This is a genomic window from Bacteroides sp., from assembly GCA_036351255.1.
Lineage (GTDB): Bacteria > Bacteroidota > Bacteroidia > Bacteroidales > UBA7960 > UBA7960.
The window spans coordinates 1-40,401 of the sequence record JAZBOS010000059.1 but is presented as its reverse complement, the minus strand read 5'-3'; the positions used below and the strand labels follow the sequence as shown (position 1 = coordinate 40,401).

Annotated in this window: 31 protein-coding genes; 16 read left to right on the top strand and 15 right to left on the bottom strand. The window is 48.0% G+C overall.

What is annotated here, in order from left to right; all coding sequences use genetic code 11:
* The 4 genes from rimO to rpmG form a co-directional block, all read right to left on the bottom strand.
* Positions 1 to 960, bottom strand: a 960-nt coding sequence (gene rimO, locus V2I46_05875) for a 30S ribosomal protein S12 methylthiotransferase RimO (GenBank protein MEE4177021.1), incomplete at its 3' end; no start/stop codon positions are given.
* 12 nt (positions 961 to 972) lie between these two features.
* A complete protein-coding gene (gene ftsY / locus V2I46_05870) occupies positions 973 to 1,923 on the bottom strand; it encodes a signal recognition particle-docking protein FtsY (GenBank protein ID MEE4177020.1) in 951 nt (316 codons plus the stop codon).
* A 198-nt stretch (positions 1,924 to 2,121) separates the two neighbouring features.
* Entirely contained in the window at positions 2,122 to 2,277 is a 156-nt protein-coding gene (locus V2I46_05865; protein MEE4177019.1) for a DUF4295 domain-containing protein, read from the bottom strand.
* A 10-nt stretch (positions 2,278 to 2,287) separates the two neighbouring features.
* Entirely contained in the window at positions 2,288 to 2,476 is a 189-nt protein-coding gene (gene rpmG, locus V2I46_05860; protein MEE4177018.1) for a 50S ribosomal protein L33, read from the bottom strand.
* Between the two features lie 268 nt (positions 2,477 to 2,744).
* Here rpmG and V2I46_05855 point away from each other — a divergent pair, with 268 nt between their 5' ends.
* Positions 2,745 to 3,242 (top strand): FKBP-type peptidyl-prolyl cis-trans isomerase, encoded by a 498-nt coding sequence (locus tag V2I46_05855; GenBank protein ID MEE4177017.1) that lies wholly within the window; start codon positions 2,745 to 2,747, stop codon positions 3,240 to 3,242.
* Positions 3,243 to 3,696: 454 nt separating this feature from the next.
* Here the strand turns inward: V2I46_05855 and V2I46_05850 are convergent, their stop codons facing one another.
* Complete coding sequence (locus V2I46_05850; GenBank protein MEE4177016.1) at positions 3,697 to 4,059, bottom strand: YbaN family protein; 363 nt, start codon at positions 4,057 to 4,059, stop codon at positions 3,697 to 3,699.
* Between the two features lie 276 nt (positions 4,060 to 4,335).
* On the opposite strand from V2I46_05850, the gene V2I46_05845 reads away from it, so the two are divergent.
* The gene (locus tag V2I46_05845; GenBank protein ID MEE4177015.1) at positions 4,336 to 5,283 is read left to right on the top strand and encodes an alpha/beta fold hydrolase; all 948 of its coding nucleotides are present in this window, start codon (positions 4,336 to 4,338) and stop codon (positions 5,281 to 5,283) included.
* 77 nt (positions 5,284 to 5,360) lie between these two features.
* Here the strand turns inward: V2I46_05845 and purL are convergent, their stop codons facing one another.
* Positions 5,361 to 7,598, bottom strand: a complete 2,238-nt coding sequence (purL, locus tag V2I46_05840; protein MEE4177014.1) for a phosphoribosylformylglycinamidine synthase subunit PurL — start codon at positions 7,596 to 7,598, stop codon at positions 5,361 to 5,363.
* 92 nt (positions 7,599 to 7,690) lie between these two features.
* Here purL and V2I46_05835 point away from each other — a divergent pair, with 92 nt between their 5' ends.
* From V2I46_05835 to V2I46_05820, 4 genes are all read left to right on the top strand, one after another.
* Positions 7,691 to 9,019 carry a hypothetical protein gene (locus tag V2I46_05835; protein ID MEE4177013.1) on the top strand — a complete coding sequence of 443 codons (1,329 nt, stop codon included), beginning with the start codon at positions 7,691 to 7,693 and terminating at the stop codon, positions 9,017 to 9,019.
* Between the two features lie 23 nt (positions 9,020 to 9,042).
* The gene (locus V2I46_05830) at positions 9,043 to 9,801 is read left to right on the top strand and encodes an SDR family oxidoreductase (protein MEE4177012.1); all 759 of its coding nucleotides are present in this window, start codon (positions 9,043 to 9,045) and stop codon (positions 9,799 to 9,801) included.
* Positions 9,802 to 9,942: 141 nt separating this feature from the next.
* Positions 9,943 to 10,590, top strand: coding sequence for a response regulator transcription factor (locus V2I46_05825; protein MEE4177011.1), 648 nt, complete (start codon positions 9,943 to 9,945; stop codon positions 10,588 to 10,590).
* Positions 10,591 to 10,732: 142 nt separating this feature from the next.
* On the top strand, positions 10,733 to 11,041 hold the full coding sequence (locus V2I46_05820) for a hypothetical protein (GenBank protein MEE4177010.1): 309 nt from the start codon (positions 10,733 to 10,735) through the stop codon (positions 11,039 to 11,041).
* A gap of 27 nt (positions 11,042 to 11,068) precedes the next feature.
* On the opposite strand, the gene V2I46_05815 is transcribed toward V2I46_05820, so the two are convergent.
* Positions 11,069 to 12,157: an alpha/beta hydrolase gene (locus V2I46_05815; protein MEE4177009.1), complete on the bottom strand. Its 1,089-nt coding sequence runs from the start codon at positions 12,155 to 12,157 to the stop codon at positions 11,069 to 11,071.
* A gap of 191 nt (positions 12,158 to 12,348) precedes the next feature.
* Between V2I46_05815 and V2I46_05810 the strand changes: the two genes are divergently transcribed.
* The 4 genes from V2I46_05810 (at position 12,349) to V2I46_05795 (ending at position 17,487) form a co-directional block, all read left to right on the top strand.
* Positions 12,349 to 13,791 carry an LptF/LptG family permease gene (locus V2I46_05810; GenBank protein MEE4177008.1) on the top strand — a complete coding sequence of 481 codons (1,443 nt, stop codon included), beginning with the start codon at positions 12,349 to 12,351 and terminating at the stop codon, positions 13,789 to 13,791.
* A 16-nt stretch (positions 13,792 to 13,807) separates the two neighbouring features.
* Positions 13,808 to 15,019 (top strand): glycosyltransferase, encoded by a 1,212-nt coding sequence (locus V2I46_05805; protein ID MEE4177007.1) that lies wholly within the window; start codon positions 13,808 to 13,810, stop codon positions 15,017 to 15,019.
* A 74-nt stretch (positions 15,020 to 15,093) separates the two neighbouring features.
* Positions 15,094 to 16,278, top strand: coding sequence for a glycosyltransferase (locus V2I46_05800; GenBank protein MEE4177006.1), 1,185 nt, complete (start codon positions 15,094 to 15,096; stop codon positions 16,276 to 16,278).
* A gap of 6 nt (positions 16,279 to 16,284) precedes the next feature.
* The gene (locus tag V2I46_05795) at positions 16,285 to 17,487 is read left to right on the top strand and encodes a bifunctional 3,4-dihydroxy-2-butanone-4-phosphate synthase/GTP cyclohydrolase II (GenBank protein MEE4177005.1); all 1,203 of its coding nucleotides are present in this window, start codon (positions 16,285 to 16,287) and stop codon (positions 17,485 to 17,487) included.
* On the opposite strand, the gene V2I46_05790 is transcribed toward V2I46_05795, so the two are convergent.
* Positions 17,482 to 21,939, bottom strand: coding sequence for a translocation/assembly module TamB domain-containing protein (locus V2I46_05790; protein ID MEE4177004.1), 4,458 nt, complete (start codon positions 21,937 to 21,939; stop codon positions 17,482 to 17,484). The two genes, V2I46_05795 and V2I46_05790, sit on opposite strands and share 6 nt — an antisense overlap.
* 85 nt (positions 21,940 to 22,024) lie before the next feature.
* Between V2I46_05790 and tsaD the strand changes: the two genes are divergently transcribed.
* A complete protein-coding gene (tsaD, locus tag V2I46_05785; protein ID MEE4177003.1) occupies positions 22,025 to 23,050 on the top strand; it encodes a tRNA (adenosine(37)-N6)-threonylcarbamoyltransferase complex transferase subunit TsaD in 1,026 nt (341 codons plus the stop codon).
* Here tsaD and V2I46_05780 read toward each other — a convergent pair.
* The 4 genes from V2I46_05780 to hydF form a co-directional block, all read right to left on the bottom strand.
* Complete coding sequence (locus V2I46_05780; GenBank protein MEE4177002.1) at positions 23,047 to 23,877, bottom strand: hypothetical protein; 831 nt, start codon at positions 23,875 to 23,877, stop codon at positions 23,047 to 23,049. The genes tsaD and V2I46_05780 overlap by 4 nt on opposite strands.
* The gene (locus tag V2I46_05775) at positions 23,874 to 25,097 is read right to left on the bottom strand and encodes an FprA family A-type flavoprotein (protein MEE4177001.1); all 1,224 of its coding nucleotides are present in this window, start codon (positions 25,095 to 25,097) and stop codon (positions 23,874 to 23,876) included. Before V2I46_05775 ends, V2I46_05780 begins: the two co-directional genes overlap by 4 nt.
* A 127-nt stretch (positions 25,098 to 25,224) precedes the next feature.
* A complete protein-coding gene (gene hydE / locus V2I46_05770) occupies positions 25,225 to 26,310 on the bottom strand; it encodes a [FeFe] hydrogenase H-cluster radical SAM maturase HydE (GenBank protein ID MEE4177000.1) in 1,086 nt (361 codons plus the stop codon).
* Positions 26,311 to 26,594: 284 nt separating this feature from the next.
* Positions 26,595 to 27,800, bottom strand: coding sequence for a [FeFe] hydrogenase H-cluster maturation GTPase HydF (gene hydF, locus V2I46_05765; GenBank protein ID MEE4176999.1), 1,206 nt, complete (start codon positions 27,798 to 27,800; stop codon positions 26,595 to 26,597).
* 532 nt (positions 27,801 to 28,332) lie between these two features.
* Between hydF and V2I46_05760 the strand changes: the two genes are divergently transcribed.
* Positions 28,333 to 29,571 carry a T9SS type A sorting domain-containing protein gene (locus V2I46_05760; GenBank protein MEE4176998.1) on the top strand — a complete coding sequence of 413 codons (1,239 nt, stop codon included), beginning with the start codon at positions 28,333 to 28,335 and terminating at the stop codon, positions 29,569 to 29,571.
* Between the two features lie 290 nt (positions 29,572 to 29,861).
* Here V2I46_05760 and V2I46_05755 read toward each other — a convergent pair whose 3' ends face one another.
* The gene (locus tag V2I46_05755; GenBank protein ID MEE4176997.1) at positions 29,862 to 30,536 is read right to left on the bottom strand and encodes a DNA alkylation repair protein; all 675 of its coding nucleotides are present in this window, start codon (positions 30,534 to 30,536) and stop codon (positions 29,862 to 29,864) included.
* A 771-nt stretch (positions 30,537 to 31,307) separates the two neighbouring features.
* Here V2I46_05755 and V2I46_05750 point away from each other — a divergent pair.
* Both V2I46_05750 and V2I46_05745 read left to right on the top strand, forming a co-directional pair.
* Entirely contained in the window at positions 31,308 to 32,369 is a 1,062-nt protein-coding gene (locus V2I46_05750) for a fasciclin domain-containing protein (GenBank protein MEE4176996.1), read from the top strand.
* 168 nt (positions 32,370 to 32,537) lie between these two features.
* Entirely contained in the window at positions 32,538 to 33,422 is an 885-nt protein-coding gene (locus tag V2I46_05745; protein ID MEE4176995.1) for an AraC family transcriptional regulator, read from the top strand.
* A 35-nt stretch (positions 33,423 to 33,457) separates the two neighbouring features.
* Here the strand turns inward: V2I46_05745 and V2I46_05740 are convergent, their stop codons facing one another.
* Positions 33,458 to 35,740, bottom strand: coding sequence for a DPP IV N-terminal domain-containing protein (locus V2I46_05740; protein ID MEE4176994.1), 2,283 nt, complete (start codon positions 35,738 to 35,740; stop codon positions 33,458 to 33,460).
* Between the two features lie 183 nt (positions 35,741 to 35,923).
* Here V2I46_05740 and V2I46_05735 point away from each other — a divergent pair, with 183 nt between their 5' ends.
* Positions 35,924 to 36,721, top strand: coding sequence for a glycyl-radical enzyme activating protein (locus tag V2I46_05735; GenBank protein MEE4176993.1), 798 nt, complete (start codon positions 35,924 to 35,926; stop codon positions 36,719 to 36,721).
* Between the two features lie 255 nt (positions 36,722 to 36,976).
* A complete protein-coding gene (hypD, locus tag V2I46_05730; GenBank protein ID MEE4176992.1) occupies positions 36,977 to 39,340 on the top strand; it encodes a trans-4-hydroxy-L-proline dehydratase in 2,364 nt (787 codons plus the stop codon).
* 14 nt (positions 39,341 to 39,354) lie between these two features.
* Here hypD and V2I46_05725 read toward each other — a convergent pair.
* A partial coding sequence (locus V2I46_05725) for a DUF885 family protein (GenBank protein MEE4176991.1) occupies positions 39,355 to 40,401 on the bottom strand: 1,047 nt, incomplete at its 5' end.

Sequence of the window (40,401 nt, the reverse complement as noted above, 5' to 3'; positions counted from 1 at the left end):
GCCAAGGCGTTCAAAGCGTGCCAGCTTGACGAAATCGAGCAACTCCTGGAATTCCCTGCGCGTTTCTCCGGGAAATCCTACCAATAAGGTGGTTCTTAGCGCCACTCCCGGGATTTGCTTGCGAAACTTCTCGAGCAGTTGCAGGGTTCCCTGCCTGTCGTGACCCCGGCGCATGGCCTTCAGGATGTCGTCATTGATGTGCTGTAAAGGAATGTCCAGGTATCGGCAAACCTTGGGGTCATTAGCGATGATGGGAATCACCTCTTCGGGGAATTTCTGGGGATAGGCATAATGCAGCCTGATCCATTCGATGCCTTCCACTTTGGAGAGTTCTCTGAGCAAGGGCGCCAGCAAGGGTTTGCGATCCAGGTCATAGCCATAATAGCTCAGATCCTGGGCCACCAGCAGCAGTTCCTTCACCCCTTTTTGGGCAAGAGTCCGGGCTTCTTCCACCAGGCTTTCAATGGTGCGCGAGCGGAAGGCCCCACGGATCATCGGGATGGCACAGAAAGAGCAGGTGCGGTCGCAGCCTTCTGCAATCTTCAGATAGGCAAAATGGGATGGTGTGGTCAGATAACGCTTCCCGCTATGGGTAGCATAAGGATAGGCAAGGTATTCAAACAAGTCATCGGGCTCGCGGGCACCAAACCAGGCATCCACCTCGGGGACCTCTTTCTCCAAAGCTTCCTTGTAACGCTGCGAAAGACAGCCTGTTACCAAGACTTTTTCCACCAGTCCCTGTTTCTTGGCTTCCACATATTCGAGGATGGTGTCGATGCTTTCTTCCTTGGCGTCCTTGATAAAGCCGCAGGTGTTGATAATTACAATATCGGCAGGTCCTGAAGCATCGTGCGAAAGCTTATATTTCCCTGCGGGCAGCTGTCCGAGGATTCGTTCAGAATCCACCAGGTTTTTAGAACAACCCAGGGTGATGACGTTCAATGATTTCTTTCTAGACAAAGGGTTCAGTTTTTACTGAAAGATGGACTCAACAAAAGCCTTGCGGTCGAAGAGCTGAAGGTCTTCCACCGTTTCGCCTACCCCGATATACTTCACGGGCACCTGGAACTGGTCGCTGACCCCAATGACCACGCCTCCCTTGGCAGTGCCATCGAGCTTGGTAATGGCCAGGGCGTTGACTTCGGTGGCAGCCGTAAACTGCTTAGCTTGTTCGAAGGCATTCTGACCTGTGGAACCATCGAGAATGAGCAGGATCTCGTGGGGTGCATCAGGAATCACCTTTTGCATCACCCGCTTTATCTTGGAGAGTTCGTTCATCAGGTTCACCTTGTTGTGCAGGCGGCCAGCGGTATCAATGATCACAACGTCCATCTGGTTCTTCACGGCATATTGCAGGGTTTCGAAGGCCACGCTTGCGGGGTCTGCCCCCATTCCCTGGCTGACGATGGGCACATCCACACGTTTTGACCATATGGTTAGCTGATCAACTGCAGCGGCCCTGAAGGTATCGCTGGCGCCCAACACAACCTTATGGCCGGCGCCCTTGAATTTGTGAGCAAGTTTACCGATGGTCGTGGTTTTCCCTACGCCGTTCACACCTACGACCATAATGACATAGGGCCTTTGCTGCTTGTCGTCCAAAAGGTTCTCGAAATCGGTGGCGTGGTTTTCGGCCAGCAGTCCCACCACTTCCTCCTTGAGGATAAGGTTGAGTTCGTCGGTGCCCAGGAATTTATCGCGTGCCACCCGTTCTTCAATGCGCTCGATGATACGAATGGTGGTAGACACCCCCACATCGGAACTGATCAGGATTTCTTCCAGTTCGTCAAGTACTTCGGCATCGACCTTCGATTTGCCGGCCACGGCCTTCGAAAGCTTGCCAAAGAAGCTCTCACGGGTCTTACTTAAGCCCTTCTCGAGTGTTTCTTGTTTATTCCGTGAAAAGATATCAAACAGCCCCATGGTCTTTCGTAATTAATCCACGCAAAGTTAATGAATTTAACAGAAGGCTAAGGCCTCTTTTGTTTAAGGGTCAGAAGGGAAATAAAGGCATTGGGAAACTCAGAACAGTCCTCAGATGGGAAAATTCTGAAAACAAAATCAGACCTGCCCTTTCAGAATAGGACAGGTCTGATCCATAATATTTTCAGGGAAAGATGATTATTTCTTGCTGAAAAAATCTTTCACCTTATCAGAAGCAATAATATCTTCGCTGAAGGTATAGGCACCTGTTTTATCGGATTTGTTCATCCTGATAACTTTGGCGAAACCTTTACCAGTATCGGTCTTAAGTGTTGCAACAACTTTCTTTGCCATAATTCAAAGATTATTTAATTTCTCTGTGAACGGTCATTTTCCGTAAAATGGGGTTATATTTTTTGAGCTCAAGGCGCTCGGGGGTGTTCTTCTTGTTCTTGGTGGTAATATACCTGGAAGTACCCGGCAAGCCGCTGTCTTTGTGCTCAGTGCATTCCATGATAACCTGCACCCGCGCTTCTTTCGATTTCTTTGCCATGATGATAAATTCCTTTTTTAAATTTTCAGGAGCGCAAAATTACAAAATATTCCCAAACATTCCCAAAGAAAAAACAAATAAAAATTCAGGATTATTTCCCGGCATCAGCCAGTTTTAAGGTTTTGAGCGTTTAAGAATTCAAAATTAGGCATTTTCATTCATTTATTTTGTAACATTTTGATTATCTTCGCAGAACATTTACAGGAAGGGATGGCCTGCCCGGAAGGGCTGTCATCCCATTGATTTTTTAACAGAAACAAAAAATTTTATGGCTCAAGCAAAAGTTATTTCATTGACCTACGAATTACGCTCTGGCAACGCCCAGGGAGAAATCATTGAAACTGCGGAAAAGGCAAGTCCTGCTCAGTTTTTATTTGGCACGGGCAACCTGATCCCTGAATTTGAAAACCAGGTAGCACATCTTGGCCAGGGTGACCCCTTTGAATTCACCATTCCCTCGGACAATGCCTATGGCCCGAAAAGCCAGGAAGCCGTAGTAGATCTTCCCAAAAGTGTATTTGTTATTGACGGTGAACTGGCCACCGATATGCTTGAAATAGGCAATATGGTGCCCATGCGCGACCAGGAAGGAAATCCGCTGAACGGAAAAGTTGTTGAAGTAGGAGAAGAAACTGTTAAGATGGATTTCAACCACCCTCTTGCAGGCATAGACCTTCATTTTAAGGGCGAGGTGCTGGAATCGCGTGATGCCACTCCGGAAGAAATATCCCACGGGCATGTGCATACCGGCCATGAAGGCCATTAAGCACAAACGCCTAAAATAATAATCAAGAGGCCGTTTCAAAACTCGAGACGGTCTCTTTTTTTACTGGAAGGCCAAAACAATCGGCTTTCCCGCCACCCTTCAAGCCTTCAAGTTAGAAATTCAAACATTCCATGCCTGGAAATGGGCTTCCTTTGAATTGTTTCAGATTCATAGATAAAACGTACATCACACGTATCTTAGACGTAGTTTAGACGTGTAAAAACGGTTAAACTACGTCTGAACTACGTGTTAACTACGTGTTAACTACGTCTGAACTATGGTTCTGAGCTTACCCTGAAGGGGGGCAGGATGGCTTTCAGGCTTATGCAGGATTCAAGGAAAGGGGGAGAATTTGCCCAGTCATAAGGCCAGGTATGGCTTTCACAAAAAATGAAATTTAATATCTTAAAAGGAAAAGGAAATAAATATTGGCGGGGAGCACAGGATTTAGCCCTCAATCTTCATGCTGGCCTGACCGTATAGTTTTAAGCAACCCAATATGGATGGTAACCCCGATGGCGATAACCAACAGGATGCCCCTCACCCACCACTGGCTGACCACACAGATGACTGAAAACAGGATTGTTGTCCACAAAAGGGCAATAGCCCAGATCTTCACACCCAGGCTAACCCCTCCTTTATTCCGGTAGTTCCGGATGTTTTTGCCGAAGTAACGATGATTGAGGAGCCATTGATAGAAACGTTCTGAACTGCGGGCAAAGAACCAGGCGGACAAAAGCAGAAAGGGCGTTGTGGGCAGCAAAGGCAGGGGGATGCCCAATAAGCCCAGTGCCAGCGAGACAATCCCACCGGCAATGAGTAAACGCCTTTGCCAGGGTGAAAGTGGCTTTCCAAAATGTGGTTTTTCCCGTTTATTCAATCCAGTCAAAGGTTAAATGCATCCTAAAAGGTTTGCATCCTTAATTAACTAATTTCAATATTTCTCCACTTCGTCAAAACCAAACCATAAGTTTGATAATTTTGGGGAATCCAATCCGGTCTTCAGCCTTTTAAAGGATGGGATAACGGATGGCAAAAATACAATATTTCCCAGATAAAGGTGTTCAGCCGGGATTTCAATAAAACGTACCGAATGGAAGCACAAATCATTAAGGAACAGTCTGTTTTTCTTACCAGCACTTCTCAGGAAAGATTCTTTGTCAAGAGCTACCTGCCTTCAACAGGAAAGCCTAAAGGCATTTTACAGATCATGCATGGCATGGCTGAACACCACGGGCGGTATCACGAACTGGGTATGTTCCTGGCGGAAAACGGATACGGCGTTTTCATCAATGACCACCCAGGGCATGGCCAGACAGCGGGAAGCCTTGACCGCCTGGGTTATATCCCGAAAAGCCGCGGCTGGGAGATCATGCTTGAGAACACCAGAACCCTGTATACCCATATCAAGAAAAACCAGCCCGAGGTTCCGGTATTCCTTTTGGGGCACAGCATGGGTTCAATCCTTGCCCGCCATTTCATTGCCGTTTACCCGGTGTACATCCAGGGGCTGATTCTTTCTGGCACTTTTGAAATGCCTAATGGTAAGCTCAAAGCACTTGGTCTATTTGTCAAAATACAGGGGCTCATCTATGGTCCCACCAAAGTGAGCAAATGGTTCAATAAGTTCTTTTTCAACACCTTCAATCGTCATTTCAAGCCTCAGCTAACACCCTTTGAGTGGATATCCTCCAGCCGCGAAGAAGTGGATGAATATGTCAGGGACCCCTATTGCGGCTTTGACTGTTCAGTAGCCTTCTTCGATAACCTGGCCAAGGGAATTGCTGAGATGAAAAAGGCCCATCATAACCTGAAATATCGCAAGACCCTGCCCCTGCTAATTATGGGCGGGCAGGATGATCCCGTTGGGAATTTTGGCAAGGATGCCATGAAAATTCACCGTGAATTTTACCTGCAACGTTTTCAAAACCTGAAGGTCAAGGTCTTTCACGGGAGGCATGAAATGTTCCACGAAACGGAAAAAGAAAAGGTCTTCCTTTATCTGCTCGATTGGCTGAATGAGCATTTACACACGAGGTAGGTAAAAAAGGGATAGGAATCCGCTTTCATGAAAAGTGAAATAACGAAAAACCAGGAAGAAGCACCAACTTACTGTCTTTAAGACATCATAGCGGGAATCACACTTTCAAAAAGCTTATCAAGCTCTTCGATCGTGCCATAGGATTCGCCGTCGACGACTGCCTGATTTCCGGTCACTTCGCCCAAAAGAGAAAACTCTACCCCTTTTTGAGCAAGCAGAGCCGCAAACTCTCCTTCATTTTCAGGCTGAATGGAAACCACAACCCTGCTTTGGCTCTCCCCAAAAAGAAAGGCATCTTTCCTGAAGGCAGGATCTGTTTCAATTGAAAAACCCAGCTTGTTGACCTTTGACGATTCAAAAAGCGTCACAAACAATCCGCCATCCGCCACATCATGGGCAGATTCAATAAGGCCCTCACGAATGAGCGCTTTCAGCCCTTGCTGGAGGTTGTATTCTTCATCCAGGTCAAAATAGGGTGCGGGGGAAAGCTTTACTTTATGATATCCGTAGAGGTATTCAGAACAATTAATGTCGTTGCGCGGCTCACCAAGCAAATAAACCAGGTCACCCTCCTGCTTAAAGCCCAGACCAGTCACGTGCTGTTTGTCTTCCACCACGCCCATCATTCCAATGGTTGGCGTCGGAAAAACGGGGTCAGTTTTGCCATCAATGGTAACCTGGTTATAGAAACTCACGTTTCCCCCTGTTACCGGGGTTTCAAATTTAGTGCAGGACTTACTCATCCCTTTAATGGCCCCCACAAACTGCCAATAGACTTCGGGGTTATAAGGATTTCCAAAGTTCAGGCAGTTGGTAATGGCAGAGGGAATTCCCCCGCTGCATACAATGTTGCGGGCCGCTTCAGCCACAGCTATGGAGCAACCTTTTTCAGGGTCGGCTTGCACATAGCGGGCATTGCAGTCAACGGTCAATGCCAGCGCCTTGTCGGTACCCTTCAGGTTTACTATCCCTGCATCAGCCGGAAGGTTGGTACTCATATTCTTGGTGCCTACCATGGTATCGTATTGATCGATAATCCATTTTTTGGAGGCAATGTTGTGTGACCCCAACAGGAAATGGGCGACTTGCTTCAGGTTTTTGGGTTGCTTTATCTGATCAATGTTAAATTTATCCTTTTCCTTAAACCAGGCTGGTTCTTTATATTCACGATCATAGACGGGAGCCCCTCCCCCCAATACCAGGGAGTCGGCCGGCACTTCAGCGACCAGTTCGCCGTCCATATAATATTTCAGAATATCCCCTTCTATCACCTCACCGATCTGGACACAGTTAAGATCCCATTTTTCAAAAACAGCCTTAACTTCTTCTTCGCGTCCCTTATGAACCACCAAAAGCATCCTTTCCTGTGATTCGCTCAGCAGGATTTCAAAGGGATGCATGTTTTTTTGCCGCATCGGGACCTTGTCGAGGTGTATGATCATCCCGTGCTTGCCCTTGGCCGACATTTCGCTGGTGGAACAGGTAATTCCGGCTGCGCCCATATCTTGCATGCCCACCACAGCGCCCGTCTTGATCACCTCCAGGGAAGCTTCAAGCAATAATTTTTCCTGGAAAGGGTCGCCTACCTGCACGGCAGGGATCTTGTCGGCAGAGGCTTCGGTGATGTCCTCTGAGGCAAAGGTAGCACCGTGAATGCCGTCCTTACCGGTGGATGAGCCCACAATAAATACCGGGTTGCCTGCACCATAGGAAATAGCAGAAATGGTATTTCCTGTTTTTACAATCCCCACCGACATTGCATTGACCAGGGGATTGGTATTATAGCAATCGTCGAAGGCTACCTCGCCCCCAACCACTGGAACCCCAAAGGCATTGCCGTAATCGCCAATGCCCTTCACCACGCCCTTGAGCAGCCATTTGGTCCGCTCGAGTTTTGGATTGCCAAAGCGCAGTGAATTTAACTGGGCAATAGGGCGGGCGCCCATGGTAAAGATATCACGGTTAATACCTCCCACACCTGTTGCTGCCCCCTGATAAGGTTCGAGTGCCGAAGGATGGTTGTGCGATTCGATCTTAAAGGCACAGGCCATACCGGAACCAAGATCAACAAGACCTGCATTTTCATCCCCTGCCTCGACCAGCAAGTGAGGCCCCTTGCGGGGTAAAGTCTTTAGCCATTTTATAGAGTTTTTGTAGGAACAATGTTCCGACCACATAACAGAATAAACACTCAATTCGGTGAAATTCGGCTCACGGCCTAAAAATTCGCAGACCTTATCATACTCCTCAGGCAAAAGTCCCAGTTGTTTTGCTGTATCTAGTCCGGCGGGGAAATCGTGGGTGGTTGACTCCATAGAAAACGGGGATTTATTTTTTGGCAAAATTAAACAACAAAGCCATGCGGTGGAAACATTTCTTTCCCAATTAACAATTATCTTTGAGCACTATGATAGAAGCCCTGTACGCCATCCTGTGGATTTATTTTATGGTGCTTGCAATAAAACACCTGCCTTTCTTTAGGGAAATTCCAGGGCTTCCCACCAAAACCCTGATCGCCATTTTCCTGATCAAAGTAGCGGCGGGCACGGTTTTCATTTTTATATATACGCATTATTACGAGCCCAGGACGGCTGATGTCTATCGTTATTTCAATGAGGGGAGGGTACTCTCAGGGGCATTACTCAAAAATCCCATTGATTATTTGCGGATGCTGACCGGGATAGGCGCCGATGCTCCCCATCTCCAGGGATATTATGATAAAATGCCATACTGGTGGGACCCTGAACTCTATCCCGTCTATAACGACAACCGCCTGATGATTCGATACAATGCCCTGCTTAACCTGTTGTCTTTCGGGAAAATCCATGTGAACTCCGTGATTGCCAACTTTGTTTCCCTGGCGGGACTGGTAGCCATATATAAATTTACCCTTAGGCACCTGGCAGAGAATAAAGTTAAGTTGTTAAAATATGGGGTGTTTCTTTTTCCCTCTATGATCTTTTGGGGTTCGGGGCTGATCAAAGAAATCCTGTTGATCCCGGTCATGGGCTTTTTTATTTATTTTTCCGACCGGATCTTTTCTAAGGAACGACTGAAAAGCTATCATTATCTGGTTTATGCCGCTTTGGTATTCCTGTTTCTTTTACTCAAGGTCTATGTGCTTTTGCTCCTGATCCCCTGCCTTGCTGCCTTCTATCTGGCAGGTAAAGTAAAACGGCCCTCCGTTGGGAGTATTTTCCCTATGGTCATCCTCAGTGCTGCAATCGTGGTTTTAATGTTGGGATGGTTATTCCCCCAGTTTGATCCCTTTACAATCCTGGCCAAACGGCAGAATTTCTTTATGCGTTTTTCTGTTTACGTAAAGGCTGGCAGCTTGATAGAGGAAGTTTACCTTGACCCCAATCTGACCAGCATTATTTCTTATATCCCCAGGGCCCTGTTTAATGTTCTGTTCCGGCCTCATTTGCTCGACAGCGCCAACCCCATCATCCTGTCAGCAGCGGTTGAAAATCTGGGCATCCTGGCCATTCTGGGGCTGACAGGATTCTATGGATTTCGGAAAAAAAGACTTGATCGCTTGGAATGGTTTGGGATTTGGTTCACCCTTTTGCTGTTTATATTCATTGGAATTACTACGCAGGTATATGGCACCCTGGTCAGGTTTAAGATCCCGGCCCTCCCCTTTTTGTGGGTGGCCTTTATCAGCCTTCTTCCCCGGGAGAAAACGAATTCGAGATTCTTTACCTCAAAAAGAAAAATCTTTCAAAAAAAATAATTCATCGATAATACCAGAAAACCATGACAAAAACTACCATGATTACCGGTGCAACCAGTGGCATTGGAAAAGCTTGTGCAATGCGTTTTGCCGCCATGGGAAACAAGCTGATCATTACCGGACGTCGGGTTAACCGTTTGGAAAATCTGAAAAGTGAAATTGAGGATACCTGGCATGTTCCCGTCCTTCTCCTTAACTTTGATGTGCGTGACAATAAAGCAGTAAGAGCAGCCATTGATGGCCTTCCTGACGATTGGAAAGAAATTGATATCCTGGTTAATAATGCGGGGCTGGCCCTTGGATTTGATCCCATTGAGGAAGGAAGTCTGGAAGATTGGGAACAAATGATCGATACCAACATTAAAGGTCTGTTATTTGTCACGCGTGCAGTTTCTCCGGGCATGAAAATGCGCAAAAAGGGTCACATCATAAACATTGGATCGATTGCCGGCCGCGAGGTTTACCCAAAAGGCAATGTTTATTGCTCGACCAAACACGCCGTGGATGCCCTGAGCCAGGGAATGCGCATTGATTTGGTCAGCCATGGCATCAAAGTCACCCAGATCAGCCCCGGCGCCGTGGAGACTGAGTTCTCAAAAGTCAGATTTCACGGGGATGATGAACGCGCAAAGAATGTTTATAAAGGGTTCAAACCGCTGAGCGGTGAAGATGTGGCAGAAGTGGTTGCTTATGTCACCACCCTGCCCGGGCATGTCAACATCAATGATCTTTTGATCATGCCAGCGGCGCAGGCCTCCGCGGCCATTATCCACAAGGAATAATACCAATAAACGATTGTATCACTTGTTTAACCGTATTTTTAATATTTTTTTGCAAATTTCGCAAACTTGTTGTTATTTTGTGTTGGCAAGAAATCGGGTCATCATGGGCCCGAAAATCCTGCCATAACCAAGGGGAATAATATGGGAAAAATCAAAGTTGCCTTAGTCGACGATCATAAACTGGTAACTGATTGTATTGGCCTTTTTCTTGAAAGTGCTGAAAACCTTTCGGTAACGGGTGTCGGGCATAGTGGTAAAGAAGCCATTGCACTGCTTGAAAAAGAAGTGCCGGACGTAATCCTGCTTGACATCAGCATGCCGGAAATGTCAGGTATTGAAACCACTGAAATTATCAAGAAAAAATATCCCAACATCAAAGTTCTCATCCTGTCCATGCATGCCGATTACGATAACATCTCCGATGCAATTGATGCCGGAGCTGATGGGTATGTGCCTAAGGATGTGGCATCAGAAGAACTTGTGGAAGCCATCACGGCATTGAACGCCGGTAAAAATTATTTCCACACCAAAATCTCGGATGAGATTGTCAGGAATTATTCCAATAAGAAGAAAAAAACCAGCAGCCCCTTCCCCGAGCTTACCCGCCGTGAACTGGAGGTCCTTCAACTTTTTGCTGAAGGGTACAACAACAGCGAAATTGCTGATAAACTTTTCCTGAGTGTGCGTACCATTGAATCGCACAAGAACCATATTCTTCAAAAAACCAACATGAAGAACTCGGTTGAACTAATCAAGTTTGCTATTAAGAATAAGATCATTGAGATCTGATCTTAGCTTTTTTATTTTTTATTGTTTTGCGCCCGAAACAAATGATTTTGTTTCGGGCGTTTTATTCCGAAAAATTGCGTAAAAATACGGTTATACGCTGCCTTCCTTTGATGTAATTTAGCACCACTAACGTTATGGATCAATGAAGGAGATCAGTATCATTATTGCAGAAAGCAGCGACATAATGCTCAACGGCATTTCAGCAATGCTGAACGGCCGGCCCGAAATCGCCGTATCAGGAAAAGCCAATGGCTTTAATGCATTATACCAGCTCTTGGAAACCAAGACAACGGAGATCGTTCTGCTGGGACCCATTTTCAGCCAGAAATACCCCGCGGAACTAAAAGAGGAAATGAAAAAAACATTTCCTGACATTAAGTTGGTTGAAATGGACTTGAAAGATGAACAAGACTCCGTCATCGAGAAAATTAAAAAGGTGGCAACCATTTGAAAAAGCCGGGCCAATAGCCCGGTTTTTTTATTCCGGGATACCGGCCTGATCCCCAAAAACGTCCGTTAATATCTTCCCTTTCAGAACTTCCAAAAAGATTTCCCTTTCTTCATCAAAGGGCCTGTGGGCCGAGTGTTCAAAAAGAATCAAATGCTTTCCTTGCGGGGCCTCCAGCATTTCAAAATACTCCCGTGCCAATTGAGCAGAAACAATTCTATCATATTTCCCCACCAGAAAAAATACCGGCACATCAATACGAGGAGCAGCCTCACGCAAATCAAACGCCTTCAGGTCTTCCCACAATTCCTCAGCTGAAAAATAAGGAAACCGGATTAGGTTAATACGGTCTGTGATGCTGTATTCAGGTGCACTCAGAATCTGCCCGATCTCATTGATATCAACATAGGGGCGATCGCTTCCCTTCTTTACAATACCACCGTATTTGAAAACCCATCTTCTAACCGTCAGGGCATGCTTCAGCGAATAATTTGCCTCCAGGGTATCAATCCTGGCCAATTGCCTTAAAGCTCGTTGGTTGCCTTCCTCCCTGGCTTTTTCCAAAACAAACTCATAGGCCAGTTGTTCGTTCTCAAAGGGGCTGACACTCTGTCCTGTAGAAATATATGCATGTAAAAGTTCGGGGTACCGGGAGGCAAACAGGGCCCCTACATTGCTTCCCCAGGAATGTCCCCAGAGTAAAACTTTCTCTGCTCCGGTCACTTTTCTGGCATATTCCACTACCTCCCGGGTATCATCAACAAACTGTTCAATGTTCATGGACTTGCGAGGAATGTGCTGGCTGAAAGATTTTCCTGTTCCTCGCTGCTCCCAATAAACCAAAGTGAAATGACCTTCCAGCCTTAACATCGATTCCTGCTGGGGTTCAAATGGGAATAAAGGATAACCTGGCCCCCCGTGCAGGTAAACAAGTACCGGATTCTGGCGGTTATCTCCCCGGATGCTAATGGCCTGTTTCACCCCTCCTATTCTGACCATCTCAAATTGCTGAATCTCCTTATTCGGCAACCTCCGGTATCGATAGGTCGTGCAGGCAGTAACCTGCAATAAGATCAGGAGAAAAAACAAAAACCTGGTAAGGTTTTTGATATAGATCATCTTACAATATCTTCTCTGAAAATCTTTTTCCACTGTGAAAACAAAATTACATAAGTTTGATTTTTCGTTCAAGTTTGATCAAATTTTGTTTCCCAGACCCAATGGTTATCATGAACGCCAAAGACGGTATTTTGTATATTTGCAGAAATTCCCCACCTTTGAGGGCCCTATCGTTATTGTAAAGAACATCCATGAAGAAACTGCATAAGCTGGTATTAACCTCCTACCTGGGGCCTTTTATTGTGACATTCTTCATTGCCCTGTTTATCATCCTGATGCAGTTTGTCTGGAAATACATTGATGACTTGGTTGGGAAGGGGCTTGAATGGTATGTAATTGCTGAATTGCTCTTTTATGCCTCGGCGACTTTTGTTCCCATGGCCCTTCCCCTTGCCGTTCTGCTTTCTTCCATCATGACCATGGGGAGTATGGGTGAACACTACGAACTGGTGGGGTTTAAATCAGCGGGTATTTCCCTTCGTAAAATCCTGTGGCCCATGGTGGTCATCTCAATGGTCCTGGTTGCTGTTGCTTTTTACTTTTCCAACAATGTGTTGCCCGTTGCCAATTTGAAAATGTATTCGCTCCTTTATGATGTCAGGCAGCAAAGACCTGCCTTTAACATCATCGAAGGAGTTTATTATAAGGGCATTGAGAATTATGTAATTAAAGTAGAGGATAAGGAGTCGGATGGGACTACCCTGCGCGATATAAAAATATATGATCATACAGACAAAAGGGGGAATGTAAACCTGACGGTTGCCGATTGGGGCACCATGTTATTAACACCTGACAAACGTACCCTGGTTTTCACCCTTTTCAATGGAACAAATTACCAGGATATCAGGCAACAAAATCCGCGCGATCCCTCCAAGCCTTTTCAAAGAACCCATTTCAGCGAACAGGTCATGCGTTTTGACTTAAGTGCTTTTGACCTCAACCGAACCGATGAGGAACTATTCAAAAGTAACTTCCAAATGCTGACACTCGACCAGTTGGTCTTTTTCGAGGATTCCCTCTCAAGGGAACTTAATGCGCGAAAAGAAAGCTATATCAATGACTATTACAAGCGCCTGGCCTATTTCTCACTTGCGGATCCCGAAAAGATGCAAAACATGCCGATAGAACAGATCGTGCCCATTGATATCATGAAATCGGGTTCACCCAGTTCCGTCCAACTGGTCATTGACCGTGCTTTATCCCTTGTAAGAAGTAACAAAGACCATGCCTTTTTCTCACACGATGAATTCCGGCAGCGTGGAAGAACGCTTGCGCGTTATCAGATTGAATTCCATCGAAAATTTACTTTATCCTTCGCCTGTGTTGTGCTCTTTCTGATTGGGGCCCCTTTGGGTGCTATAATCCGGAAGGGTGGATTCGGGCTTCCGGTAGTGATATCGGTTTTGTTTTTCGTTGTCTTTCACGTCCTTTCCATTACCGGTGAGAAATTTGCACGCGAAGGGGTTCTGGCTGCACACCAGGGCATGTGGATTGCCCCACTGGTCCTTCTACCGGTTGGAATCATCCTTACAGTCAAGGCTTCAACAGACTCCTCATTATTCGATGTCGATAGTTATTTGAAGCGATTTGAGAAATTTTTCGGTGTTTTTCGAAAAACAGAAGCGCCTTCATAAAAATCCCAAGGAATTTATGCGTGTATTACAACTCTGCCATAAGGTCCCATTCCCTCCTGCCGACGGAGGTTCTATTGCTATGCACCAGATTACCAAAGGTTTGTGGAAGGCAGGTTTTCAAGTCAAGGTGATTGCTTTAAACCTGAAAGGATGCCAGGTTTGCCCCGAAAACATTCCCCATGACTACCGTGAAAAGACGGAATTTGAGGCCCAAACCATTGATACGCGTATAAAACCAATTCAGGCTTTCCTGAACCTTTTTACAAGGGAATCATACAACGTGGCCCGCTTTTACAGCAAAGCCATGGAGCGAAGGCTTGAAAAAACCCTGCAAAACGAAACCTTTGATATTATCCAGCTGGAAGGTTTGTACCTTACCCCATACATCCCTGTAATAAGGAAATACTCCGGTGCAAAACTGGTTTACCGTTCTCATAATATCGAACATTTTATCTGGGAGCGTATGGCCAAAGTTGCCCGCAATCCATTAAAAAAATGGTATCTCAAACTGCTTGCTTCTCGTTTGAAGCGTTATGAAATGCAGGCTATTCGCCAGGTGGATGCCCTCGTTGCCATTTCTCCGGTTGACCTTTCCTTTTTTCAAAATAATGGATTTAGTAAACCTGCCCTGGTGGTTCCCGTCACCATGCCGAGGCTTCTCTTTCAAGATGAAAAACCAGAAATAAAAACCGGAACAGTATTTCACCTCGGATCCATGGATTGGAGGCCCAACCAGGAGGGGATCGAATGGTTTCTCGAAGAAGTGTGGCCGCTGGTGATTAAAGAAGTCCCCGGGATGAAATTTTTCCTTGCAGGAAAAAGACTTCCTCCCCGTTACTTCAGGTATGCCTCAAACAATGTTGTGGTAGCAGGTGAAGTACCATCTGCCGTTGAATTCATGTCCGATAAGCAAATCATGGTTGTGCCCTTGCTCTCCGGAGGCGGAATGCGGGTAAAGATCATTGAGGGAATGGCTGCTGGCAAGACCATTATTTCCACCCGCATCGGTGCAGAAGGCATTGGGTGCGAAGACAGAAAACACATATTATTGGCCGATGAACCCAGGGAAATGGCCAGGCTCATTATTCAGTGCCAGCAAGAACCTGAGTTTGCTAACCAACTTGGGGAGGCAGCAATGCTTTTTGTAGAGAAAAACTTCAGCGCAGATTCGGTAATGCCTGGTCTCATTAAGTTTTACGAGGAGTTAGTTGAAAATAAAGGGTATTAATAAATACATTTGTCTTGGGTCTCAGAATATGAGTTTTACAGGCAAAGAGTCAATGAATCGTTAAAAATCCAGGTTTGAGGAAGCGGATCTTTATTTTATTATCCAGGGTGCCCTACCCCCTTGAGAAGGGCGACAAACTTCGCGCCTATTACCAGATTCGTGAACTGGCCAAGTATCACGACCTTTTTCTTTGTGCTCTCAGCGATCAGCCAATACACCCTCAGGCTGAGCAAAAACTGCTTCCCTTTGTCAAGGAATTACGCGTTTTTCGTTTTGGAAAAATGGCTGTTGCCGCCCGCCTTGCCGCTAATTTTTTCAGCAGGAGGCCTTTCCAGGTTGCTTACTTTTACAGTAAAAAAATCCAAAAGCAAATAAATCAATATATTGAAAAAACACAGCCAGATTTTATTTATTGTCAATTGATCCGGACGGCTGAATATTTAAAAGACCAGGCCATTGACAAAACTATTGATTACCAGGATGTCTTTTCTAAAGGCCTCGATCGCAGACTTCAATTTGCTCCCTGGTACATGAAAATCATTCTAAAGTCAGAATTCTCAAGGGTGAAAAATTACGAGCGTGAGGTATATGATGTCTTTGACAATAAGACCATCATTTCCTATCCCGACCGCGATCTGATTCCCCATCCTGAGCGGGATAAAATCCATGTCATTCCCAATGGGGTGGATACTGATTTTTTTCATCCGGTTGAAGCTGTGAAAGACCACGACGTGATCTTTAGCGGTAACATGGGCTACCCGCCCAATATCAACGGTGCGGAATATCTGGTCCATGAGATCATGCCCCTTGTTTGGGCAGAGAAACCCGATGCAAAAGTTATTATTGCGGGGGCAAACCCCAGCACTAAGGTTAGAGCCTTAGCCTCAAACAAAGTTTTGGTGACAGGTTGGGTAGATGACATCAGGCTTTGGTATGCACGGGCAAAAGTTTTTGTTGCTCCAATGCAGATCGGTACCGGATTACAAAACAAAGTACTGGAAGCCATGGCCATGAAATTGCCTGTGGTTACTTCCCCTTTGGCAAATCAGGCCCTGTGGGCAAAACCAGGAATAGAACTCCTAATCGGAAATAATCCTTCGCATTATGCCCAACAAATACTATCTTTGCTAAACGATTCTAATTTTTCTAACAAACTGTCATCCAACGGATTAAAATTCATTATTGAGCAATTCCAGTGGAGTATTATTTGCCAACGGCTTGAAAAAATCATAACAACACCGGGCGCATCCGGAAACTAATCGCAAATGCAAAAGAAACTAAACACGATAGAAGAAGCCATTGAAGATATCAGGGCTGGTAAAGTGGTCATTGTGGTAGACGATGAAAGCCGCGAAAATGAGGGTGATTTCATTGCAGCAGCCGAAACCATTACCCCTGAGATCATTAACTTTATGGCCACTCATGGCCGCGGACTAATTTGTGCCCCAATTACCCGGCAGCGTTGTGAACAATTGAATCTCGAACTGATGGTACCCCGAAATACCTCTGTGCACGAAACCCCTTTTACCATTTCTGTAGATTTGATAGGCCAGGGGTGTTCCACCGGGATATCAGCTCAAGATCGTGCCAAAACGGTAAAAGCGCTTGCCGACCCCAATACTCACCCGGAAGAATTAGCCCGGCCCGGACATATTTTTCCGCTCAGGGCCAGGGAAGGAGGCGTACTTCAACGTGCTGGCCATACCGAAGCCTCCATCGACCTTGCAAGGCTGGCAGGCTTGCATCCCGCCGGGGTGCTGGTGGAAATCATGAACGAAGACGGCAGTATGGCCCGCCTCCCACAGTTGCTTAAGATTGCAGAACGCTTCCAGCTGAAAATCATTTCCATCGAGGACCTTATCGCCTATCGAATTAAGAACGAAAGCCTTATCGCCAGGGAAATCTCCGTTGACTTGCCTACCGAGTGGGGCCACTTTAAACTTACCGCATACCGGCAAACCACTAACAACAAAATGCACCTTGCCCTTACAAAAGGGAACTGGGGACCTGGTGAAGAAATTATGGTCAGGGTCCATTCATCCTGCGTTACCGGGGACATTTTTGGTTCTTGCAAATGCGATTGCGGGGGACAGCTCCACAAGGCTATGCAGATGGTTGAAAAGGAAGGGAAAGGGATTGTGCTTTATATGAACCAGGAAGGTCGAGGTATTGGCCTGCTCAACAAACTTAAAGCCTATCACCTGCAGGAACTTGGCCGCGATACTGTGGAAGCAAACATAGAACTTGGATTTAAAGCGGATGAACGGGATTATGGAATCGGGGCCCAGATTCTACGCGACCTCAATGCTCGCCGGATTAAACTGATAACCAATAACCCCAGCAAAAAAACAGGTCTAACAGGATACGGCATTGAAATTACCCAAACCATTCCCCTGATCATCCCTGTTACCCCATACCGTAAGTTTTATATGGATACCAAGAAAACAAAAATGGGACACATTCTATAATTCCTCCTGGGGGCCCTCCTCCACGTATCCTGTTTCAGCACCAGTTCGCCTGCTTCTTCGCCAAAGTTCACTCAGATTATCAAACTCTTTGCGGTAAAAAATACCAATCCCTTGTGTATAAGGTGAGTTGGTATTAAGAATATCAAACGTATTTGATCGGTTAAAGGCTTTAATCCGAAACTTACCCTCTGGAGTGATCTTCACTTCAACATTCACATCCCCAATAATGCTACTGGTACGCTGACTGCCGGCAGCAGGGTTCTGTCCGGCAACCCCTACGTTCCCATCAATAATCACCCGGTCGTTGAACAGTTGTGTCGAAAGCGCCACCTCCAGTTCCTGGCTGCTGATCTCATCCCCAGGACGATAGTTAATTCCAATATCAAAATCACTGCTGATCTGAGAAAGCCAGTTACTCAGCTGATTCGAAAGCAATTCTGAAGAAGTGCTTCCAACACCATAACCAAGGGCAGTGTTATACTGATCTACCGTCGTTGGCATGAATCGATTCAGCACCAGTAATGAAAACACCTGCCGGTTCATCTCCTGCTCCGTGGTAATCAGCCTTTCAAGCAAATCCCGAGTCCCCTCATCCCCACTAGGAATGCCGATATCAAACGATATGGTAGGATTCACCAGCTTTTCTTTCAGGATCAAATAGGTTTCAACCGGCACCCGGCGCCGGTATACATCAGAAGTGTCCATTTCCAAAACAAGGTCGTACAGCGTGGTCCTCAACCGGTAAATGGCCCTCAGGTCAATGTCGGCATCCAATGGGTCACCCGTCCAGCGAATGGTGCCTCCCTGCTCAATGCGGAAGCGCTTGTTAATGATATTTTGAAGGGTAAAGAGATAATCTCCTTCCTCAATGGTGTAATCACCATACATGAAAAAGTCACCCGTAGGCGGGATCTCCATTTTCAGGTTCCCAGAGCCCCTTCCCCGGATTATGTCACCCATCTGGGAATCGAAAATCAATTGGATCTCTGCATCAGGCGTTACCTCCAGGTCAAAATTCAGGGTCAAGTTCCCCTGCTCTGCCGCCTGAACCGGATTACCATTCTGCGCAGAGTCCTTCGAGACAAATGTGATGAAACTACTTTCTGCCATACGACCGGCATAACCCAATGGCAAAAAAATATGGGTACCCCTGTTGGTGCGGCCGGTAATGTCCATAACAACATTCTTGGCTGGGCCATAAATTCTGGCTTGCCCGCTGCCAAAAGCCTTGCCATAAAACATCACGTCATTTTGTCCGCTGGTGGTATTCAACAAGGCCATCTGGTCCGTCTTGAGCAAAATATCCAAATCCCATGTTTTAAAATTCTGGTGATACAAATGCCCGCTGGCTAGCCCTGTATTTCCAAGGGTATCGTTCAATACCACATCCTCAAAAGAAAACTGGTTTTTGTTAATAAGCAATTCATCGGAGAAAGTATAGGAGGTGTTTAGGAAATTAATCCGCATGCCTGCACGAGCCATCCTTACCCTACCAGATAATTCAGGTTTCTTCAGGGGACCCTCAAGCCGTAATCGCCCCGATGCCAGCCCCCTGAAATTGCTTGCAAATTGCTCAAGATATCGCCCCCAAATCGACATCTTCAGGTTCTCAGCGATAATATCAAGGTCAAAGTTCTCCTCTTTACGATCCGGGAAGAAATAGCCCTGGGCTGCCAGCGGAATATTGGTGCCCACATTCCCATAATAAACCACCTGGAGGTTGATGGCAAACCCTTTTTTCTGATTATCCCAATGACTGATCACATGCAGGTCGCCCAGATGATCGAAGTTAAAAGCAAAATCTTTTACATACAGATCCGCTTCAATCTGGGGCGATCGTCCCAGAGAACCCAGATCCAGCCTTCCACTGACGTTCCCGTCAAAGTTCATCTTCCTGACCCTGATCAAATGCGAAACATGAGAAATATCAAACTCATGAAATTCGATGTTTAACTTATCCCTTGGGATAGCACTCAAAACCCCATCAGCCTTAATATATTCCTGATTTTTGGAAACCAGCAGATTCTTCACCTCCACCCTTGCAGAATCTATCAGTATTTCGTTGCCTGGATTCAGCCGCCAAAGGGAATCATTTATCATCGCATGGGAAGGAAGAAAATGGATTTTTGTTTGCTGACGGTCAATAAACTGGGCGAGCCCTTCAATGTGTGCAAAATTCTGCCTGAGGGTATCCAGATTTTCCCACTCCAGCAGATAGTAAAGGCTGTCATTGCGCAATTCAGCATTCAGATTGACCTGGTCAATGAAAATACTGTCAGAAATTAGCACCTGCTGACTTTCCATATCCAGACGATAACCACCTCCTTCTGGTTGCCCCTGAAGTCTCCAGTCAACCAGGCGGTTCCCTGCAAGTTCAATCTCTTGCGACCAGCCATCCAAATCCAGCATTCCGTATTCCTCGCCAAAGCTTCCTTTCAGGGTTGTGCCGGGAGACAATCGGAAATTTGGGAAGAACAACTCAGAAAGAATACTTGTGTCCTTTATACGTAATTCGAAGAACGTATTGCGGAAGTCGTTTTCCTCAAACCCATTGGGCGCTAAGTGCTTGAAAAAAGATGGGATATAAACCTCAACCATGCTGCGGACCGAATGTCCCAAGCGCTCGAACCGAAACCAGCCAGTCAGGTCAGCATCTGCAAAATCCGACTGAAGCCTTAAAATCTTGCTGCCGTCTCCTTCCAGGGTGTTCACCAACAGAATTTGTTCAGAAATATAATGGGTGGCAGGACCACCATCAAGGGGCCACTCCTCATAATGCAAATTATCAATGGCAATTCTACCAACAAGGTCATCCAGATCAGAAGCCCGGGCATTTATACTTAACAACCCGGAAACCACGGAAGCCGAAAGAGTATCGCGCTGGTAAACATTCAGCGCAGTCAGGTTGGCTTGTTCTATGCGTGCATTGAAATCAAATACTGGAATATCTTCCTCAAAGTCAATGACCCCCTGGAAGTCTAGGAAAAGATTATTATCGTCCACCAGCAGGGATCCATTGAACCGCTTATTACTCACATTCCCGGCAATATCCAGGTTTTCGTAGTTGTATCCCAGCAGGTCCATTTGCTCAATCTGACCTGTGATAGCCAGATCCATCGTCTCCAAGGTAATGCCCTGCCCTTCAACTTCCGCACTCAAGCTTACCATTCCCAACCGTTCTTCATCATCAAAGAAAATGCCAAGGTCAAATTCTTCAGTGGTCAATTGACCCTTATAATATGGGAAGCCGGTTTTTTCATGACGTCGAACCAAAATGTCAGATGAAATACTGCCAATGTCAGTGACAAGTTTGCCATAAGCTACCATATCGTTAACAAAGCCTGTCACCTCTCCCTGGAAGGATATCCTGCCCAGGTTTGCAAGATTTTCTGGAAGCTGAAGAAAGGTTTGACTGCTGCTAACCGGCAACTTAAATCCTGCAAGATCAGAGGCAGAAGTACGCATCTCCTCCAGGGAGCCATGGATAAAAGTCTCATCAAGATCCGGCAATCCCATCAGGTGAAAATTCCCTTGCAGAATCGTGTTGAAACCATAATAGACATAAAGATCGCTCCCCCGGATATTGGATACTGGTCCAGTGAAATGCCCTCCCAGCCTGACCGGCCCACGTATACCATATGCTGAGGGGATGAAATACCCTGCATCTTCCAGGTTCAGACTAGACTCTTCCAGGGTAATATCCAGGTTCACTGCATTAAAAAAGTCTTTAAATGCATTATATCCTTCATAGTCAAAGTCGGCCTGAAGCTGAAGATCGCTTCCGGGAGTCCTGACAATTAAATTTTTTAACTTAGCCTCCAGCGGGTTGATCAAAAAGCTACCCGAAAGATACTGCAGTTCAAACCCCTTGGCCTCTTTCAATGACAAACGATCTAGTTCAAAGCTCAGGGTGTCCTTTTGCAAAAGAATTTCATCCATAGCAAGGGCAAAGTCACCAATGGCAAAATGGCCCGGGTCAAAACCAAAATCCTGGGGTGCTTTGTTCTGATCACGGAAACTAAAGGCCGATTTACTGAATTCCAGCGATTTGCAAACTACATTCCAACGGTTGGACGAAGGCGTGGGTTCTTCATCCACGAAATAATCTACCAGGAACTGAAAGTTAAATGCTTCTTGCCCAGGGTATCGCGACAAGCCAAGAAAGGTTTGATCAAATTGGATTCTGTTGATGGTTATAAAGCGCCTTTTAAGGGAGAATCTCCCCACATCTGCCAGCATCCGCTTCGAAAAGATCATTTGCTGCCCGTGCTGATCTTCCACCAATACATCTTCAAGCACAAAATTCAGAAAAAAGGTGACATCTACCTTGCTGACACTGACCTTGGTTTCCAGTTGTCGCGAAAGGTAAGCTGCAAACCGCTGCCCCAAATAGGTCTGTACCCTTGTACTGCGTAAAATGCCGTAGCTCAGCAGGGGCAGTAAAACAATCACTGCCAGTATTATCAGCCCTATCTTTCTCCTTTTTTTGATACCTTTGTAACCCTTTAAATTATGCCAAAATTTCGTAACCCAATCTATGAGCATTTATATACTCGGAATAGAATCTTCGTGCGACGACACCTCCGCTGCCGTAATCAAAGATCGCAAAATTCTTGCCAATTTCATTGCAAATCAAAATGTTCATAAAGATTTCGGGGGAGTGGTTCCTGAACTTGCCTCCAGGGCCCATCAGCAGAATATCATTCCGGTGATTGATAAGGCCTTGCGAACTGCAAATATAAGTAAAAATCAACTCCATGCAGTGGCATTTACAAATGGCCCCGGATTGCTTGGATCACTTCTTGTGGGTGCCAGTTTTGCCAAAGCCTTTTCCCTTGCGCTGGGCATCCCGCTCATCGAAGTGAACCATATGCACGCTCACATTCTAGCGCTCTTTATTGAGGACGAACACCACCAAAAACATCCCACGTTTCCTTTCCTTTGCCTTACCGTTTCCGGCGGGCATACCCAGATCATGCTGGTACGTGACTATTTCGACATGGAGGTGATTGGGCAGACCATAGACGATGCCGCTGGTGAAGCCTTTGACAAGGCCGCCAAGATCATGGGCCTCCCCTATCCAGGCGGGCCGCTGATCGACAAGTTTGCAAAGGAAGGAAACCCCAATGCATTCTCATTTCCCCATCCCAACATCCCCGACCTCGATTTCAGCTTCAGCGGATTAAAAACCTCCATCCTCTACTTTCTTCGCGACGAGTTGGAGAAGGACCCTGGCTTTATTGAAAAGCACAAAGCCGACCTCTGTGCTTCCATTCAATATACCATTGTCGAAATTTTGTTACGAAAAGTGAAGACAGCCGTCACCGAAACCGGCATTAAACAAGTTGCCATTGCAGGAGGGGTTTCCGCCAACTCCGGCTTGCGCAATGCCTTGCTTAGCCAGGAAGAAAAGGCCGGATGGCAGGTTTACATCCCAAAATTCGAGTACTGCACCGACAATGCCGCCATGATTGCCATCACCGGTTACTTCAAATACCTGCAGGAACAGTTTGCGGGGCAGGAAATCACCCCTTTTACCAGGTTCAAGTCCGCAAAAAGTTAATCTTCCAGGGGAAGATTGATCCGTATAAAACGGTCGTCATAAGCCCGTCTTATAATATGCTGATCGCGATCGTACTGCAGATAATCTACCATCCTGCGTGACTTCTTTGTATGGTCATCCACATATTTGTTCAGCAGGAAATCAAAGATGAACTGGGCGTTCTTACTCCCTGCAAAATCACTGAGCTGGTAAAGATCAGCAAAGCGAACCCGGTAAGGCTGAAATTCATAATTCATCTCACCGGTTAGGATGTTATGCCTGAACTTGCCATCAAAAATATCCCCGGTATATTGCGCACTGTATAACACCTGCATGGGTTGCTCAGGATGATTCAGCTCAGTAAACTCAAACCACTGGCTATGAACTAGGTTCACCTTTTCGAATCCTACCTCATAAACGGTGGTGTCAAGCACGGCATATTGAACCTCCTCGTTCAGATATTCCATGATCTCAATTTGAGCTACCGAAAAAACATAGGCCAAACTGTCAAGGTTGAGAAAAGGCTCCATATCGCCAGGCCCGTAAACTTTTACATCAAAAGCTTCCAGGTTTTTCCGAAGCGATGACATAAACAGGCCAAGAAGCACTGAATCCTTTGCATCCTTGATAAACTGACTCGCCTCCAGGTTCAGGGGATCATATTCCCGGGCAGCCAGACTATCGGGGTGCACCGGGTAATACTTCTTCAGGATAACCTGGGGCGGAAGTAAAAGCACGTGAATGTCCGTCTGCTCGGTAATGAAGGCAGTAGCCAGCTTTCTCTGGCTAGTGCATGAAGCCAGCAAAACAGTCAAAATCATCAGTGCTATGACGTTGAACGATCTCAAATGTTCTTTTCCAGGATTTTCTCCCCGATCAGTTTGCCATAGTCGAAGCAAAGCTGATATTCGTTTTCGTGGGGCGTAAATTTTACAAATATCCCTTCGCCCTGCACATCAAGTTTCAGGTTCGAAAGGTTACCGTTAATAAGCTTGCCGGCCTCACCACTCCAGCCATAGGAGCCAAAGGATCCTGCGATCTTGCCTTTATCCCGGATGGGGCTGATCACTGCAAACAACTTGTAAATGGGCAACAGGATGTTCTGGTTGATGGTTGGGCAACCCACCACGATGCCACTGCTGCGCGCAACGCGCTCATCGACATCACCCAGGGGCATGGTCTCAATGTCGGCCACTTCCACCTCGAAATCGCCAACGCTCTGGATACCCTCTGCAATGGCTTCCCCAAGCTTGCCGGTATTGTGGTAAGCCGAAACATAAGGAATAAAAACGTAATTCTTCTGTGGCGTCTGCAGGGCTTCCCGGGCATACTGCTCCGACAGGTCCACCCATGTCTTCCAGTCCTTCATCAGCAAGGGACCGTGGCCGGTAAGTACCGCTTTGATTTCAAGGGGCCGGATCTTCTCAATGGCTTTCAGCATAAACTTGCTGAACGGTTTCAGAATCACATCAAAGTAATATTTGAAGGCATCTGAAAAGTCACCCACCTGGTCGTCATACATCTTATGATGTGCATAGTGGCAGCCGAACGAATCGCAGGTAAACAGCAACTTATCTTCCTCGAGGTATGTATACATGCTGTCGGGCCAATGCAGGTTAGGGGCCGAAATAAAGCGCAGGGTCATATTGCCCAAGTCAAGGGTATTCCCGTCCTTGGCAATGATATGTTTAAATTCCTTCCCCATAAAATCCTGCAGGTAGCTGATGGCCAGCCTGCTGCCCACTACGGTGGCATTGGGGGCCAGGGCCAGGAGATTAGCCAGGTTCCCGCTATGGTCGGGCTCGGTATGATTCAGGATAATGTATTCTATCTCAGCCGGGTTGGTCAACTTTTTGATCTTTTCCAGGTAAACATCCCAGAACTTCTCCTTGGAAGTCTCAATGATGGCTTTCTTTTCGGCATTGATAAAATAAGAGTTGTAGGTGGTCCCGTATTCTGTTTCCATCACCACATCAAACGTAACAATATCATAATCAAGAATACCGATCCACTTCACGTCGCCGGTAATGTCCAGCACTTCAACATCAGGTCTTTTAGCGTCTTTCATAACTAGGTATATGGTTCAAGGTTTAAGGTTTAAGGTTCAAAGTTCAAGGTTTAAGGTGTCAGTTGTCTTATAAGTGTTGCTTAATATCTCTTAAGTCTCTCATCTTTCATCTCTCTCTTCTCACCTCTTACTTTTTTCTCTTCATAAAGTGCTTCGAGTCGCCCCATTCGCCAAAACCCACTTCGCCACCAGCCATATGGATGCGGGCCTCCAGGCAGCGGCGGCATTCGTCAGCATCCTCATCCAGGCAAGGCTTGTCTTCATACAACAAATAATCTTCCCGGTACTGGGTCGGCGTCAGGTTGGGCATGATAATGTTGGCCCCCACCTTAACGGCCTTTTCACGCCCCAGCGGGTCCAAGGTCTGCATTGCCGTGGTAGCTGCAATGTTAATGTCTTTCATCATGATTCGAAGGACGGCCACCATTTTCAGCGCCAGGTCAAAGCGTTTCTCCTTGGGGAGTAACTGATCCCTGTATTGATACAGGGGCGTATCTTCGTGTTCAATGTAAGGTCCCATCCCCACCATATCGATGTCGTGTTCCCTGAGGAACATCAGGTCATCGGCCAGGTCTTCCACCTTCTGAAAGGGCAGCCCGATCATCACGCCCGAACCCACCTGGTAACCGACTTTGCGCAGCAGGTGCAGGCAGTTCAAACGTGCCTGGTAATCGTGTTTCTTGTTGTGCGGGTGGTATTTCGGATACAGCTCAGGGTTCGATACCTCAATGCGGAGGAGGTAACGGTGTGCACCGGCCTCAAACCAGCGCCGGTAGGTCTCCTCGCTCTGCTCTCCCAGCGAGAGGGTGATACCCAATTCGCCATTGCTCAGGGCCTTGATCTCCCGCAAAAGATGTTCAATGCGGTCCACAAAAGCCTTATCCGAACGCTCGCCCGACTGCAGCACCAGGCTGCCAAACTTGTTTTCCCAGGCATAGCGTGCTGCCTCCAGCACTTCCTGCTCTTCCACCTCATAGCGGTGGGTGTTTTGATTTCCTGCCCGTATACCGCAATACAGGCAGTTCTTCCCGCAAATATTCGAAAACTCGATCAGCCCCCGGTAGTATACCTTATTGCCCACATACTTATCCTTCACCGATGCAGCCTTCTCAAATACCAGCCGACGCTCCTCCCCCTCCGCCGACAACATAGCCACCAGGTCAGCCTTTTCGAGAAATTCCTTTTGCAATATTTCTTTTACCGGTCCAGGCATATATTAAGTCTTCAAATTACAATACAAAAAAATCAAAAATCGCTGAGATTATTCAAAAATCGTTAATCCAGGTTCTGAGATCAAACAACCTCCTCATAACTTCAAACCTTAATTCAACTGCAAAGAGTATAACCTCTTAAACCTCAAACTCCAAATTCAGGACCCCAAACCTCCCTGATCTCAGATTAAGGATTAACAGTTTTTGATTTATGATGTTACCCTAAAACCTTAAACCTAAAACCTTAAACCTTGAACCTTGAACCTTAAACTCCAAACCCCAACCCTCAAGCCTTCACAAACGGCTCCACCGCCCGCTCAAAGATCCCGTGCATCCAGGCAATGGCCATGCCATAGTTGGTAACGGGCACCCCTGCATCCACTGCGGCCTTCAGGCGCCCTATGATCTGCCTGCGGGTGATCACACATCCCCCGCACTGCACCACCAGCGCATAATCAGTGATGGGTCTTGGGGTATCGCCAAGCCCGGCCACCACATCGAAACTCAGATCTTTGCCAGTGAACTTCTTCATCCAGGCAGGGATCTTGTAACGCCCGATGTCATCGCACGAGACATGGTGGGTGCACGACTCCAGGATCAGCACCCGGTCGCCGTCTTTCAGCGACCCGATCTTTGGTGTGCCCTCAATATAATGTTCAAAATCGCCTTTATGGCGGGCCAGCATAATGCTGAAACTGGTCAGAAGGATATCCTTTGGAACGGCTGCATTGGCCTTCTCGAACACCTGGCTGTCGGTCACTGCCAGTTTCGGCCTGGGCTTCAGCTCCCGGATCAGTTCATCCAGACCGTTCTCTTTGACCAGGATCACAGGACAATCGTTGTCAAGCACATCACGGACGGCTTGCATCTGGGGCAGGATCATTCGCCCCTCGGGCGCTTCGGTGTCAATAGGCGTGATGAGCAACACCAGGTCGCCGGGTTTGAGGACGTCACCCAACAGGCTGCGCGAAGTATAGGCCGTCTCGGGCATCACCTTTCGCAGGGTGTCGATCACCTCTTCCACATTCGATGGATGAAGGGCACAAAACTCCAGGGGCACCAAGCCAAAATCCCTTTTTAGCCGCTCCTTTAGCTCCGGAGCAAGGGGATAAAGGTCCGACTTGTTGTGGATCACCATAAATGGCACATCCTGCGCCTGGAAGGAACGGACCAGGTTCTCCTCAAACTCCCCGAAAATGTTTTCGGTGATCAGCAAAATGGCCATGTCCACGGTGCGCAGGGCGGCCAGCGAACGGTTCACCCGCTTCGTACCAAGGTCACCGCTGTCGTCAATGCCAGCGGTGTCTACAAGGATGGCCGGGCCAATGCCCGGCAGTTCCATCGACTTGCGCACCGGGTCTGCCGTCGTGCCCGGCACATCCGAAACAATGGCAATATCCTGCCCTGCAAGCGCATTGATGAACGAGCTCTTCCCGTTGTTGCGCCGGCCAAAGATTCCAATATGGGGTTTATTTTCTCTGCCTTTTGACATAGGTAGCAAAATTTTAGATGCAAAGATACCGAAAAAAATGAGTTGAAGTTAGGGGTTTGGAGTTCCATGTTAGGGATTAGTGGTTAGGGGTTAAGGTTTCAAGCCTGCCTGCCGCAGGAAGGGTTTAAGGTTTAAGGTTCCTTCTGAATTCCCTGTTCATTATCCTTTGTTCTGAGATCAAAAAGCCTTGAATTATTTTTTCCTTTGGATTAGGAATATTGAATTTCGATTTTTGATGTAAATCCTTTAAGCCACTTCATATATCTTCATTCCTTGTTCACTGCCTGCAGACAAAACCGGCTTTAAATTTTTTCAGGTTTATCCCGTTTCCAAAACTTCCTGGTCATTATTCTCAGCCCGAAAAGGCCAATTGGATAATGGAAATTTCTTTTTCTTGAAATAATCATTGTTCCCCCGTTGAATTTTTAATGAAATACAACGAAAAATTTATTATTTTTAAATAATGTAAAACATTTTCCTATCTAAATTGTTAAGGATGAATATTCTTTTGAAAAAACAAAAACCAAAAAAAATGATGAAAAGATTACCCAAAGCAATTTTTTCCATCCTGATATCCCTGTTCTCTTCTTCCGCCTTTGGCCAGGACATCACTTTTGAGGATTTCGTGGGGACATGGCATGGTACATATAGTGACTCATGGGTTAGCAACGCACCGATGACGATGACGATTTTCGAAGATGGTTTTTATACTGAGACTTCCGGTCATATGATGCCATCCATTTATCCTAATACTCAGCAATGCGAATACCAGGCTTCCACAAACAGGTTCCACTGGTGGTATCTTGCCACCGTTTATGCAGGTCAAAGGTTCTATGACCATTTTTACTATGAAGTGGTCTATTTTCAAAACGACACCCTGGAGCTGCATTACAACTTCTGGGATGATCCTGAGCCCCACCCAGAGACAAGTACTATTCGTTTGGTCAAGGCCAGCAACACCCCCCCTCCGGCAAGCCTTGATATCGATTTTGTAAATGATGAAGTGATGCTGGTTTGGGAAACCCCTGAGGGAGAAGGCGTCCAGCTGGCTGAACTGGAAGGCTATAATGTCTACAAAAGTCATGAATCCTCTGATTATGAGCTGGTGGCCTATACCGAAGAAACTTCTTTCCTGATTGAAAATGGCTCAACCGCAGGCCTCAACACCTATTATATTACAGCTGTTTATGATGCAGGCGAATCCCTCCCCTCCGATGAAATACTCATTATTTTCGACACCCCTGAACCCGGAACCCTGGAAGGGGAAGCCGTCGCAGTCACAGATATTAATCTTAAATGGTCAGAGCCCAGCCCGGAATCTGGCCCCATGGCTTCCTTGGAGGGTTACAATGTCTATCATAAATTTGAGGACGGGTCTTTTGAAATCGTAGCGTTTACCGAATCATTGACCTATTCGCACGAAAGCCTGAACAGTGGATCGCATCATTATTACGTGACTGCTGTTTTCGATGGAGGTGAATCCGATCCTTCCAATGAGGTGGAAATTATGCTGGGATCAACTTCTGTTGGTGAGATAAACTCCTCTTCTATTTCCATCTATCCAAATCCTGCAAAAGACCGCATCTTCATTAATACAAACGAAGCCATTCGGAAGATCAGTATTTTTAATTCATTGGGGCAAGTTTTAAAGGCTGTTGAAACGCCTTCAAACCGTCAAAGCATAGATTTAAGTGACTTTGATTCAGGTTTATATATTATCTCCATTCAAACCAACCAAGGCTTCATTTCCAGGAAGTTCTTGGTGAGATAAAAAAGAAGCAGTGATATTCTTTTAGCTGAAGAGCTGGTCGTAATGATCAGCTCTTTTTCATTAACCAATTTGCTGGCTGAGATATTTGTTGGGATTGGCGAGAAACAGCAAAACCCCATTTCTTTCCCAGATTGGGCCGACCGTGGCCCGATTAAACCAATGTCAAAAAAAAATAATGAAATTAGCTTTCTTAACCCCTATTCCCCTCTCGTTCTTTCATCAAGCCTGGTGTTCAAAAAAGCCAGCACTTTTTCTGGAAAGCAAATCAATGATCTGTTCCAACCGACAAATTACCTAACCCCTTCCATCCTGCTCACCATCTCATTGATCCAGATGGGTGCAAATGGCGAGGTGCAGCCTTTTGAGACGGGGTAATCGCGGTAAATGCCCAGGGCATTGCCGATGGCAAGGGCCCTTTGGCGGTGTTGCGGGTGGTGGATGCCGATGTAGGCCAGGGCAAAGTTCATGGTCCACTGCACCTCTGGCGGAGCGGTTGGCATTTCTTTTTCTATGCGGTTCAGCAGCTGTTCCAGATCCAGGCCATCTGCCCCCTTGGCGATCATTTCTGCCGTAAGGGCCCAGCCCGAACGGGCCGCCCAGCGGTCAGCGTCCTCCATCCACTTGGCTCTCAGGACTTCCCGATCCGGATGGTCTTTCAGCACATAGGCATTGAACCAGTCGGCCAGATGCACAAAATCGATGGAGCGCACCAGTTCATCCAAATCATCCGCAGTCAGGGCCCTGTTGTCCACGATCAGGCAGGCCAGCAGGCGGGCATCGATGATTGTTGTTTCCCAGAGCTCCAGCGCCAGGGGGTGGTTCTTTTTGATCTTTTTGGCCAGCGCCCTGATGTCGCCCATCTTAACCCCAAACTGATTATCCCCGGCCCCGTATTTGCGGTTGTGGGCCATCACTTTTTCATTGCTTTGAGCTTTCAACTCCTTCAGAATTTCTGCTGCTGTCATTTCGAATATTGGGGTTGGTAATTATTTAGGAGAATAAAAATAGAAAAATACAGGCAAATGGCAAACCCAGGGGCAAAAGCATTTTCAATCGCTATTCCACCTCTACGGAGTGGATTCCCTTTTTATCATCCTTCCTCCGCAAAAAAGTGAGAATAAAGAAAATATAAGTAAAAAGTAGAAAGTAAAAGTGAAAAGCCTTGGTTAAATGACTGGTTATTTTTACATTTTTATAGGTGTAAATGCCTTAATTTCAATGAATGATACTCACAACTCACCACTCTCTTCTCATCTCTCACTTGTTTTAATCTTTAATTATTTATTCTTCATTTTTATTTTTTAGTTTTTCATTTAACCACGCTCGTACCATCCTCGTGCAAGCCTCGTGCCTGGTTCTTATGTGGCCTTGCCGCACACGACCAAAGAAAGAGTATGAAGGGAATCAAGGGGAGGTCAGGGAAAAATGAAAAGTGAAAAATGAAAAATATGGAGAAAGCCACAGAGGAACACAATTCGAAAAAATCAAATCTACAATTCTTTGAGCACTTGGCGAGGAGTATTTTTTTGGAAATAAATGAAGGTTTTAATGGAAATTGAAGCGGAAAATAAAAAAAATGGGGGTCGATGAAAATTTTTTTATTACTTAATCTGTTGATTATCAATATTTATTAATATTTTGTTTAATTTTTTTTCATTTTTATTAAACAAAATGAAAACAATTGCTGTTTACTGTTCAAACAAACCCAAATAATAAAACCTTAAAAATTGAATCAAATGAAAAAACAAATGATTAACATCGCAACCCGCGCCAACGCCCTTCGCTTTGGCCTTATCATCGCCCTTGGTATTTTCGCCGCTTCCTGCAGCAAGGAAGAAGTTAGCCCTGTAGCTGATATCCCTGGACAGGAAATGAACATTGTTGACAAACTGGCTAGTTTTGAAAACGCCGATAACGGTACCAGTTATGGTTTCCAATCCACCACCCAGCCAATGGACATGGTAGTCCAGGGTGAAAACATTGAAGAGCGCAAAGCCGCCGCTGCCAGCAACAGGCCCACCTTCAGCACCCTGAATGTAGCCCTTGCACGCACCGGTTTGGCCAGTGTGGTTTCCTCGAACCGCCTGACGGTTTTTGCACCCACGGATGCTGCTTTTGCCGAGCTGGGACTGTACCCCAACAACATTGCTTCTGTTCCTAATCTGGCCGACATCCTGTTGTACCACGTGGTAGACGGCGTTGTTACCAGTGACATGCTTAGCAATGGTTTCGTACCTACTGCCAACGGCGCTGCTGTTGAGATCAACCTCGACAACGGTGTATTCGTGAACGATGCACAGGTCATTATGGCCGATATTAAAGCCCGCAATGGCATCATCCACGCCATCGACAAGGTGATGTTCCCCCCCACCATGAACCTGGTGGAACTGGCTCAGAGCTTTGCCCCTGAATTTTCGATCCTGGTTGACGCTGTGATCGCAGCTGGACTGACCGAAGTACTGGCCACCGGCGGACCCTTCACCGTGTTTGCTCCTACCAACGCTGCTTTCGCAGCATTGCTTGAGGAACTGCCTTACGACAGTCTTGACGAGATCCCGGTAGAAGTCCTGACCGAAGTATTGCTCTACCATGTGGTTGAAGGCCGCGTATTCTCGAGCGACCTGGTAAGCGGAACGGTACCCACCCTGAACGGTACTTTCGAAGTGAACACCAGCAACTTCACCATCACTGATTTCAACCAGCGCGAAGCAAACATTGTCACCTCGCTGATCAACATCCAGGCTACCAATGGTGTAGTACATGTGATCGATCGCGTGATCCTGCCCGAACTGAATTAAGAAAACCCCTCCAATCCATAAGTGTTTCATATGCGAGGCCGCCCCGGGAAGTTTTCCCGGGGCGGTTCTTTTTTTTGTGGCCGCGAAAGGCCTTTTTTTAGTTTTGAAAATAAACAGCATATTGACCGGAATTTATACATTTGAAAAGGCAAACGGACAATATTGGATATGAAAGTTTTCCCATTTAAAATCCCCAAGCCCGAGAATGAGCTGGTAAGGCACCAGGTGGACCAGGTCAGTCATTTCTACGACAAGCTGCACCAGCACCCTGAACTTCAGCTCACAGTAATTTTGAAGGGCGAGGGCAGCCTGGTGGTGGGCGATTACATCGGCCGTTTCAGGCCCGGGGAAATCTACCTAATGGGTTCGAACGTGCCTCACGTCTTTCGCAATGATGAGCGCTATTACCGGGAACATTCTTCTCGACAGGCCCACAGTGAGTCTCTGTTTTTCGACCTGGAGCTTTTCGAGCGCAGGCTGGCGGGTATTGCAGAGTTTGAGGGACTGCCTGAGCGGCTGCGCAGCCTCGACGGCTGTTACCGCATCACGGGGCGCCATCATTTCATCCGCAGCCGCATCGTGAAGCTGCGCAATCTCACAGGGCTACAAAAGATCATCCGCAGCTTTGAAGTGCTTGAGCTGATCGTGGAGGGCGATTTGCCGGAGCGTCTGAACTCACTGGGCAGCATCCGCAACTACTCGGCGCATGAGGGCAAACGTATGGAAAATGTGATGCGCTTCCTGATGGAACAAAGCCAGCGGCCCATCACCCTGGCAGAGGTGGCCGGGGTAGCCAGTATGAACAAGGAAGCCTTTTGCCGTTTTTTTAAGGAGCGCACGCGCAAGACCATCACTGAATTCCTCAATGAGGTGCGCATCGCCCGTGCCTGCCAGTTGCTGGGCAACAAGGACCTGACGATGATGCAGGTGGCCGCTGAGTCGGGCATCCCCAACCTTTCCTATTTCAACCGGGTGTTCCGGAAAATCAAGGGCATGACGCCCCGAGAGTTCAGGGCTTCCTACCTTTCGGAAACAGAACCGCCCGGCGACTGATCCCGCCATAAATTTTCCGCGAAAGCGAAACCCCTTTACTCTTCCTTCAGGATGGTCCTGAAGCGGTAGTTGTGCACCGGCTCAGCGGGCAGCAGGTGTCGGATGAAATAATTCCAGCGAACCTTGGTGAAGTAGTCGCCCTGGCTGCGCCCGAAGCTGTGGTTAGCCGAAGGAATGATCAGCATATCGAAGTCTTTCTGGGCACGGATCAGGTATTCGGCCAGTTTGTAGGTGGCCGAGGGGTTCACATTGTGATCTAAGGCGCCGTGGGCAATAAGCAGGCGGCCACGGAGATTGGCAGCGTTGGTGACGTTCGACTGTTCGTGGTAAAAATCGCCCACAGGATATCCCATATACATCTCTGGCCACCAGGCCTTCTCCATGCGGTGGTCGTGGTCAGCGGCCGAAGCCACCCCCACCTTATACACATTGGGGTATTGCAGCATGGCGCGTGCAGCATCGTAGCCCCCGGCCGAATGGCCGTAGATACCCACGCGGGTGGTGTCAATCCAGGGGTGGCGTTCCCCCAGTTGGCTAATGGCGGCCACGTGGCAGTCGAGGCTGAAACCCATCTTTTGATAAGAGATGTCGCGGAAAGCCCTGGAGCGGCCATTGGTGCCCAGTCCATCGACCACCATCACGGCAAAACCAAAGGCCCGCAAGGGGTTCTGGATATTGAGCAGGGCAGCGGAGAAAGACTTGGGAACGCTGGCAGTATGGGGGCCGGTATAGGAATAATCGATGAGGGGATATTTTCGGCGAGGATTGAAATTGAAAGGCCGATAAACAATGCCATAAATATCGGTGATGTCATCGCGTCCCTTGACGGTAAACCGCATCGGGGGCGTCCAGCCATCGGACAGCAGGTCGCTGGCATCGGCTTCACTGATGCGGTACACTTCCCTTCCGTCAGAAAGCTTCCGCAATACTGAAACCGTTGGCAAATCAACCCTGGAGTAGTTATCGACCACAAATTGGCCGCCTGGCGAAAGGCTGAATTCGTGGTGGGCATCCTCTGGCGTCAGCAGGCTTAGTCCCTTACCGTCAAAATTCACACGATAAAGGTGGTTGTAATAGGGATCGCGGCCGGGTTCCCTTCCCGCTGCCACGAAATAAATAACTTTATGATCTTCATCGACATGGAGGACACGCTTCACCACATACTCTCCGCTTGTGACTGGATTGATCAGCTTGCCCGTATTCCATTCGTGCAGGTTCAAATGATGCCAACCGGTTTGCTGAGAACTGAACAAGATCTTATCCTTGCCCACGCGCTCCAGGATCAGGCTGGAGTATTCCACGGACGTGTCGCTGGTTTCGGAGATGAGGGTCTCTACCTGCCCTGTGCCGGCATCCACCCTTATCAGATCGGCTTGCTTATAACCCCTGTGGGCAAAGATGCCAAAGAGGCTTTCGGAGTCTTCGGTCCACTCCAAGGTGAGTCCATTGAAATGGGGCACAGGAGGAATGTCGAAAAATGTTTCATGCCCGCTGGCGAGGTCGAAGAGCACTGGCCGGTACCACACCAGGGTGGTGTCGCCCGGAGAGCCACGGTAGTAGCTGAGCAAACGGGGACGGAACAGGTTATCGACAGAGAAGTCGAGCAGATACATCTTTTCGGCCTTTGAGAGGTCGACCAGATAGGTATAAAGCTTGCGCGAATCAGGAGACCAGCTCACAAAGAAGTTTTCAGGACGCTCGCCGCCCTCGCCTTCCATCAGGTCGTACCAGCCTAAGATACTGGCGTACTCCAGGCTTCTACGGCCAGCGGTGCTGAGTTGTTGCTCCTCCCCTGTCTCAACTTCTCTTACAAAGAGATTGTAGTCGCGGATAAAAGCCTCGTAACGGCCATCGGGCGAAAGACCAGGCTCTCGATCCGTTTCCTCTCTTTCTTCCGGGATGGTAAGCGTTTGAGAGGTAAGGTCGTAGTGGTATGTTCCTCCCCCAATACTGAAGGATATCAAATCGTTAGAAACAAATCGTACCTGATCGAATGGAAGGTCAGAGGGGTCCACTTCCTTTTCCAGTATTTCGCCGAGGGAAGCCGCCAGGCGGCTATGGTTGAAGAGCGGCCGGGTTTTGGGCTCTTCGAGGCTGGTGATAAAAAACCGCTTGCCTTCACGGGTTTGGGTGAAATGCCAGAAACCGCTGCTGTCGGCCAGCCAATGGGGACGCACCTCCAGGTGGTACACCCGCTTGCTGATATTGGGCAATAGATAAGATTCAGCCCGTTCGTAATGGGCTTCGGTGATGGTGATCCCGGGGGAGCAGCCTGCGGCAAGCAAGGCCAGGGCAAATAAGAGGTATAGTTTCTTCATAAAGCCAAAAATAGGGTTAAGCAATAAATCAATATTAGCTTGAATTAACCAAAATGCGTATGAAATTAGCAAGTATGGTACAAAAAAACCATTCTAATTGCGCAATGGCTTAAATTTGTCATTGCAATGTAATGAAAAAAACAGCCTTTCGTTTGAAAGCCTATTCCAAAAAAAAAGGTCAAGGTGCAGGGATTGTTGTTTGACATACGCAGGTACTCGGTGCACGATGGTCCGGGGATACGCACCACGGTGTTCTTCAAGGGCTGTCCGCTGAACTGCCTGTGGTGCCATAACCCTGAGGGCATTAATCCGGAGCCCCAGCCTATCAGGCGCAACCTGCCCCTGAACGGGCAGCAGCAGGTGGTGACAGAGAATGTGGGGCGTTATTATTCGGCCAAAGAGGTGATGACTATCCTGGGCAAAGACCTTTTGTTTTTTGAGGAAAGTGGTGGTGGCGTCACCTTCTCAGGGGGAGAGCCCCTGCAGCAGGCAGCCATTCTGAAGGAGTTGCTGCTCCTTTGCAGGGATGCCGGCATACATACCGCCGTGGATACCTCGGGCCATGCCCCAGAAGAGGTTTTCAATGAAGTTGCCTCGCTGACCGACCTTATGCTATTTGACCTGAAGACTATTGATAAGCGACTGCACGAGACTTATACCGGGGTGGGCAATGAGCTGATCCTGAAGAACCTTAAGTCCCTCCACGGCAAAAGCCCGGCAGTGATCATCCGCATTCCCGTGATCCCCGGCCTCAATGACAGCATCGAAGCGATGGATGCCATCCGGCAGGTGATGCAGGACAGCGGCGCGCGCATCGAAGCCGTCAACCTCCTGCCCCATCACAGGCTGGGAAGGCAGAAGTACGAAGCGCTGGGGATGCAGGAGCCGCCGGCATTCGGGCCGGAGATTTCGAAAGTAGAAATGAAGCGATTGATGGGGGTTTTTGAAGAAATGGGATTCAAGGCAAAAATTGGAGGGTAAAGGGTTGGGGTTTGGGGTTCAAGGTTCAAGGTTCAAGGTTCAAGGTTCAAGAATAATGGAATAGGGATTACTTCAATATCTCAGGCATTCAACCAATCCAATTGGTGGAGGGTGCTGGGTGAAGGGTGTCAGGCAATTTGCTAATCCTCAAATCTGCTAATATCATATTCTCGCCCCATGCCCCATGCTCCATGCCCCATGCTCCATGCAAACAATCCGTGAAATCCGAAAAAATCCGTGTAATCCAATATTATCATGAACGAACGAGTTAAATTTCTCAGAACACAGAGCCTGGAGGCCATCAATACCCTGAACCATGAGCGGGCGGTTTTGGTGACGCAGTTTTATCGTGAGCTGGTGCCGGAAAACGAGCCGGTGCCAGTGCAGCGGGCACTTTGTTTCAGACATATCCTGGCTAACAAAAACCTTTATATCGGTACACAGGAACTGATTGTCGGGGAGCGGGGCCCGGCTCCAAAAGCTACCCCCACTTATCCTGAAGTGACGCTGCATTCACTGGAGGACCTTGATATCCTGGATTCGCGTCCAAAGGTTTCGTTCAAGGTCTCGTCCGAGACGCGCAAGGTGTACGAAGAGGAGATCATTCCCTTCTGGAAAGGGCGCACCAATCGCGATAAGCTGATGAGCCTGATAAGTGCGCGCTGGAAGCGGGCTTATGAAGCGGGCATCTTTACTGAATTCCAGGAACAGCGTGCGCCCGGACATACGGTGCTTGGCCATAAAATGTTTAGTAAGGGGATGTTGGACCTGATTAAAGAATGCGATGCGGCCTTGAACAGGCTTTATTTGGCTACCGATAAGGAAGCACCGGCAAAACATGCGGAGCTGAGGGCGATGAAAATAGCAGCCCAGGCCCTTATTGACTTTGCCTACCGGCATTCCGAAGCCCTGGACGGGATGGCTGCTCAGGAGAATGAGCCCGCGCGCCGGACGGAGCTTCAGCAGATGGCCGCCATCTGCCGCAGGGTTCCGGCTCATGCTCCGCAGACCTTCCACGAGGCCCTTCAGCACTACTGGTTCATCCACCTGGGGGTCATCACCGAATTGAACCCCTGGGATTCGTTTAACCCCGGGCGCCTCGACCAACACTTGATGCCTTTCTATGAGAAGGAAGTGGCAGCAGGCACCCTCGACCGTGAACAGGCCCGCGAACTGTTGCAGTGTTTCTGGGTTAAGTTTAACAACCACCCCGCCCCACCCAAAATCGGCGTCACCGCACTTGAAAGCAACACCTATACCGACTTTGCGCTAATCAACCTTGGAGGGGTAAAGGCGGATGGCAGCGATGCAGTGAATGAGATGACCTACCTCATCTTGGAGGTCATCCAGGAGATGCGCCTGCTGCAGCCCAGCAGCATGGTTCAGATCAGCAAGAAGAATCCCGATCGCTTCATCCACAAGACCCTGGACATCACCCGCACGGGTTTTGGACAACCCTCATTTTTCAATACTGATGCCATTGTCCAGGAGCTGCTAAGGCAGGGCAAGGACATCGAAGACGCCCGCAACGGGGGCGCTTCGGGCTGTGTGGAGACCGGCGCCTTTGGCACAGAGGCCTATATCCTGACAGGCTATTTCAACCTGGCCAAGATCCTAGAGGTGACCCTTCACAATGGCTTTGACCCGCGCACGGGCAGGCAGATCGGCCCCGAGACCGGGGATCCCCTGTCGTTCAACACCTTTGATGACCTGCTAAAAGTCTACCAGGAGCAGATCGGGTACTTTGCCGATGTGAAGATTGAAGGCAACCTGGTCATTGAACAGTTGTTTGCCACACAGCTGCCAGTCCCCTTCCTGTCTTTGCTCATCGACGACTGCATCGCTAACGGCAAGGATTACAATGCCGGTGGCGCCCGCTACAACACCAGCTACATCCAGGGTGTGGGCCTGGGCAGCGTGACCGATAGCCTGACAGCCCTTCGCTACCAAGTATTCGAGCAGGAGACCATAACGATGATGGGGATGCTGGAAGCCCTGGAGAAGAACTTTGAGGATTATGAAGAATTCCGTCGTACCCTGGTTTTTAATACCCCGAAATACGGCAATGATGACGATTATGCAGACCAGCATGCCAGGATTCTATTTCAGTTCTATTATGATGCGGTGGACGGAAGGCCCTGCTACCGTGGGGGCAAGTTCCGCATCAATATGCTGCCCACCACCTGCCACATCTATTTTGGCAGCGTGACAGGTGCTATGCCCGACGGTCGCCTGGCAGGCAAGCCTCTCTCGGAAGGCATCAGCCCAGTGCAAGGCGCTGACCAGAAAGGCCCCACCGCAGTGCTGAAGTCAGCCGCCAAGATCGACCACATCAAAACGGGCGGCACGCTGCTTAATCAGAAGTTCACCCCTTCCTTTTTCGACGATCCCGAAAGCTACCGCAAGCTCACGGCCCTCATCCGCACCTATTTCCGGATGGACGGCCACCATATCCAGTTCAACGTGGTCTCGGCCGATACCCTGCGCGAGGCACAGAAACATCCGGAGAAATACCGTGACCTGATCGTCAGGGTGGCAGGATACAGCGACTACTTCAACGACCTTGGGCAAGACCTGCAGAACGAGATCATCGCCCGCACTGAACACAGCGACGGCTAAGCGGCAGGATGAAATCAGGGACGGTACCCTTCAGCAAATCGCCAGCGGGTGGTAAAGTTTTTTGATAAGGGAGCCTGCAGCAAATACATCCGTAGCAATTCAATGGGGATGTTGTTCTGACGCATGACCTCATCGTGAAATTCGCGGGAGGTTTTTCCGTGTCCAAGCATTTCACGGCTCAGCATCTGAAATTGTATGCCGCCGATCATATAGGCCAGTTGATACAAGGGGTCGTAACGTCCCATAAACGACCTTCTGACTTCGGCTTCGGCGTTAGCCCGTTCATGACCCACCTCCTCCACCAGGAAGTCGATGCATTCTTGCGGGCTCATCTGCCCCAGGTGATACTTCAGGGAGAACAGAATCCGGGCGGCACGGTGTTTGCGCCAGAAGAGGAAACCCATACGGTCCTCAGCCCCTTCTGGTAAGCCCATTTCATATAGCTGGAACTCCCAGTAAAGAGGCCATCCCTCGAGCCAGAATGGGGTTCCAATGAGGCGACGGTAGGGCTTGTAGCGCTGGTTCATAAAACCCTGGAGGTGGTGGCCGGCAATGAGTTCGTGATGCACGGTGGCCTTGCAGAAGTGGGGGTTGTTGCCACGCAGGCTCATCAGCTTGGCCTCGTGCGACATGGAGTTGGTGGGATAGGAAATGATGATCGACTCTCCGCCCAGGAAAAAGGGGTTCATCAATTGGGCCTGGGGCGACATCATCTCCATGCGCCAGGTCTCATTGGCCAGCTCAGGAATGGTCAGCAGATCATTGTCTTCAAGGAAAGCGATGGCTTCTTCGGCCAGGCGTTTGATCATGGCAGGCTGTTCACCGGGTGGCACATACTGACCCTTGACATGCTCGAGGGCAGCGTGCCAATCATCGCCAAAACCCAGCTCGCGCGATGCGGCAATCATCTCATTGCGGCACCATTCCAGCTGCTGTTGCCCGATGGCAATCAACTCTTCGGGGGTATAGGGGATAAACTCAAACTGAAGCCGCTGCATTAAGGCCTCACGGCCAATCGGCTTGCCCACGATCCCGCTGCCGTCGTCTTTCACAGCATCCTC

What these genes read in the sequence shown, in the direction of transcription:
- ftsY (MEE4177020.1), bottom strand. Translation starts at nt 1,923, where the DNA reads ATGGGGCTGTTTGATATCTTTTCACGGAATAAACAAGAAACACTCGAG.
- V2I46_05865 (MEE4177019.1), bottom strand. Translation starts at nt 2,277, where the DNA reads ATGGCAAAGAAAGTTGTTGCAACACTTAAGACCGATACTGGTAAAGGT.
- rpmG (MEE4177018.1), bottom strand. Translation starts at nt 2,476, where the DNA reads ATGGCAAAGAAATCGAAAGAAGCGCGGGTGCAGGTTATCATGGAATGC.
- V2I46_05855 (MEE4177017.1), top strand. Translation starts at nt 2,745, where the DNA reads ATGGCTCAAGCAAAAGTTATTTCATTGACCTACGAATTACGCTCTGGC.
- V2I46_05845 (MEE4177015.1), top strand. Translation starts at nt 4,336, where the DNA reads ATGGAAGCACAAATCATTAAGGAACAGTCTGTTTTTCTTACCAGCACT.
- purL (MEE4177014.1), bottom strand. Translation starts at nt 7,598, where the DNA reads ATGGAGTCAACCACCCACGATTTCCCCGCCGGACTAGATACAGCAAAA.
- V2I46_05835 (MEE4177013.1), top strand. Translation starts at nt 7,691, where the DNA reads ATGATAGAAGCCCTGTACGCCATCCTGTGGATTTATTTTATGGTGCTT.
- V2I46_05830 (MEE4177012.1), top strand. Translation starts at nt 9,043, where the DNA reads ATGACAAAAACTACCATGATTACCGGTGCAACCAGTGGCATTGGAAAA.
- V2I46_05825 (MEE4177011.1), top strand. Translation starts at nt 9,943, where the DNA reads ATGGGAAAAATCAAAGTTGCCTTAGTCGACGATCATAAACTGGTAACT.
- V2I46_05820 (MEE4177010.1), top strand. Translation starts at nt 10,733, where the DNA reads ATGAAGGAGATCAGTATCATTATTGCAGAAAGCAGCGACATAATGCTC.
- V2I46_05815 (MEE4177009.1), bottom strand. Translation starts at nt 12,157, where the DNA reads ATGATCTATATCAAAAACCTTACCAGGTTTTTGTTTTTTCTCCTGATC.
- V2I46_05810 (MEE4177008.1), top strand. Translation starts at nt 12,349, where the DNA reads ATGAAGAAACTGCATAAGCTGGTATTAACCTCCTACCTGGGGCCTTTT.
- V2I46_05805 (MEE4177007.1), top strand. Translation starts at nt 13,808, where the DNA reads ATGCGTGTATTACAACTCTGCCATAAGGTCCCATTCCCTCCTGCCGAC.
- V2I46_05795 (MEE4177005.1), top strand. Translation starts at nt 16,285, where the DNA reads ATGCAAAAGAAACTAAACACGATAGAAGAAGCCATTGAAGATATCAGG.
- tsaD (MEE4177003.1), top strand. Translation starts at nt 22,025, where the DNA reads ATGAGCATTTATATACTCGGAATAGAATCTTCGTGCGACGACACCTCC.
- V2I46_05775 (MEE4177001.1), bottom strand. Translation starts at nt 25,097, where the DNA reads ATGAAAGACGCTAAAAGACCTGATGTTGAAGTGCTGGACATTACCGGC.
- hydE (MEE4177000.1), bottom strand. Translation starts at nt 26,310, where the DNA reads ATGCCTGGACCGGTAAAAGAAATATTGCAAAAGGAATTTCTCGAAAAG.
- hydF (MEE4176999.1), bottom strand. Translation starts at nt 27,800, where the DNA reads ATGTCAAAAGGCAGAGAAAATAAACCCCATATTGGAATCTTTGGCCGG.
- V2I46_05760 (MEE4176998.1), top strand. Translation starts at nt 28,333, where the DNA reads ATGATGAAAAGATTACCCAAAGCAATTTTTTCCATCCTGATATCCCTG.
- V2I46_05755 (MEE4176997.1), bottom strand. Translation starts at nt 30,536, where the DNA reads ATGACAGCAGCAGAAATTCTGAAGGAGTTGAAAGCTCAAAGCAATGAA.
- V2I46_05750 (MEE4176996.1), top strand. Translation starts at nt 31,308, where the DNA reads ATGAAAAAACAAATGATTAACATCGCAACCCGCGCCAACGCCCTTCGC.
- V2I46_05745 (MEE4176995.1), top strand. Translation starts at nt 32,538, where the DNA reads ATGAAAGTTTTCCCATTTAAAATCCCCAAGCCCGAGAATGAGCTGGTA.
- V2I46_05740 (MEE4176994.1), bottom strand. Translation starts at nt 35,740, where the DNA reads ATGAAGAAACTATACCTCTTATTTGCCCTGGCCTTGCTTGCCGCAGGC.
- hypD (MEE4176992.1), top strand. Translation starts at nt 36,977, where the DNA reads ATGAACGAACGAGTTAAATTTCTCAGAACACAGAGCCTGGAGGCCATC.